50 protein-coding genes and 1 pseudogene (2 of these 51 only partly in view) are annotated in these 56403 nt (G+C 64.5%); 9 read left to right on the forward strand and 42 right to left on the reverse strand.

Features of this window, described 5'->3' with window-relative positions:
- Together AB7Z56_RS30365 and AB7Z56_RS30370 are read left to right on the forward strand one after the other, a co-directional pair.
- A protein-coding gene (locus tag AB7Z56_RS30365) for an ABC transporter substrate-binding protein (protein ID WP_063984444.1) crosses the window boundary here: on the forward strand, window positions 1-115 show its end. Its footprint begins 917 nt before the window's first position; 115 of the gene's 1032 nt are visible here — the last part of the coding sequence; the start codon falls outside the window, past its left edge; its stop codon occupies window positions 113-115.
- On the forward strand, window positions 112-2850 hold the full coding sequence (locus tag AB7Z56_RS30370) for an ATP-binding protein (RefSeq protein WP_441256708.1): 2739 nt from the start codon (window positions 112-114) through the stop codon (window positions 2848-2850). The genes AB7Z56_RS30365 and AB7Z56_RS30370 overlap by 4 nt, the downstream gene beginning before the upstream one ends.
- Here AB7Z56_RS30370 and AB7Z56_RS30375 read toward each other — a convergent pair.
- A complete protein-coding gene (locus AB7Z56_RS30375; RefSeq protein WP_063984446.1) occupies window positions 2795-3700 on the reverse strand; it encodes a LysR family transcriptional regulator in 906 nt (301 codons plus the stop codon). The genes AB7Z56_RS30370 and AB7Z56_RS30375 overlap by 56 nt on opposite strands.
- A gap of 129 nt (window positions 3701-3829) precedes the next feature.
- Between AB7Z56_RS30375 and AB7Z56_RS30380 the strand changes: the two genes are divergently transcribed.
- A complete protein-coding gene (locus tag AB7Z56_RS30380) occupies window positions 3830-4768 on the forward strand; it encodes a ring-cleaving dioxygenase (RefSeq protein WP_063984447.1) in 939 nt (312 codons plus the stop codon).
- Complete coding sequence (locus AB7Z56_RS30385) at window positions 4765-5391, forward strand: alpha/beta hydrolase (RefSeq protein WP_063984448.1); 627 nt, start codon at window positions 4765-4767, stop codon at window positions 5389-5391. Before AB7Z56_RS30380 ends, AB7Z56_RS30385 begins: the two co-directional genes overlap by 4 nt.
- Before the next feature lie 58 nt (window positions 5392-5449).
- On the opposite strand, the gene AB7Z56_RS30390 is transcribed toward AB7Z56_RS30385, so the two are convergent.
- A complete protein-coding gene (locus AB7Z56_RS30390) occupies window positions 5450-6748 on the reverse strand; it encodes a glycosyltransferase (RefSeq protein WP_063984449.1) in 1299 nt (432 codons plus the stop codon).
- A 357-nt stretch (window positions 6749-7105) separates the two neighbouring features.
- Here AB7Z56_RS30390 and AB7Z56_RS30395 point away from each other — a divergent pair, with 357 nt between their 5' ends.
- On the forward strand, window positions 7106-8074 hold the full coding sequence (locus AB7Z56_RS30395; protein WP_081369463.1) for a glycosyltransferase family 2 protein: 969 nt from the start codon (window positions 7106-7108) through the stop codon (window positions 8072-8074).
- A gap of 245 nt (window positions 8075-8319) precedes the next feature.
- On the opposite strand, the gene AB7Z56_RS30400 is transcribed toward AB7Z56_RS30395, so the two are convergent.
- A complete protein-coding gene (locus AB7Z56_RS30400; RefSeq protein ID WP_063984451.1) occupies window positions 8320-9894 on the reverse strand; it encodes a winged helix-turn-helix domain-containing tetratricopeptide repeat protein in 1575 nt (524 codons plus the stop codon).
- A 165-nt stretch (window positions 9895-10059) separates the two neighbouring features.
- On the opposite strand from AB7Z56_RS30400, the gene AB7Z56_RS30405 reads away from it, so the two are divergent.
- On the forward strand, window positions 10060-10296 hold the full coding sequence (locus AB7Z56_RS30405) for a DUF1127 domain-containing protein (protein ID WP_224581022.1): 237 nt from the start codon (window positions 10060-10062) through the stop codon (window positions 10294-10296).
- A 222-nt stretch (window positions 10297-10518) separates the two neighbouring features.
- On the opposite strand, the gene AB7Z56_RS30410 is transcribed toward AB7Z56_RS30405, so the two are convergent.
- Window positions 10519-11946, reverse strand: coding sequence for a DUF1254 domain-containing protein (locus tag AB7Z56_RS30410; RefSeq protein ID WP_441256709.1), 1428 nt, complete (start codon window positions 11944-11946; stop codon window positions 10519-10521).
- Between the two features lie 387 nt (window positions 11947-12333).
- Window positions 12334-13035 carry an alpha/beta fold hydrolase gene (locus tag AB7Z56_RS30415; RefSeq protein ID WP_231144483.1) on the reverse strand — a complete coding sequence of 234 codons (702 nt, stop codon included), beginning with the start codon at window positions 13033-13035 and terminating at the stop codon, window positions 12334-12336.
- Window positions 13036-13188: 153 nt separating this feature from the next.
- On the opposite strand from AB7Z56_RS30415, the gene AB7Z56_RS30420 reads away from it, so the two are divergent.
- The gene (locus AB7Z56_RS30420) at window positions 13189-14091 is read left to right on the forward strand and encodes a LysR family transcriptional regulator (RefSeq protein WP_063984453.1); all 903 of its coding nucleotides are present in this window, start codon (window positions 13189-13191) and stop codon (window positions 14089-14091) included.
- A gap of 75 nt (window positions 14092-14166) precedes the next feature.
- Here AB7Z56_RS30420 and AB7Z56_RS30425 read toward each other — a convergent pair.
- The 7 genes and pseudogenes from AB7Z56_RS30425 to AB7Z56_RS30455 all read right to left on the reverse strand — a co-directional run bounded on the left by AB7Z56_RS30425 (window position 14167) and on the right by AB7Z56_RS30455 (window position 22983).
- A pseudogene (locus AB7Z56_RS30425) lies at window positions 14167-15894 on the reverse strand (amidase family protein).
- A 174-nt stretch (window positions 15895-16068) separates the two neighbouring features.
- Window positions 16069-17565, reverse strand: a complete 1497-nt coding sequence (locus AB7Z56_RS30430) for an ABC transporter substrate-binding protein (RefSeq protein WP_063984455.1) — start codon at window positions 17563-17565, stop codon at window positions 16069-16071.
- A 54-nt stretch (window positions 17566-17619) separates the two neighbouring features.
- The gene (locus AB7Z56_RS30435) at window positions 17620-18624 is read right to left on the reverse strand and encodes an ABC transporter ATP-binding protein (protein WP_063984456.1); all 1005 of its coding nucleotides are present in this window, start codon (window positions 18622-18624) and stop codon (window positions 17620-17622) included.
- Window positions 18621-19634: an ABC transporter ATP-binding protein gene (locus AB7Z56_RS30440; protein ID WP_231144481.1), complete on the reverse strand. Its 1014-nt coding sequence runs from the start codon at window positions 19632-19634 to the stop codon at window positions 18621-18623. Before AB7Z56_RS30440 ends, AB7Z56_RS30435 begins: the two co-directional genes overlap by 4 nt.
- A 2-nt stretch (window positions 19635-19636) precedes the next feature.
- A complete protein-coding gene (locus tag AB7Z56_RS30445; protein ID WP_166098018.1) occupies window positions 19637-20530 on the reverse strand; it encodes an ABC transporter permease in 894 nt (297 codons plus the stop codon).
- Window positions 20527-21477, reverse strand: coding sequence for an ABC transporter permease (locus tag AB7Z56_RS30450; RefSeq protein WP_063984458.1), 951 nt, complete (start codon window positions 21475-21477; stop codon window positions 20527-20529). The genes AB7Z56_RS30445 and AB7Z56_RS30450 overlap by 4 nt, the downstream gene beginning before the upstream one ends.
- A gap of 84 nt (window positions 21478-21561) precedes the next feature.
- A complete protein-coding gene (locus AB7Z56_RS30455) occupies window positions 21562-22983 on the reverse strand; it encodes an amidase (RefSeq protein WP_063984459.1) in 1422 nt (473 codons plus the stop codon).
- A 134-nt stretch (window positions 22984-23117) separates the two neighbouring features.
- Here AB7Z56_RS30455 and AB7Z56_RS30460 point away from each other — a divergent pair, with 134 nt between their 5' ends.
- Window positions 23118-24005, forward strand: a complete 888-nt coding sequence (locus AB7Z56_RS30460) for a LysR family transcriptional regulator (RefSeq protein ID WP_441256710.1) — start codon at window positions 23118-23120, stop codon at window positions 24003-24005.
- A gap of 12 nt (window positions 24006-24017) precedes the next feature.
- Here the strand turns inward: AB7Z56_RS30460 and AB7Z56_RS30465 are convergent, their stop codons facing one another.
- The 15 genes from AB7Z56_RS30465 to AB7Z56_RS30535 all read right to left on the reverse strand — a co-directional run bounded on the left by AB7Z56_RS30465 (window position 24018) and on the right by AB7Z56_RS30535 (window position 39202).
- The gene (locus AB7Z56_RS30465; protein ID WP_441256711.1) at window positions 24018-24953 is read right to left on the reverse strand and encodes a carbohydrate kinase family protein; all 936 of its coding nucleotides are present in this window, start codon (window positions 24951-24953) and stop codon (window positions 24018-24020) included.
- A 5-nt stretch (window positions 24954-24958) separates the two neighbouring features.
- Complete coding sequence (locus tag AB7Z56_RS30470; protein WP_063984462.1) at window positions 24959-26605, reverse strand: FGGY-family carbohydrate kinase; 1647 nt, start codon at window positions 26603-26605, stop codon at window positions 24959-24961.
- Window positions 26606-26643: 38 nt separating this feature from the next.
- The gene (locus tag AB7Z56_RS30475) at window positions 26644-27417 is read right to left on the reverse strand and encodes an SDR family NAD(P)-dependent oxidoreductase (protein ID WP_063984463.1); all 774 of its coding nucleotides are present in this window, start codon (window positions 27415-27417) and stop codon (window positions 26644-26646) included.
- 50 nt (window positions 27418-27467) lie between these two features.
- Window positions 27468-28475 carry an ABC transporter ATP-binding protein gene (locus AB7Z56_RS30480; RefSeq protein WP_063984464.1) on the reverse strand — a complete coding sequence of 336 codons (1008 nt, stop codon included), beginning with the start codon at window positions 28473-28475 and terminating at the stop codon, window positions 27468-27470.
- A 15-nt stretch (window positions 28476-28490) separates the two neighbouring features.
- On the reverse strand, window positions 28491-29321 hold the full coding sequence (locus tag AB7Z56_RS30485; RefSeq protein WP_063984465.1) for a carbohydrate ABC transporter permease: 831 nt from the start codon (window positions 29319-29321) through the stop codon (window positions 28491-28493).
- Between the two features lie 4 nt (window positions 29322-29325).
- Window positions 29326-30198, reverse strand: a complete 873-nt coding sequence (locus tag AB7Z56_RS30490) for a carbohydrate ABC transporter permease (RefSeq protein WP_063984466.1) — start codon at window positions 30196-30198, stop codon at window positions 29326-29328.
- A 91-nt stretch (window positions 30199-30289) separates the two neighbouring features.
- The gene (locus AB7Z56_RS30495; RefSeq protein WP_441256852.1) at window positions 30290-31543 is read right to left on the reverse strand and encodes an ABC transporter substrate-binding protein; all 1254 of its coding nucleotides are present in this window, start codon (window positions 31541-31543) and stop codon (window positions 30290-30292) included.
- Window positions 31544-31890: 347 nt separating this feature from the next.
- Window positions 31891-32841 (reverse strand): sugar-binding transcriptional regulator, encoded by a 951-nt coding sequence (locus AB7Z56_RS30500; protein ID WP_063984468.1) that lies wholly within the window; start codon window positions 32839-32841, stop codon window positions 31891-31893.
- A 6-nt stretch (window positions 32842-32847) separates the two neighbouring features.
- Window positions 32848-33510, reverse strand: coding sequence for an HAD family hydrolase (locus tag AB7Z56_RS30505; protein ID WP_063984469.1), 663 nt, complete (start codon window positions 33508-33510; stop codon window positions 32848-32850).
- 74 nt (window positions 33511-33584) lie between these two features.
- Window positions 33585-35504, reverse strand: coding sequence for a nitric oxide reductase activation protein NorD (locus AB7Z56_RS30510; RefSeq protein ID WP_063984470.1), 1920 nt, complete (start codon window positions 35502-35504; stop codon window positions 33585-33587).
- 10 nt (window positions 35505-35514) lie between these two features.
- Window positions 35515-36327, reverse strand: a complete 813-nt coding sequence (locus AB7Z56_RS30515) for a CbbQ/NirQ/NorQ/GpvN family protein (protein ID WP_063984471.1) — start codon at window positions 36325-36327, stop codon at window positions 35515-35517.
- A gap of 58 nt (window positions 36328-36385) precedes the next feature.
- Complete coding sequence (locus AB7Z56_RS30520) at window positions 36386-37732, reverse strand: cbb3-type cytochrome c oxidase subunit I (protein WP_063984472.1); 1347 nt, start codon at window positions 37730-37732, stop codon at window positions 36386-36388.
- 67 nt (window positions 37733-37799) lie between these two features.
- Complete coding sequence (locus tag AB7Z56_RS30525; RefSeq protein ID WP_063984473.1) at window positions 37800-38252, reverse strand: c-type cytochrome; 453 nt, start codon at window positions 38250-38252, stop codon at window positions 37800-37802.
- Between the two features lie 111 nt (window positions 38253-38363).
- Window positions 38364-38624, reverse strand: coding sequence for a cytochrome C oxidase subunit IV family protein (locus tag AB7Z56_RS30530; protein ID WP_063984474.1), 261 nt, complete (start codon window positions 38622-38624; stop codon window positions 38364-38366).
- A 2-nt stretch (window positions 38625-38626) separates the two neighbouring features.
- Complete coding sequence (locus AB7Z56_RS30535) at window positions 38627-39202, reverse strand: cytochrome c oxidase subunit 3 family protein (RefSeq protein ID WP_063984475.1); 576 nt, start codon at window positions 39200-39202, stop codon at window positions 38627-38629.
- Between the two features lie 172 nt (window positions 39203-39374).
- Between AB7Z56_RS30535 and AB7Z56_RS30540 the strand changes: the two genes are divergently transcribed.
- Window positions 39375-39530, forward strand: coding sequence for a hypothetical protein (locus AB7Z56_RS30540; RefSeq protein WP_085965373.1), 156 nt, complete (start codon window positions 39375-39377; stop codon window positions 39528-39530).
- 29 nt (window positions 39531-39559) lie between these two features.
- Here the strand turns inward: AB7Z56_RS30540 and AB7Z56_RS30545 are convergent, their stop codons facing one another.
- From AB7Z56_RS30545 to AB7Z56_RS30615, 15 genes are all read right to left on the reverse strand, one after another.
- Complete coding sequence (locus AB7Z56_RS30545) at window positions 39560-40765, reverse strand: sensor histidine kinase (protein ID WP_084795230.1); 1206 nt, start codon at window positions 40763-40765, stop codon at window positions 39560-39562.
- Window positions 40766-41236: 471 nt separating this feature from the next.
- On the reverse strand, window positions 41237-42427 hold the full coding sequence (gene mmsB / locus AB7Z56_RS30550; protein WP_063984477.1) for a multiple monosaccharide ABC transporter permease: 1191 nt from the start codon (window positions 42425-42427) through the stop codon (window positions 41237-41239).
- Window positions 42424-44001, reverse strand: a complete 1578-nt coding sequence (gene mmsA / locus AB7Z56_RS30555; protein ID WP_063984478.1) for a multiple monosaccharide ABC transporter ATP-binding protein — start codon at window positions 43999-44001, stop codon at window positions 42424-42426. The genes mmsB and mmsA overlap by 4 nt, the downstream gene beginning before the upstream one ends.
- Window positions 44002-44102: 101 nt before the next feature.
- Window positions 44103-45176: a multiple monosaccharide ABC transporter substrate-binding protein gene (gene chvE / locus AB7Z56_RS30560; RefSeq protein WP_063984479.1), complete on the reverse strand. Its 1074-nt coding sequence runs from the start codon at window positions 45174-45176 to the stop codon at window positions 44103-44105.
- A gap of 73 nt (window positions 45177-45249) precedes the next feature.
- On the reverse strand, window positions 45250-46128 hold the full coding sequence (locus AB7Z56_RS30565; protein ID WP_063984480.1) for an SMP-30/gluconolactonase/LRE family protein: 879 nt from the start codon (window positions 46126-46128) through the stop codon (window positions 45250-45252).
- Entirely contained in the window at window positions 46128-47204 is a 1077-nt protein-coding gene (locus tag AB7Z56_RS30570; RefSeq protein WP_063984481.1) for an aldose epimerase family protein, read from the reverse strand. Before AB7Z56_RS30570 ends, AB7Z56_RS30565 begins: the two co-directional genes overlap by 1 nt.
- A gap of 2 nt (window positions 47205-47206) precedes the next feature.
- Window positions 47207-48133 (reverse strand): Gfo/Idh/MocA family protein, encoded by a 927-nt coding sequence (locus AB7Z56_RS30575; RefSeq protein WP_063984482.1) that lies wholly within the window; start codon window positions 48131-48133, stop codon window positions 47207-47209.
- A complete protein-coding gene (locus tag AB7Z56_RS30580; protein ID WP_028150313.1) occupies window positions 48130-48882 on the reverse strand; it encodes a FadR/GntR family transcriptional regulator in 753 nt (250 codons plus the stop codon). The genes AB7Z56_RS30575 and AB7Z56_RS30580 overlap by 4 nt, the downstream gene beginning before the upstream one ends.
- Window positions 48879-49859, reverse strand: coding sequence for a galactofuranose ABC transporter, permease protein YjfF (gene yjfF / locus AB7Z56_RS30585; protein ID WP_071915510.1), 981 nt, complete (start codon window positions 49857-49859; stop codon window positions 48879-48881). The genes AB7Z56_RS30580 and yjfF overlap by 4 nt, the downstream gene beginning before the upstream one ends.
- Window positions 49856-50848, reverse strand: a complete 993-nt coding sequence (locus AB7Z56_RS30590; protein WP_063984484.1) for an ABC transporter permease — start codon at window positions 50846-50848, stop codon at window positions 49856-49858. Before AB7Z56_RS30590 ends, yjfF begins: the two co-directional genes overlap by 4 nt.
- Window positions 50845-52389 (reverse strand): sugar ABC transporter ATP-binding protein, encoded by a 1545-nt coding sequence (locus tag AB7Z56_RS30595; RefSeq protein WP_063984485.1) that lies wholly within the window; start codon window positions 52387-52389, stop codon window positions 50845-50847. Before AB7Z56_RS30595 ends, AB7Z56_RS30590 begins: the two co-directional genes overlap by 4 nt.
- 118 nt (window positions 52390-52507) lie before the next feature.
- Window positions 52508-53473: a galactofuranose ABC transporter, galactofuranose-binding protein YtfQ gene (gene ytfQ, locus AB7Z56_RS30600; protein ID WP_063984486.1), complete on the reverse strand. Its 966-nt coding sequence runs from the start codon at window positions 53471-53473 to the stop codon at window positions 52508-52510.
- Between the two features lie 458 nt (window positions 53474-53931).
- Complete coding sequence (locus tag AB7Z56_RS30605; RefSeq protein WP_063986538.1) at window positions 53932-55104, reverse strand: fumarylacetoacetate hydrolase family protein; 1173 nt, start codon at window positions 55102-55104, stop codon at window positions 53932-53934.
- A 132-nt stretch (window positions 55105-55236) separates the two neighbouring features.
- Window positions 55237-56214, reverse strand: coding sequence for a HEAT repeat domain-containing protein (locus AB7Z56_RS30610; protein ID WP_063984487.1), 978 nt, complete (start codon window positions 56212-56214; stop codon window positions 55237-55239).
- A 2-nt stretch (window positions 56215-56216) separates the two neighbouring features.
- Window positions 56217-56403, reverse strand: the 3' portion of a protein-coding gene (locus AB7Z56_RS30615; RefSeq protein WP_008141081.1) for a 4Fe-4S dicluster domain-containing protein. 47 nt of this gene lie beyond the right edge of the window; only the last 187 of its 234 coding nucleotides appear in the window; its start codon lies beyond the right edge, outside the window; its stop codon occupies window positions 56217-56219.

Raw genomic sequence — 56403 nt, forward strand, 5'->3', positions numbered from 1 at the left:
TCCGGTGCAATCGCCGCGGAAATACGAACTCCTGATCAACCGCACGGTCGCCCGCTCGCTCGGATTGAACATTCCCTTCACGCTGCTGGCGCGCGCCGACGAGATCCGCGAGTGAACGAGGCGATCGACCAGGGACATTTGCGGACGCCCCCGGGCCGGTTGTTCCGAAAATATCTCTACTCGATCGTCGCCCTCGCCTTTGCCGCGCTCGCCATCAACACCGGCTTCGACGTCTGGTTCTCCTATCGCGAGCAAAAGCAGCTTCTCGCGGCGACCCAGCGCGAGCAGGCAGCAAGCGCGGCCATCCAGATCGGCCAGTTCATCGGCCAGATCGAAAGCCAGATCAGATGGCTCTCGCGGCTGCCTCCGGAGCTGTCGAGCAACGAAGACGACCGCCTGAACGCCATCCGGCTCCTGCGCCTCTCGCCGGCGATCGCGGAAATTGCCGAGCTCGATTCGCAGGGCCGCGAGCAGGTGCGCGTGTCGCGCCGCGTCGCGGACAGGGTCGGCAGCAAGGCCGATCTCTTGGCCTCGCCGGCCTTCCGCGGTGCCAATGAAAGCCGGGCCTATTACGGGCCAGTGTACTTCCTCGGCGACACCGAGCCGTTCATGACGCTCGCCACGCGCGGGACCGGGCGGAATCCCAATGTGATCGTGGCCGACGTCAATCTGCGCTTCATCTGGGACCTCGTCGCCGGGATCAGGGTCGGCAACACCGGCAAGGCCTATGTGGTCGACCGCATGGGAGTCCTGATCGCGCATCCCGATCTGTGGCCGGCGCTGCAACGGACCGATCTCTCCGGGCATGCCGACGTGCGCGCCGCACTCGACGGCGTGGGGCCGCCTTCGGGCGGCCTGGTCAAGGGGGATCTGTCAGGCCAGCGCGTGCTCTCGACCTATGCGACGGTCCCCTCGCTCGGCTGGCTGGTGTTCGTCGAGCTTCCGCTCAGCGAGGCCTACGCTCCGATCTATGCATCGATCGGACGCGCGACGTTTCTCCTGGTCGTCCTGCTCGCCTGCGCGATCCTGGTGTCCCTCTGGCTGAGCCGGCGCATGACCGTGCCGATCCAGATCCTGACGCAGGGCGCGCGGCGGATCGGCAGCGGCGATCTCGGCCTGCGGCTCGCGATCAAGACCGGCGACGAGCTGGAAGCGCTCGGCGACCAGTTCAACCGGATGGCCGCTCACTTGCGCGACTCCTATGCGACGCTCGAGCGCAAGGTCGTCGAGCGGACCGCCGAACTCGAAAAGACCCGCGATCAGGCCCTGGCCGAGCATGACGCGGCCGAGCGCGCGCGCAGGGCCGCCGTGCTGGCCAACGAGACCAAGTCGCGCTTCCTCGCCGTCGTCAGCCACGAACTGCGCACGCCGCTGAACGGCGTCATGGGCGTGCTGCAGCTGCTCGACGACGGCAGCCTCGGCGAGGCCCAGCGCCGCCACCTCGCGACCGCGGAGGCATCGGGCGAAACGCTGATCGCGCTGGTCGATGCCATCCTGGAATATGCCCGCCTCGAGGCCAGCACCGAAACGCTGGAGACGCGCGACTTCCGCCTTCACCAGCTGATCGAGACCGCCGCGGAGCTGATGTGTCCGCAAGCCTTCGGCAAGGGCCTGACCTTCGACCTCGCCTGCGATGCGACGGTCGACACATCGGTGCACGGCGATCCGGTCAGGCTCAACCGCATCCTGCTCAATCTGATCGGCAATGCCATCAAGTTCACCCCGCACGGCGGAATTGCGCTCGCGGCGGCCGCCGAGCAACGCGACGATCATGTCCTGCTGCGCATCACCGTTCGCGATACCGGCATCGGCATTGCGCCCGACATGCACGAGCGCATCTTCGACGATTTCGTCCAGGCCGACGACAGCATCGCGCGGCGGTTCGGCGGCACCGGCCTCGGACTCGCGATCGCGCGCCGGCTCACGCGCCTGATGCGCGGCGAGCTGACGGTGGAGAGCACGCCGGGCGCGGGCAGCACGTTCACGCTTCAGGTGCCGCTCGGCCGCGCCGCAAGCGGCGTGGCGCAAGGCGCGGTCCCGCCGCCGTCGCGGCAGCTCCGCGTGCTGCTGGTCGACGACGATCCCGTCAATTGCGAGGTCGGCGAAGCCATTCTGAACCGGCTCGGCCATCGCGCGACGATCGCGAGAGACGGCGCTTCGGCCATTGCGCTCGCCCGCGATCAGGCGTTCGACATCATCCTGATGGACCTGCACATGCCCGACATGGACGGCGTCGAGGCGGCGTCGCGGATCGGCAAGCTCAATCTGCCGCGGATGCCGCGCATCATCGCCGTGACCGCCGACGTCTCCTCCAGCGCCCGCGAGCGGCTCGCAGGTGCCGGCATCGCCAAGGTCGTCAGCAAGCCGATCCTGATCAACGCGCTGCGCGAGGCGATCGAGGACGCCCCGGATGAGCCGGCCGCCGCGCAACTCGCTGCAGGCGCATTGATCGACCGGCATTTCCTCGACGACCAGCGCGAGCTGCTCGGCCCCGCGCAAATCGAAAAGCTCCATCATTTGCTGGGGGAGACCAGCGGCAAGCTGATCGCAGAAATCGCCAAAGCCGCCGCGGCCGGCGATCACGCGCAGTTGGCGCGGCTCACGCACCAGCTCGGCAGCGCCGCCGGCGCGCTCGGCCTCGTCCGCCTGTTCGAGCGCAGCCGCGAGATCGAGCTGGCGGCGCCCTCGATGTCGCCACCCGAATGCCAAAGCGCCGCGCGCGATCTCGCCGCACTTCGTGAGGCGTCGATGAGCGCGCTCGACGATCTGCTTCGGCCCGCCGAGCAGCGGTCGGTTACTGCACGCCCGCCTCCTCCTCGCGCGCAAACCGCTCCACCAGAAAATCGATGAACAGCCGCACCTTCACCGACAGATGCCGCGTCGGCGGATAGACCGCGTACAGCGCGAGCGGCGGTGCAGAATAGTCGTCCAGCACCGTACGCAGCTCGCCTCTCCTTAAAGCGTCCGCCGCGATGAACTCCGGCAGCAGCGCCAGCCCCCTGCCCTTGATCGCGACGTCGCGCAGCACTTCGGCATTGTTGACGCAGAGCGACCAGGCCGGCTGGATCCAGTGATCGCCGTCGCTGCCTGTGAGCTTCCACTGGTTGCCGGTGAGCAGGAAGCCATAGGTCAGCGAAGCGTGCTCACGCAGATCCTGCGGATGCTTTGGCGTGCCGTGACGCGCGAGATAATCCGGCGAGGCGCAGATCATGCGCGCCACCGGCATGATTTTTCGTGCGATCAAACTCGAAGATTCCAATTCCGCGATCCGCAACGTCACGTCAAAGCCGTCCTGCACGGGATCGAGCAGATCGTCGCTGAGCACGATCTGGAGCTGAAGCTCGCCATAGCGCGCCATGAAATCGGCCAGCACCGGTCCAAGCCGCATGGTGCCGAACGACATCGGCGCGTTGACCCGCAGCAATCCCCGCGGCGCCGACTGGGCCTGCGCCACCGCCTGGTCGGCGGCCTCGATCTCCGAGAGGATCACGACCGCGCGCTCGAAGTAGCGCTGGCCGTTCTCGGTCGGGCTGGCGTGGCGGGTGGTCCGGTTCAGGAGCTGGACGCCGAGGCTCTCTTCGAGGTCGGCGATGTATTTGCTGATCGCCGAGCGCGACAGCCGCAGCTGCCGGCCGGCTTCCGCAAAACTGCCGCTTTCGACCACCTTCACGAAGGCCCGGAGGCTGGCGACCTTATCCAAGGGCCGGCCCCGGCGATTGTTTCCAAATCGTAGACATAGACGTCATATTTGCATGGATTGTCTCCAATCCAAAGCGGAACGATATTTCCACCCAGAGCAAGACCGCTCCCCGACTTCTGGAGGACGACAATGTCTGGACTGCACCACGTCACCGCGATCGCCGGCGATCCCATCCGCAATTTCGGCTTCTACACCCGGGATCTCGGCCTGCGCTTCGTCAAGAAGACGGTCAATTTCGACGATCCCGGCACTTACCACTTCTATTACGGCGACGAGACCGGCCGCCCCGGCACGATCCTAACCTTCTTCCCCTGGGCCGGCGTGCCGGCCGGCCGCCGCGGCGTCGGCGAGACCCATCAGACCGCCTTCCGCGTGCCGCAGCGCTCGCTCGGCTACTGGACGCAGCGCTTCACCGAGAAGGGCATCGCCTACGAGGCGCTGGAGAAGCGTTTTGGCGAGTCCGTCCTGCCGTTCACCGACCCTGACGGCATGGCGCTCGCGCTTGTGGGTGTCCCCGGTGCCGAGGACGAGCCCGGCTGGAGCAATGGCGACGTCCCGGCCGAGCACGCGATCCGCGGCTTCCATGGCGTGACCTTGCTGCTCGACAGCGCGGCGAAGACGGCTTCCGTGCTCACCGACGTGTTCGGCTTCAAGGAGACCGGACGCGAGGGCTCGGTGATCCGCTTCAAGGCGCCGGGCGATGCCGAAGGTAGCGTCGTCGACATCTACGAGGCCAAGGGCTTCTTGCGCGGACATCAGGGCGGCGGCTCCGTCCATCACATCGCCTTCCGCGCGGCCGATGACGCCGAGCAGGGCCGGATGGCGCAAAAGCTCGTGAGCAATCACGGCCTGCATCCGACCGAGCAGAGGGACCGCAACTACTTCCGCTCGATCTACTTCCGCGAACCAGGCGGGGTGCTGTTCGAAATCGCGACCGATATCCCCGGCTTCGCCGTCGATGAGCCCGTAGCAACCCTGGGACGTGATCTGAAGCTGCCGAGTTTCCTCGAAGCGCAGCGCAAGCAGATCGAAAATGTTCTGCCGAGCCTGGAAGAAAGCGCGTCATGACCGAGAGCACATTCATCCATCGTTTCGAGCCCGCGACCAACGCGGGCTCCCCTCCGCTGCTGCTGCTGCACGGCACCGGCGGTGATGAGAACGACCTGCTCGGGCTCGGCAAGATGATCTCGCCCGGCTCCGCGCTGCTCTCGCCGCGTGGCCGCGTGCTCGAGCACGGCATGCCGCGCTTCTTCCGCCGTCTCGCCGAGGGCGTGTTCGACGAGGACGACGTGCGCCGGCGCGCGCTGGAGCTCGGCGACTTCATCGCGGATGCGCGGAAGCAATACGGCATCGCCGCGCCTGTTGCGGTCGGCTTCTCCAACGGCGCCAACATCGCAGCCGCGCTGTTGCTGCTGAAGCCGGACGTCCTGGCCGGCGCGATCCTGCTGCGTGCCATGGTGCCGCTGTCGGATCCGCCGAAGGCGGAGCTTGGCGGCAAGCCGATTCTGCTGCTGTCCGGGCAGGCTGATCCGATCGTGCCAGCGAGCAATTCGGCAAAGCTTGCGGCGCTGTTGTCGGAAGCCGGCGCGCGTGTCGACCACAAGGTCCTGCCGGCAGGCCATCAATTGTCGCAGGCCGACGTGACGCTGGCCCGCAACTGGATCGGCAGCGTCGACGCCAAAGCGGCATGAACCAACGAGCGGCGCATCGTTTCACGAACGGTGTGCCGCCAATTCGCCTTGCGAACCGTCAGGCAGATTTTCGAAGCGGTTGATTCTTCGGTTGCGGTCTCGCCGCGCGGCCAATGGCGGCGATCGCCTCCATCTCGTCGACGAGGCCGGACCGATCGATATCGACTTTCATGGCCTCGCCGAGCAGACGGGCTGCCATCCTGAATTGCGGCTCCGCAATCAATCGGTTCACCGCCGCTGCAATTTCCGCTTCGGAGGCGGTTGGAGGCAATTGAAGCCCTGCCCCCTTCGCTTCGACGCGCGCGGCATTGGCAGCCTGGTCCCGACCCATCGGCAGGATGAGCAGCGGCAGTCCGTTGATGAGTGAACGCGTGGTCGTTCCGTGACCGCCTTGCGAGATCACCACGGAAACATCCTTCATGACGAGGTCATGGGGAGCGCCCCGGACCAAATGCACATTGTTCGGAGCCCTGAGATCGGCGACGTCGACATTGGGACCGGCTGTTGCAAGGGCATCGATCTCGACCGCCTCCATCGCTGTGATAATGCGCTGAAACAGTTCGCGCTGACCTTGCGCACCCGTGCTGCATGCGATCAGCCCGCGAGGACGACCCGACTGAGCCGACCATGGCGCTCGCCACGCCTCCATCTGCGAAGACTTGGACCAATTCGGTACATCGAGCAGCGGTCCGACGTAGCGAAAATTGTCGGGCAGCGAGTCAGCGTGAAAGTCGAACGCTCGACTGGTCGCGAGCAAAAGCCGGTTGGCCCGATCGAACAGATCGTAGACATCTGCCAGAAGCGGAAGACCCAGATCAGCACGCGCGCGGTTGAGACTTGGCAGAAACAGATTGAGTGTTTCGGCCAGCCTGGCATTGGCGGCGTCGACTTCGGCGCGCTCTTCCGGCGTTTTCGGTTGGCTCAACCCGCTGACAGCCGGCGGCATTCCCGGCAGGGGCCGAATGCTGACATGAGGGGACAGCAGAGCGAAAGGCACGCCTGACGCCTCCGCCCCGAGCGCAGCACCAAACAGCACGTCAAGCACGAGAACGGCATCCGTCGGCATACGGCCGATCTCATCCCGGACATCGGCCGCATAGAGCGCGGCAGGATCAAAGACGGCCTGGCGTAGAAAGTCTTTCACATCCGAGACGTCCACCGGATCCGCAGCCTTTCCGGTCGGGGCGCGGCGCCATGCTACAAATGCAAAGCCGGAGGCCTCGACTTCAGCGCGCATCGCCGGATCCGCCATCACCCGGATATGATGTCCATTCCGGTGCAGCCTCCGCGCCGCAGTCAGCAGCGGGCTCAAATTCCCGAGGGTTCCCCACGACGCCAGCAGAAAATTATAAGACATCGTAGAACCCTTTCGTCACGGTTGCGAATGCGCTGTCGCAAGCCATCCTGCGCAACCCAATGCAGGCTTCCGGACGGACGCGTGGCCGCGCTTGTGTCCGCGCGGCCACGCCAAGAATGAAGCGGCGCGCGCTACCGAACGATGTCTCCCCGGAGGGAGATGGTTACAGCTGTAAGGAGAGGAAGGCCGCTTATGGGCCAAGCGGACATTTGAGTTGATGGCCAGGTTCGCTAAGCGGCAAAAGCGGTCCAACAGTTCAGGACGCGGATTTGTCCGCTAAGGGCCACATCCGGACATCTAGGATGTTGCCGCTCCCCGAGAACTGTTATTGTTGAGCGGTCTTGCGTCTAGGGGATGATGATTGTGTCTCCAGCAGAACTGTCGAGCAGCGAGGCGGAACTCCGGTCGTTCATTTCGGTCGCGATCCCAACCTTTCGACGTCCTTTTGGGCTGCAACGCGCGATCGAAAGCGTGCTGCAGCAGGACTTCTCCGATTGGGAAATGGTGATCAGCGACGACGAAGGGTTAGTGGGCGAGAGTTGTCGCCTCTTGTCCGAATATGTCAGCACAGAACCGCGCATCCGAGTCGTCGAGAACCGCAGAGGCCGTGGTCAGGTCGAGAACACGAACAATGCGATGCTTGCGTGTCGCGGTCCCTGGATCAAATTGTTGCATGACGACGACTGGCTCGCGCCAGGGGCGCTTACGTCTTTCGCGAGACTTGCGTTGGCCTACCCCGCCGCGGCAGTCATCACCTCCACAAGCCATCTGGTGCAAGACAAAGGCATAAAGTACCGGCAAGGGGGTGAGATTTACGTGTATTCGGGCCAACAGTGCCTGACTGATCTCTATTTGGTGGGCAAAACGCGGTCGCTCGGAATTGTCCCATCGACGCTGTTGGTCAATAGCAACGTCGTCAAAGCCGGCTGCCTGATGCGAAACTACAAGTCGATAAGTTGGGGGGTCGACCAACTGTTCTTCATTGATCTGGCCTGCCATGGTGACATGGTAGCGATAGACGATGGTCTTATCTTTTACGACATGACCAACCACCCCTGCATCACGGCAGACGGGTCGTTCACTCACATTGACCAAGAGACAGTCGATCTCAAACGCCTCACTTGGAGCCTTTTGGAAGATAAAGGAGAACTTCCCGATCCTGAAACGGTCGTGCGTGCGTTGCGGGTTGCTCGACTACGCGGACGGATCGGCCGGCAGCCACTCGGCGCAACGATCCGTGACGCAATCCAAATCCTGCGCCCCTCGGTCCTGATGGCTCTCAACAAGATCATCCGTGCTCGGGCGCGCGCGCCGGGTGCAATTTAATTCATCCTTTCTGCGGGAACGCTCTGATCTGATAGCGCAGCTAACTGACCGCCGCTCGAAATGGCAAGGTCCGCTATGGGTCAAAAGCCGACACCGCGCCAACGCCCAAACACGTCAGCTTAGGGTCACAAGCCGAAATCAGCATCGAGCAACGCCACGTCTGCGAAGGGCCACAAGCCGACATTGCATACTGCGCCGTTGATGGGAATTGGAATGAGACCAGTATTTCCCGGCAACCGCAGCACTCATGGGGGGAGACCCATGATGGGGCAAGCTCGCGCTATCCTTTCGAGGTGTTCCGGCCTGTAAAATCGAGCGAGCTTTGGAACGAGTGTGGAGACGCGCAGAGCCGGCCTCGCTTCCACCAGGCGTGCACCGATCATCCGGGCTTCCTCGACCCTTCCAGACATCGCGTGGCATGCCGCCAGAATAAATTGTGCGTTGAGATAGTTGGGCCGATGCAGCACAGCCGACTTGGCCCATGATGACCCGTCCTCGTATCGATCCGTCAAGAAATGCGCAAACGCTATGCCGGTCTGCAGCAGAAAAAGAAACGGATCCATCGGGCTTAGACGCCCCCCGGCGTGGAACTGCTTGAGCGCCGCCTCTATGTCACCGCGCCGTATGTGTTCCCAGCCGATCGTATACCGTGCAACAGCCAGGTTCGGGTTAAGCTCATGAGCTCGGGAGACGAGGGCCACGCCATCGTCGATCTCATATAATACGGCGCCAATTGCCTGCCCGGCTCTCACGAGTACGGTTGGATCATCCTTATCGAGCTCGATCGCACGCCTTGCCAACCGTCGGGTGTCGTTCAGTTCCTGATCCGCGTCGATCGTCCAGCCGAAGATCTTTCGTTGCAGATAGCAATAAGCACCAAGCGCGTATGCTGAGGCCAATCCGGGATCGATCTCGACAGCAAGCCGGATCAGTCTGAGGGCTTCAATGTTTTGTTCGCGGGTGAATTCATAGAAGCTCGAGAGTGCACGCAGATAGTAATCGTAGGCCTGAAGATTTTCGGTTGGCTTGCGCTTTGCGCGCTCTATCTCGGCGCGCTCCAATTGAGGAAAGAGTGCGCTAATCACGCTACTCGTCACTTGGTCCTGCAGATCGAAGATATCTTTGAGCTGGCTGTCGAACCGGTCCGCCCAAAGATGAGCACCCGTCGTGGCCTCGATCAACTGCCCGGCAATGCGAACCCGATCGCCGGATTTGCGCACACTGCCTTCGAGCACATACCGAACGCCCAGCTCGCGCCCGACCTGCCTGATGTCGATAGCCTTGCCTTTGTAGGTAAAAGTGGACTGTCGCGCGATGACGAACAGCGATTTGGACCGTGAAAGGCCGGTGATGATGTCCTCGACCATGCCGTCGGCGAAATACTCCTGCTCTGGATCGGAGCTCAGGTTGGTGAATGGCAGAACGGCCAGCGACGGTTTGTCGGGAAGTGTGAGGGTGGGTTTAGCCGTCTCCCTCTGGATTTCTGTGACTGCCACAGTGGGGGCGCCGTCAGCCTCCTGCACCATACCGATAAAGCGATAGCCCTTTCTTGGCAGCGTCTTGATCAACCGCTGTTTCTCCCCGGAATCGCCAATTGCGGACCGAGCGGCATTCAGGCGGGTCGTCAGCGCGGCATCCGATACGCACCGCCCCTTCCAAATGGTTGTGATGAGCTCATCCTTGCAAACTACGCGCTCGCGGTTGCGGATGAGGTAATCCAGAAAGTCAAACGTCTGTGGCGCCAGGGCAACGACGTTTGTGTCGCGGTACAGCTCGCGGCGGCCGGAATCCAGTTCGTAGTCTTCGAAGAGATAGCGCAAGACGCGAAATCCCTTGGACGGTCTCCGGTCAGGCCCGGCAACCACTTGGAAAATAAAGAATAAGCTGTCCGTAAGGAAAATGTAAGCAGCAGATCAAGCGCGCTGGGCCGGATTTTGGCAGCATGCCAGGGTGGAAACAAGGTGCCCGAGGATGCTGCGATGAGCATGATTTATCAGACAACGGGCTTGGTCCAGACGACGGACTCTCAGCGACGCAATGTCAGCGTTTTCAGGAATTGCTGGAACGCTTTTCAAGAGTGGCGGAAATGGGAGCGGCTGAGGCGCGATCTTTGCAACCTGAGTGATCAGGAGCTGAAGGATATCGGGATTACGTATGGCGAGATCGACTACGTGGCCTCGAACCGACATACTGACCCGCGAGGCATCCGATCGGTCGGATGATGACGGCCTCCGGCAGCGGTGGACGGAACGTCGGAAATTGGTCGACGCGAGCCGCTTAGCGGCAGGGATACCGGCTTGCGCTTAGGGTCAAAGGCCGACACCGCGCCAACGCCCCAACACGCCAGCTTGGGGTCACAAGCCGAAATCAGCATCGAGCAACGCCACGTCTGCGAAGGGCCACAAGCGGACCTTGGCCAGCATCACTCGATCACCTCAGATTGCTTAGTTGGCTGCGCGCACAACGGCCGGTGGCTGCCATGAGCCCCCACCGGCCGGCAGGATCGAAGGCGCCGTTGTCTTCGGCCAATGTAAACGCATCACGAGGTAGATTTCGTCATTCGGCGCCGGCAACCAATTGGATTCCTTGTCGACGCCGGGCGAATCTTTTTGGATATACAACGTGAGAGAGCCGTCGGCATTCTTCTTCATGTCCGGCAGCATCGGCGAGTTGATCAGGTAGCGGTTGATCGGATTCTCGATCAGCAATTGGCTCTTGCCATCATACATCGTCACCGACCAGAAAGCCTCTACCGGCGGGAATTGTCCGGCGGAAAAAGTGATTGTGTACTTGTACTTGGAACCATCGAGCACCTCGCCATCAGCAAGCGCCTTCGTCATTGGATAGACGGCCTCGATTGCGTCGTTGCCATAGATGCCGCCCTTGGCTGCGGCAGCGCGCTTCAGCCAGTCGCCGCTGTAGAATTGCCGGTCTCCGAACAGCGATCCGATTTTCCAGCCATTTACGTCTTTCTGTCCACTAGCAAGATACTTTTCAACTTTCTCTTCGCCGTCCTTCATCCCCAGCCCGATTTCAATCTTGTGGGTCAGCGGAAGATCCTTGAAGTCGAAGGTCTTTCCGGGGCCGACGCCGATGCGCGTGAGCTTGGCGCGGATTTCCTTTTCCTCCGGCCCGGCCGGCGCAAATTGGAGAGCGAAGTCGAGATACTCGAAGAAGTTCTTCTTCACCAACTCCGCATTAGCCTTGGGAAAGTCGACGGCCGCTGCGGCGGGGGGCGCGGGCTGCTTGAGATAGGCCGACAGGGGCTGCACCTTATAGCCGGCCTGGACCTTCTCAACGTTCGGCATATCTGCCGGATGGAAGAGCTGGGTGCGGTAGGCGGCGGCGGAAAATTGTGTCGAGGAGCGAAACATCTTCTTGATGCCAGGCGGAGTGGCACCCTGCCAGTTCGGCCCAACCACCATATAATCTCCGGCCTCGCTTCCGGTCGCGCGGCTACCGATATATCCGTAATTGAACGTGTTGCCGTCGCAAAGCATCACTGAATAGTAGCGACTCTTGTCAACAGCCGGCACGGAAAGAACGATCGGCTCGGCGCGCAGATCGAGCCATAACAGCGAATAGGGCGTGTCGCTATTGGGAGTTATTACGGCCGTGTCTTTGTATGTATAGACACGCGCCTCGTTTTTGATCTGGTTGAACGGCGCCTTGAATTGCCCAGAGTTCCTGTCGACGGCATATTCGTACATGACGGCGTAGTTCATCACGATCGGCAGCCCGTAGATGAAGCCTTCCTCGGCGATGGCCTTGGCCTCGCGGATGTCAGGCCATTCCGCCTGCGACACACTTGGCGTCAGTGCGAATATCGAGCCCGTCAGAGCGGCGGCCAATACACTTAATCGAATGTTCATGTGAACCACCCACGCGCGAAAGGGCGCCAAATAGACACCCGGGAAGCTGGGTCATCATTTCACGAAATAGTCTCAGCGGACTACGGAAAAACGAACAGCTTGCAGCTGTCAGGCCAAATCGCGCTGAACTACAATCGAAATCCGATTTCATGAGCATTTTCCAATACGTTGATGCTCATTCGTTCGGAAAATGTCCGCTTCGGGTCAAAAGCCGACACCGCGCCAATGCCCCAACACGCCAGCTTGGGGTCACAAGCCGAAATCTGCATCGAGCAACGCCACGTCTGCGAAGGGCCAAGAGCGGCCGTCGCACGCCAGCCCATGAATAAGAGAGGTCGCCTCGCGAACGACCTCTCCTTCATGTCCGGCAATGTATCTTATTTGCGATCAGCTTTTTTGAACGGCGGCCGCGGCTTTGCGTATCACGTCGATAACCACATTTGGCTGGGAGAGCATCGGCACGTGGCTGCTCGCCACTTCGGTGACCGTCGCTCCCATGCGCTTCGACACCCAGCGTTGCAGATCCGGATGCACGGTATGGTCTTGCGTGGCCAGAATGTACCAGCTCGGCTTCGACCGCCACGCGATCTTGTCGGCGCTGAGCTTCTGTTGCTGGAACAGATTGTAGACGGGCGCATATTGGGTGGCCCAAACCAGCTTCTGGTCTTCCGCGGAGAGGTCTCCTGCGAAGAACTCGGTGCCGCTCGGAAGCATCCAGGCACGCCCATCGGCGACCTCGACGCGTGAGAAGATATCCGACGGATACTTGTCGAGCTGGTCCTGTACGGTCTCGCCGGCATCCGGAGCGACCGCTGCAATGTAGACGAGACCGACCACGCGTTCATCGGTGCCCGAGCCCGTGATGGTGGCGCCGCCATACGAATGGCCGACGAGAAGGACCGGGCTGCCAACACGATTGAGTGTGCGCCTCACCGTCGCCAGGTCCTCCTCAAAGGAGTCCAGGCCATATTGAACGGCGATCACTTCGTACCCGTCGGCCTGCAATGCTGGAATGACTTTGCTGAAACAGGAGCCATCGGCCCAAATGCCGTGACAGAAAACGATCGTTGGCTTGATTTGCGCAGACATACTGCTTTTCCTTTTTTGCACGAGCTTCAGCGATGAAGGGCATTGGAAGACCAACTCGGTTGTCGGGGCCCCCATTGCGAAAGTCAGACTATTCGTTCATAAATGGCCGATTAGCCGTCTTTCGTTCGGTTCTTTCGCGATCCAAAGTCCTGAATGACAACGATTCTAGAAAGAACGGCCGGTCTGCTGGCCTTCGTGCGGACGGTTGACGCGGGTTCTTTCGCCGGCGCCGCACGATCGATCGGCGCCAGCCCCTCGGCGGTATCGAAAAGCGTTTCGCGCCTCGAACAACGCCTCGGCGTGCGCTTGCTGCAGCGCTCAACGCGCACACTCAGCCCAACGTCCGAAGGCGCCGCTTACTACGAGCACGTCGCTCCCCATCTGCGCGCGATAGAGGAAGCCGACGACGTCGTGCAGGTTCCGGGAAACGTCCGTGGCGTGCTTCGGGTCACTGTGCCGAGTACATTTGGACGCCCGTTGATTTCCGCATGGGCGGGCTCGTTCCTGGAGCGCTATCCGGACATCAAGCTTGATCTCAGCGTCACGGACCGCCGTGTCGATCTCATCCGCGAGGGTTTCGACCTCGCTGTCAGAATTGGCGAATTGGAAGACACAAACCTGATCGGCCGCTCGTTAGGTGTCCTGCAATATGTTCTGGGCGCATCGCCGGAATACCTTCAGCGACGAGGAATCCCGCAGTCGATCGACGATCTCACGCAGCATGCCTGCCTTCGCCATCTGCTTGGTGGCCGGCCGCAAGCATTTACTTTTGCGGACGGCACACGGGTCATCCCCAATGGCCCCTTCGATAGCGACGATGCTCAGTCGTTGATTGAGGCGGTCATAAAAGGCGTTGGCATCACGCAGTTCATGCGCATCGCAATCGAGGACGAGCTCGCCGCCGGGCGATTGAATGTCGTGCTGCCGGGCATACCGATGTTCACCACACCGGTCTACGTCCTGCACGCATTCGGACGACAACTCCCCCTGCGTGCCCGCCTGTTCATCGATTTTCTTGTCGACGCTTTGGGCGTGTCGCGCAATTTGTCACTCTGAACTTTCGGAACTGGCCAGAAACGTGGTCCGACGCGCGAGCAGGGATTTCCGCCTGATCCTCTCGGCCGGCGAAATCTAAAGCGCGGGCAAGCCGGGCGGCGGCTTGCGCATGTTGGTCGCCTGCTCATAGGCGTAGGCCAGACGCAGCAGCTTGTGCTCGCTCCAGGCACGGCCTGCGAAGGTAACGCCGAGCGGATAGTCAGGCGTGTCCTTGTCGTCTGCTCCCGAAATGAAACCGCCCGGCACCATGACGCTGGGATAGCCCGCCTTCGCTGATATCACGCAGCCTGCGGCGCCGGGAAACAGCACCGCGTCGAGCTTGTGCTGGTTCATGTAGGCGTCCATGCCGCGCGTCTTGGCGGAGAGCAGGTCCATGGCCCGTGCCGATTTGTACTCGCGCTCGCTCAGATCGCCCCTGGTCATGTTGGCGGCCAGGAACAGGTCCTGGCCGAACCGCAGCGCCGTCTCCGCGTTCGCCTCGTTGAAGGCCACGATATCGGCCATGGTCTTCATCTCTGTGTTCGTCGCCCAATCGCTGAGGTAGAGGTTGAGATCGCGCTTCAGCTCGTAGAGGAAGACGATCGGCGGCGTCGCCAGATTACCCTTGTTGCGACTTAGGGGATTGCGGTTGAGCACGTTCATGCTCGTGCCCGGCCCGCCGATCCAGCCAGATGTTGGCATGTTGGCACGAACGATGACGGCGCCCAGATCCTCCAGCACCTTGATCGCGTCGGCCATCACCTTGGCCGACCTGGGCGGCAGCTTGCCGTAGTAGCGATCGTTCAGCGGATCGGCCGGGTCGCTCGGCACGCCGATGCGTGCGCCCCTCATCGCGTCGGTTGCGAGGTCGGCGCTGTAGTCGACCGGCCGCCGCTACCGCTCGGTCGCGGGGTCGAGTGGGTCTTCGGCCGCGAGCACGTTCAATAGCATCGCCGCGTCGCGCACCGTGCGCGTCATCGGCCCTGCAGTGTCCTGGCTGTGCGCGATCGGCACGATCCCGGCCCGACTGACCAGCCCAACAGTCGGCTTCACGGTGACGAGGCCGTTTTGGCTCGCGGGATACAGCAGCGAGCCCGACGTCTCGGTGCCGATCGAGGCTGCGCAGAGGCCGGCCGCTACGGCGACGGCCGAGCCCGCGCTCGATCCGCCCGGCGGCACGACCGGGATGCCGCGATCATCCATCAGCGCCGGCACGTAAGGGTTCTTCACCTGACCGCCGAGCGACGAATAGCCCGCGGGCATGTCGGCCGCGAGAATGTTGGCGAACTCCGTCAGGTTCGCCTTGCCCAGGATCACCGCACCGGCCTTTCGCAGCAGCTTGACGATTGTGGCGTCTCTCCTGGCGCGCGCGCCCTCCAGCGCCAGCGAGCCCGCCGTCGTCGGCTGCTTGTCGCCGGTCGCGATGTTGTCCTTCACCAGGATCGGGATGCCCGCCAGCGGCCGCTTGGCCGACGGCCTGGCGTCGTCCAGCTTGCCCGCGATCCCAAGCGCGTCGGGATTAATCGCGCGCACGGAGTTGAGCGCGGGCCCGTTGCGGTCATAGGCTTCGATGCGCGCGAGATAGGTTTTGGTCAGCGCCGTGGCAGTGACCTGCCCGCTGGCCAGCGCATGAGCGATATCGCTCATCGGCGCATTGTCGAGCTTCAGGGTGATCGGTGCTTCAGCGTTGACGACAGCCGCGGCGATGCCGGCATCGCGGCGGGATGGCTTCTTCATGGCGTGCCTCGCCTGACGGCGCGTCCCGAACCATGACGCCGCGATGATCGTATATTGCCGGTGTTTTGCCCGACGGGTCAACCGCATCGCATGGCTCAGCAAGCCATCGAGCGGACGGTGCAAGCCATTGAAATATCTAACCCCGGCTACTGTGCATGGGGTTGTTTTTCAGGTTTTTGTTTTTGGGGTGCCCAAAAAGATTGACCTCTCCCGATGGGGAGAGGTCAACGTTGCAGCAGGTTCGACCTGATCGAACGGCCCCTACTCCCAGGACCAGGTCGAGAAATCGTTCTCGTATTGCGGGACGTCCTTCCAGACGCCCTTCAGCTTCTTGTTGGTGATGGTGATGAGCTGGGGCTGGTACAGGAAGCCTGCGACCGCGTCGGTGGCCAGCATCCGCTGGGCATCGCCGAGCAGCTTTGCGCGGCCAGCCTCGTCAGGCGTCGACACGATCTGCTTGTAGAGCGCGTTGAAGGCCTCGTTGTTGTAGCCGAGATAGTAGTCCGGCTCGGTGATCTTGACGAGGTCGAACGGCTCGACATGGCTGACGATGGTGAGGTCGAAATTGTGCGGGCCGTTGCCGGCGAACACCTGCGACAGCCACTGCGCCCATTCGACATTCTCGATCTTGGCGATGATGCCGACCTTGGCGAGCTGGGCCGCGAGGATCTCGCCGCCCTGCCGCGCATAGGACGGCGGCGGCAGCTTCAGCGACAGTTCGAGCGGCGTGGTGACCCCGGCTTCCGCCAGCAGCTTCTTCGCCTTCTCGGAATCGTAGGGGTTGATGCCGGTGGTGTCGACGAAGCCGAGCGCGCCGGGCACGTAGAAGCTGCCGATCGGCGTGCCGAAACCATCAGCCGCGCCGTCGACCATCGCCTTGCGGTCGATCGCGGCGAGGATGGCACGGCGCACGCGGACGTCGTCGAGCGGCTTCTTGCGCTCGTTGATGCCGACGATGGTCTTGGCACGGGAGCCGCCGACCATGACGTTGAAGCGCGGATCAGCCTTGAACTGTCCGATGGCGCGCGCAGCCGCAACGCGCGGGAACGCATCGACGTCGCCCGAGAGCAGCGCCGCGGTCTGCGCCGCCGGATCGGAGATGAAGCGGATCGTCACCTTCGACAGCTTGATCGCGGCGGCGTTGCGATAGTCGGCCCATTTGGTCAGGGTGATCGAGGAGCCCTTGGCCCAGGCCCCGAGCTGATAGGGCCCGGTCCCGACCGGCTGCGTGCCGTTGGTGGCTGCACTCTTCGGCTCGACGATCGAACCGCTCGCCTGCCCGAGCAGGAACGGCAGGTTCGGCTCGGAATATTTCACCGTGATCACGACCGTGTCACCGTCGGGCGCGTCGACCTTCTCGAAGGCCTGGAACAGGCTCTTGTCCTTGTTGGTGCTGGTCGCGATCGCGTTGCGCTCGAACGAGAACTTCACCGCCGCGGAATCGAACGGCTCGCCGTTCTGGAATTTGACGCCCTTGCGCAGCTTGAACGTGTATGTCTTCAGGTCGGGCGAGGCGGTCCAGCTCTCCGCCAGCAAGGGCGAGACGGAGCCGTCCTCGTTGATCTTGGTCAGCGTCTCATAGATGTTGTAGAGCGTCACTTCGGCGATCGCGGCCGCGGCGGCGATGGTGGGATCGAGCCCCGGCGGCTCCAGCGCCATCGCCATGACGACGCTGTCCTTCTTGCCCTGCGCCAGCACCGGCAGCGGTGCTGCGACAAGCGCGGCGGCAAATGCGACGATCGATAATTTCCTGAACATGCGTAACTCCCCGGCCTTCTCTTGTCTCAGCCTACGCCAATTCCATGGGGGACACTAACCTTCCATGACCGCGTGCGGCAATGCCATCACCGCCTCCGCCTTGTGGCAGGCGGCGAGATGGGCTTCGCCGACCTTGCGTAGCAAGGGCGGAACCTCGCGGCAATGCTGGTCGGCGAGCGGACAGCGCGCGACATAGGGGCATCCGGCAGCAGTCACCGATTGCGAGGCGATCGCCTGGGCCCCGCGCCGGCGCCGGCCGCCGCCAGCGCGCGCCCGCGGCACGGCATCCAATAGCGCCCGCGTATAGGGATGGGCACAGCGCTCGAACAGGTCCTCCGGCCTGCCCTGCTCGACGATCCGGCCGAGATACATCACCGCGACCTCGTCGCAGAGATAGTCGACCACGGCGAGGTCGTGGCTGATCAGGATGTAGCTCAGGCCGAACTGCTCCTGGAGGTCCTGCATCAAATTGAGCACCTGCGCCTGCACGGAGACGTCGAGCGCGGAAACCGGCTCGTCGGCGACGATCAGCTTCGGCTGGGTGATCAGCGCGCGCGCGATCGCGATGCGCTGGCGCTGGCCGCCGGAAAATTCGTGCGGATATTTGTCCATGTCGGCATCGCGCAGGCCGACCTGCCGCAGCACCGCGGAGACGCGGGCGCGGAACGTGGTGCGGTCGGCATCTTCCAGCACGGTGAGCGGCTCGGCGACGATGCGCGCGATGGTCTGGCGCGGATCGAGCGATCCGTAAGGATCCTGGAACACCATCTGGAAATCGCGGCGCGCACGGCGCAGCTCGTCGGGTGAGATGCGGTTGAGATCTCGCCCGAGCAGCGCGACCTGCCCCGACGTCGGCCGCTCCAGCGCCATCACCACCCGCGCGAAGGTCGACTTGCCCGAACCGGACTCGCCGACGACGCCGAGGCTCTTGCCGGCATCGACCCGCACGCTGACGCCGTTGAGCGCGCGCACCTGGCCCGGCGGGCGGAACAGGCTTTCGCGCGGCAGCGTGTAACGCTGCTCAAGATTCTTGACGTCGAGAAGCGGCGCTGCGGTCATGCGGGCAGCGCTCCGACATTCGCGGCCATGGAGACATCGGTGCGCACACAGCGCACGCCGTGACCGGGACCGACTTCGATCATCGGCGGCAGCGCCACGCGGCACTTGTCCTCGACCAGCGGACAGCGGTCGCCGAACGTGCAGCCGGCAGGCAAGTCCGCAAGTTCGGGCACCGTCCCCGAGATCGTCGTCAGCCGCGTCCCCTTGCGCGCGCCGAGCTTCGGCCGGGCGCGGAACAGGCCCTGCGTGTAGGGATGGCCCATCCGGCGGAACACCTCGTCGGTCGGCCCGCTCTCGACGACCGTGCCGCCATACATCACCATCATGCGTTGCACGTTCTCGGCGATAACGCCGAGATCGTGCGAGATCAGGATCATCGACATGCCGCGCTCCTCGACGAGATCGGCGATGAGGTCGAGGATCTGGCCCTGGATGGTGACGTCGAGCGCCGTGGTCGGTTCGTCCGCGATCAGGAGGTCGGGCTCGCAGGCGAGCGCCATCGCGATGGTGACGCGCTGGCGCTGACCGCCGGAGAACTGATGCGGATAGGCGTCGATCCGCCCTGCGGGATCGGGCAATCCGACGCGGTCGAGCAAGGCGATCGCTTCCTTGCGCGCCTGCGCCGCCGAATATTTCTTGTGACGCCGCAGCGGCTCGGCAACCTGATGCCCGATCGTGTGCATCGGGTTGAGCGCCGTCATCGGCTCCTGGAAGATCATGCTGATGCGGTTGCCGCGCAGCTTGCAATAATCCGCATCCGACAGACCGGCGAGCTCGCTGCCATCAAGCTTGATGCTGCCGGTCACGACAGCACTGTCCGGCAAGAGGCCCATCAGCGACAGCGCCGTCACCGACTTGCCGCAGCCGGATTCGCCGACGAGACCCAGCGTCTCGCCGCGCTTGAGGGCGAAGCTGACGCCGCGCACGGCCTGCGCCGGTCCGCGGCTGGTGTTGAGGCGAACGCCGAGATTGGCGACCTCGATCAGCGGCAGGGTTGAGCGCTCCCCCATCGTCATCGCTCCCGCGCCAGTCGCGGATCGAGCAGATCGCGCAGTCCGTCGCCGAGCAGATTGAGCCCGAGCACCGCGATGGCAATCGCCGCGCCCGGATAGACCGCGAGCATCGGCGACTGGAACAGCAGCGTCTGCGCATCGTTCAGCATCCGCCCCCAGGACGGCTGCGGCGGCTGCGTGCCGAGACCGAGATAGGATAGCGCGGCTTCGGCAAGGATCGCGAGCGCGAACTGGATGGTGACCTGCACGATCAGGATCGACAGGATGTTGGGCAGCACATGCTCGATGGTGATGCGGAATTTGCCCTTGCCCGACGCGCGCGCGGCCAGCACGAATTCGCGCGCCCAGATCGCGTTGGCCGAGCCGCGCGTCAGCCGGGTCAGCGTCGGGATCTGGAAAATTCCGATCGCGATGATCGAGGTCACCATGCCCGGCCCGACGACCGCGGCGAGCATGATCGCGGAGAGCACCGCCGGAAAGGCAAAGGTGAAATCGGAGAAGCGCATGATGATTTCTTCGGTCCAGCCGCGCTTGGCAGAAGCGATCAGGCCGAGGCAAACGCCGAAGGTGAGACCGATACTCACGGCGATGATGCCGACCAGAATGGTCGAGCGCGCGCCCGCGAGTAGCAGCGAGACGATGTCGCGGCCGAAGGAATCGGTGCCGAGCCAGTGCGCCGCCGACGGCGGTCGGAGCTTCGAGGCGATGTCGATCTCATAGGGCGACCACGGCGTCCACACCAGCGACAGTAGCGCCGAGGCGAGTACCAGCAGGCTCAGCGCTCCGCCCAGCACAAAGCTGCGGTGACGCAGCGCGCGGGCCCAGAAGGTGCGGGCCGGCAGCGGACGCGTTGCGATCGGGGCGTCGACCGAAGTGGTCAGGGGCGCGCTCACAAATCGTGGACCTTGATGCGGGGATCGATGAAGGCGTAGAGCACGTCGACCACGAAATTCACGATGACGACCATGGCCGCAAGCAGCATCACGCAATTGCGCACCACGATCAGGTCGCGGTTGGCGATCGACTGGAAGATCAGGCGGCCGAGGCCCGGCAGGTAGAACACGTTCTCGATCACGATGGTGCCGGCGAGCAGATTGGCGAATTGCAGCCCCATCACCGTCATCACGGGGATCATGGCGTTGCGCAGCACGTGGCTCCACAGCACTTCGCGCTTGCCGAGCCCCTTCGCGCGCGCCGTGCGGACGAAATCTTCGCGCAGCACTTCGAGCACCGCCGAGCGCGTGACGCGCGCGAGGATCGCGGCCTGCACCACGGCGAGCGAGACCGCCGGCAGCAGCAGCGACTTGATGCCGAGCCAGATGCCGTCCTCCCAGCCGGGAAAGCCGCCCGCCGAGAGCCATTGCAGCCGCACCGAGAACAGGAGGACCAGCAGGATCGCGAACCAGAAATTCGGCAGCGCGATGCCCACTTGCGTCAACGACATCACGCCGACGTCGCCGAGCTTGTTGTGGTTGGCCGCGGTGTAGATGCCGGCCGAGAGCGCCAGCGTCACCGTGATCAGCATCGACATGATCGCGAGCGGAACGGTCAGCACGAGCCGCTCCGCGATCAGGCTCGCGACCGGCGTGCCATAGACATAGCTGTTGCCGAGATCGCCGACGAGGAGGCCCTTGATCCATTGCAGATAGCGAACCGCCAGCGGCTGGTCGAGCCCGAGCTTGACCGTAAGCGCGCGCACCGCGTCGGCCGAGGCATCCGCGCCCATCAGCATCTGCGCGGCATTGCCAGGCAGCGCATCCAGCACCAGGAAAATGATCACGGATGCGCCGACCAGCGTCGCCAGCAAGGTCAACAGACGTCGAAGAAAGAATACGCTCATGCGCGCTCGGCTTCAGGGCTCATCCGCCGCACGATCAACATGTCCGGGCGCCGGAGGCAAGTCCTTTGCGGCATGTGCCTCACCTCAGCCGGGCCGGCGGGACAGAAGATCGTGCGAGGCCTCGAACAGCGCGCTCACGCGCAGCAATTCGGCATCGGCACGGAAGCGCCCGACGAGTTGAAGCCCGATCGGCAGGCCGTCGCGGCCGAAGCCGCAGGGAAGACTGATCGCGGGGTGCCCGGTCATGTTGAACGGCATGGTCCAGGGGAACCAGTGCGGCCGGACGCTGTCGAAGTGCTTGCCGTCGATCTCGATGGTGCCGAACAGGTCCTGGTCGATCGGCAGCGCGGTGCGGGTGATGGTCGGCATCGCCAAAAGATGCCCGCGCGCAAGCAGGGATTGCACGCGGCGGAACAGCGCGGTGCGCGCGAACATCGCCTCCTGATAGGCGACGCCGCTGACATTGGTCGCGAGCGCGACCTGCTTGACGAAGGCTTCGCTGAGGACGTCGCCATGCTCGGCCACCAGCTTGGCGAAACGCGTACGCCAGACGGTGTGGTTGATGGCGCGCCAGATCGGCTCGATGTCAAACCCCTCGCCGGAGAACTCCTCGAGCTCGGCACCGAGACCGGCCAGCCGGTCGAGGCTCGCCTTGAAGCTGGCCGCGACATCTGACGACACCGGGCGGCCGGGAGGCGACTCGCAGAACAGGATCCTTTGCCCGCGCAGATCGCCGCGCGGCGCGGCGGTGCCGATGAAATCGGGCACGGGCACGCCGATCGACCAGGGATCGCAGGAGTCCTCGCCGGCCATCGCCTGCATCATCAGCGCGGTGTCGGCGACCGTGCGCGTGGTCGGCGTGACATAGGTCTGGTTGCCGAAGGCGTCGAGCGCCTGGCTGTGCGCGATCACGCCGTTGCTCTGCTTCAGCCCCACCACGCCGTTGCAAGCGGCGGGAATTCGCGTCGATCCGCCGCCATCGGTCGCAATCGCAAGCGGCGCGATGCCGCTCGCCACCGCCACGGCCGCGCCGCCACTGGAGCCACCGGAGGACCGCTCCGCACTCCACGCATTGCGGGTGCGGCCGAACAAGGGCGAGTCGGTCAGGCATTTGCTGCCGAATTCGGGCGTCGTGGTCTTGCCGATCAGGATCGCGCCTTCCGCACGGAGCTTTGCCACCGCAACAGCATCCTCGGCCGGCACGTTGTCTTTGTAGGGAACGGCGCCGAACGTGGTCTTCACGCCGCCAGTGTTGACGATGTCCTTGACGGTGACGGGAAGGCCATGCAGCAGGCCAAGCGGCTCGCCCGCCATCACCTTGCGCTCGGCCGCAAGCGCCTGCGTCATCGCCTCGTCGCCGCAGAGCGTGATGAAACAGTTCAGCTCGGGCTGAAGCGCCTCGGCGCGCGCGAGCACGGCACGGGTGATCTCGACGGGCGAAATCTTCTTCGTGGCAACGAGGCCGCGCAGCTCGGTTGCGGACAGCAGGCAGGGATCGCCGTTCATCGTCAAATCATCGCTCCGAAGCCGGCCCTCGTTGGCCCAAGCATTGACAAGGCATTGACAGCGAGAATGACACTTCTGTTAACTCAGCGTCCAATACCATTTTGATGGTCAACCCATACGTTTTCGGTATGCCAATGGATCTTCACCGGCTTCGCTATTTCGTCGCCGTGGCCGAGGCGCGCAGCGTCGGCAAGGCCGCCGAACGGCTGCGGATGGCCCAGCCGCCGCTGTCGGTCCAGATCCGCAAGTTAGAGGCCGAGGTTGGCGCGCCGCTGTTCCGCCGCGGCACGCGCGGCATGGACCTGACCGAAGCGGGCCAGGCCCTGCTGGTGCGCGCCGGCGAGGCGCTGGCGCTCGCGGCCGACGGGGTCGAAGCCGCGCGGGCGGTCGCGGCCGGCAGCCGCGGGCGGATTTCGGTCGGATACATGTTCGTGCTCGCGAACGCCATGCTGCCGCGCCTGATCCCCGAGCTGCGGCGATCCATTGCCGGCGTCGACCTCGACTTCGCCGAGCTCAGCGCCTCGACGCGCGAGGCGCGGCTGCTCGACCGCAGCGTCACCGTCGCGCTGTGCATGCCGGCGATCCACCATCCCGAGATCCAGGTGGCGCGGATTGGCGCGCAGCCGTTCATGCTGGCGATGCCGAAGCGCTCGCCGCTTGCGCGCCTGAGCGCAGTGCCGATGGCGCGACTCCAGGGCCGCCCGCTGATCGCGCTGCCGCCGCCGGAGCAAGACCCCGCCTCCTCCGCGGTCGCAGCCTTGCTGCGGCGGCATCAGATCGTGATGCCGATCGCGAGCCGGGTGGAGACGGTGCATTCGGCGATGAGCCTCGTTCTCGCCGGCGAGGGGCTTGCGATCCTGCCGGCCTGCGCGAAGCTCGGCGCGCCGCAGGGCATCGTGTTCAGGCCGCTGCGGGATGCCGCCGACTCCATCGATATCGCCGTGTGCTGGCGGCGGGATTCGCAGAGCCCGCTGATCCGCACCTTCCTCAAATGCGCCGAGAAGGTCGTCGCACGGCTGTGATGCGCAGCCGCGCTAGACGCCCCACGTGACTTCATGGCTCCACGGCGGATCGGCGCCCGGGCGGGTACAGGTCATGCCGGCGCAATTGGCGGCAAAGGACAGCGCGCGGCGAAGCTCGTCCGCGCCGATGTCTTTCAGCTGCTGCCGGCTGATGCGGCCCTGCTTGTGCAGGGCGAACAGGAGCGCAGCCTGAAAACTGTCGCCGGCGCCAATGGTGTCGGCGATCTCGACCTTCGGCGCCTGAACTTCGATCTGCCCTGCTCCCGCGTGCCAGGCAACAGCCCCGTTGTTGCCGCGGGTGATGACGACGAGGCTCGTGCCCTGCCCCAACAGCAGCTTCGCGCGCTGCTCGTGGGGCTCCTCGCCGAAGAGATACGCGAAATCGACATCCGACATCTTGATGAGATCGGCTTGGCCTGCGAACTCGGCCATGCGCGCGAGATAGGCCGGCTTGTTCTTGACCAGATTGGGGCGGCAGTTCGGATCGAAGGAGATCGTCGACGACGCGCGCGCGTCCGCGATCAGGGCTTTCGTCTCGGCCGCGCCTTGGTCGTTCACCAGCGTGGTCGAGCCGACATGGACGGCCTCGATATTCGCGAACGGAATTGTGCCGCGCCGGTAGGTCCAGTTCCGTGTCGCGGTTTCGGCATCGTAGAAGGCGTAGTGCGACTCGCCCGCGACGATGCGCACGAAGGCGAGCGTGGTCTGGCGGTCGCTGCGGGTGGCCAGCCCCAGCTCGACGTTCGACGCCGTCGCATGATCTGCGATCATTCGTCCGAACATGTCGGTCGAGACGCCGCCGACAAATCCTGTCGGCGCGCCCAGCCGCGCCATGCCGATCGCGACGTTGAGGCAGGAGCCGCCGACCGCAGGCATCACCGCCTCTCGCCCCTCGGTGTTTCGCGTCGGGACGAAATCGATCAGCGCATCGCCGCAGGCAATCAACATCCGTTTCAACCTCCGGCACCCTCGCGCATCGCTTCACGGCTGCCGCGATCGACCTCGCGGAGCAGCTTGTAGACCTCGCGCTTGCGGGCATGAAACGCGGCCATGCCGGGCGCGGTCGGTTCGCTCTTCCGTCCCAGCGCCGACATCTTCGCCATGGTCTCGCCGATCGAGGCATAGGCACCGCCGGCCACCGCGCCGAGCATCGCGGCGCCCAGCAGCACGGGTTCTTTGGTTTGCGGCAGCGCGACGGTGAGCCCGGTGGTATCCGCCATGATCTGCCGCACCAGCGGACTGCGGCTCGCGCCGCCGCCCATGATCATGATGCTGGAATGGACGCCATGCGCGGCAAAGGCCTCGATCACCTCGGCGAGGCCATAAGCCAGACCGCAGAGGCCGGCGACGAACAGCCGCTCCATCGCACCAACGTCGCTGTCGAGGTCGAGGCCCGCGATCACCGCGCGGGTGTCGGGGTCGGCGTAGGGAGAGCGGTTGCCGATGAATTCGGGAAGCACATGGACGTCGCGGGCGAGCAGCGCGGCACGGCTGACGTCACCGGCGCGCGCGATGATGCGCCGCTCGAGGTACTCGATGAGGTCGACACCCTCGTTGCGCGCCGCCGCGCTCGCCTCGGCATGGCCGGGATGCGACTTGAGGAGATGGTCTATCGCCGCGCCCGCAGCCGACTGGCCGCCTTCGTTGAGCCAGAAGTCCGGCACCATGCCGGAATAATAAGGGCCCCATACGCCGGGCACGAAGCACGGCTCCATCGTCGTCGCCATGATGCAGGCCGACGTCCCCATGATGTAGGCGAGACGGTCGCTGACATCGCTCGTTCCGCCCGATCCGTCGCGTCCGCCGATCGCGCCGATGCCGCCGGCATGGGCATCGATCAGCGAGGCGCCGACCGGCGTGCCCGGCGACAGGCCGAGCTCCGCAGCCGCAGTTCGGGTGAGGCCTTCGCCGAGCCGCGTGCCGGGCGCGACGATCTCGGTGCCGATGCGGGCGTATTTCTCGCTGACGAAATCGGAGAGACCGATGCGCTTGAAGAACGGCGCGCTCCAGCCGCCGCCGTCGTGTGCGAGGTAGTTCCATTTGCAGGTGACCGTGCAGGTCGAGCGCTGCAGCGACCCGGTCGCGCGCCAGGTCAGATAATCTGCCAGATCGAAGAAATGACCGGCGGCATCGAAGCTCGCGCGCATGTGCCGCTTCAGCCACAGCAGCTTCGGCATCTCCATCTCGGGCGAGATCGAACCGCCGACATAACGCAGCACCGCGTCCCCGGTCTCGTTGATCAGCCGTGCCTCGGCCGTGGCGCGATGGTCCATCCAGACGATGACATTGCGCTGGCGGTCGCCGGAGGCACTGACGGTGACCGGCTCGCCTTGCCGATCGAGGACGACCAGCGAACAGGTGGCGTCGAAACCGATGCCGCCGACGCTGTCGGGCGCGATGGCAGCTTCCGCCATCGCCGCCCGCACCGACTTTACGCAGGCGTCCCAGATGTCGGACGACGATTGCTCGACGATGTCGCCGGCCTCGTGCCAGATCCGGATCGGATGCTTGGCGGTGGCAAGGAGGGTGCCCGCCTCGTCAAACACCCCCGCCCGCGTGCTCGTGGTCCCCACGTCGACGCCGATATACGCTCGCGGCATTGTCGCTCCCGGTCGCTCTCGTCAGTTTTGACGCAAGCCTACCAGCAAGTGTAGCCGCCATCCACCAGCACGATGCTGCCGGTCATCAGGCTCGCGGCCTCCGAGGCCAGGAACAGCACGACGGAGGCGATCTCCTCGACCTGCCCCATCCGCGCCATCGGGGTTCCGCCGATCCAGGCGTCATACATTTTCGGGGTGCTTTTCACGAAAGCATTGAGCGGCGTGTCGATATAGGTCGGCGCCACCGCGTTGACGCGGACGCCGCGCGCGCCCCATTCGGCGGCCAGCGACTTGGTCAAATGGTGCACGCCGGCCTTGGAGGCGTTGTAGAAGCACTGCTCCTGCGGCTTGTTGACGATGAAGCCCGACATCGAGCCGACATTGACGATGGCGCCGCTCCTGGCCTTCAGCATGTGCTTGCCGAATTCGCGGCAGCACCAGAAGGTGCCGTTGAGATTGACGTCGATGACGTTGAGCCAGTGCTCGTCGGTGACGGTCTCGGCCGGCGTCTCGCTGCGGGCGATGCCGGCATTGTTGACGAGGATGTCGACCTTGCCGTGGCGGGCGACGAGGTCGGCCGCGACCTCCGCCACGCGCTTCGTGTCGGTGACGTCCATGATCGCCGTCTCGATGTCAAAACCCTTCGCCTTCAGGCTGGCCTTCGCGCTGTCGGCAACCTTGCTGTCGCGGTCGCCGATGATGACCTTCGCGCCGGCTTCGGCCAGCGCTTCCGCGCAGGCGAGGCCAATGCCTTGCCCGCCGCCGGTGATGAACGCGGTCTTGCCGCTCAGCTTGAATTTTTCGAGGTACATGGTGGTCTTTCCGTTTCTTGCCGTCTCTTGCCGTCTCTTGCCGTTTCTTGTCAGCCCCGAAGCGCGTTGCCGCTGTCGTCGAAGCGATGGATGCGCGCGGGATCCGGCACCAGCGACACGCGGTCGCCGGCATGCAGGCTCAATTCGCCGATGTAGCGCGCCGTCAGCATGCCGAGCGGTCCGGCATCGACATAAAGGAAGGTGTCGCTGCCCAGATGCTCGGCGACCGCGATCGTTCCCTGCCAGCCGCCGGCGCCGTCGCGCTCGATCTTGAGATGCTCCGGCCGCACGCCGATCGTCGCCGCGCCCTTCTGCAAGGCGTGCTCGCCAGTGACGAAGTTCATCTTCGGCGAGCCGATGAAGCCGGCGACGAAGAGATTGGCGGGCCGCTCGTAGAGCTCCAGCGGCGAGCCATATTGCTCGATCTTGCCGCCATTGAGCACGACGATCTTGTCGGCCATGGTCATGGCCTCGACCTGATCGTGGGTGACGTAGATCGCGGTGGTGCCGAGCTGCTTCTGGAGCCGCGTGACCTCTATCCGCATCTGCACGCGCAAGGCCGCATCCAGGTTGGACAGCGGCTCGTCGAACAGGAACGCCTTGGGCTCGCGGACGATGGCGCGGCCGATCGCGACGCGCTGGCGCTGGCCGCCAGAGAGCTCGCGCGGCTTGCGGTCGAGATAAGGCGTCAGGTTCAGCGTCGCCGCCGCCGCCTCGACCTTGCGGTTGGTCTCGTCCTTGGAAAGACCCGCCATCTTGAGGCCGAAGCCGATATTGCCGCGCACACTCATATGCGGATAGAGCGCATAGGACTGAAACACCATCGACAGCCCGCGCTTGGCCGGCGGCGTGTCGACGACGTTCTTGCCGTCGATCAGGATCTTGCCGCCTGAGACGTCCTCGAGCCCGGCGATCAGCCGCAGCAGCGTGGTCTTGCCGCAACCGGACGGGCCGACGAACACCACGAAGGAGCCGTCCGCGATCTCGAGATCGGCGCCCTTGATGATGTGCACGGGCCCGAAGGATTTCTGTACGTCCTGAAGTGTGATCTGACCCATGATCCGCCAGCCCCTTTACTTCACCGCGCCGAAGGTGAGCCCGCGCACGAGCTGCTTCTGGCTGAACCAACCGAGGACGAGAATGGGCGCGATCGCCAGCGTCGAGGCCGCCGACAGCTTTGCCCAGAACAGCCCTTCCGGGCTCGAATAGGAGGCGATGAACGTGGTGAGCGGCGCGGCGTTCGAGGTCGTCAGGTTGAGCGTCCAGAACGCCTCGTTCCAGGCGAGGATCAGATTGAGCAGCATGGTCGAGGCGAGGCCCGGGATCGCCATTGGCGTCAGCACATAGACGAGCTCGCGGCCGATGGTAGCGCCGTCCATGCGCGCGGCTTCGAGGATGTCGCGCGGGATCTCCTTGAAATAGGTAAAGAGCATCCAGATCACGATCGGTAAGTTACCGAGGCAGAGGATGAAGATCAGTCCAGCGCGGGAATCGAGCAGGCCGAAGGTCTTGAAGATCAGATAGATCGGCACCAGCACGCCTACCGGCGGCATCATCTTGGTCGAGAGCATCCAGAGCAGGATGTCCTTGGTGCGTTTGGTCGGGGAGAACGCCATCGACCAGGCCGCGGGGATTGCGATCAGCAGCGCGATCAAGGTCGAGCCGCCGGCGATGATGATCGAGTTCAGCGCGTGATGCAGATAGTCGCTGCGCTCCTGTACGGTGGCGTAGTTTTCCGTGGTCCAGTGGAAGAACAGGAAGGACGGCGGAATCGCGAAGGCCTCTAACTCGGTCTTGAAGCTCGCCAGTACCATCCAGAGGATCGGGAAGAAGATCAGGAAGCCGAAGAACCACGCCCCGATCGTCGATACCACCACCCGCTGCGTCGTCGCCATCCGCGCCATGCTCTCATGCCTCCAGGTTGCGGCCGACGATGCGGACGAGGAAGAAAGCGACGATGTTGGCGATCACGACAGCAACGAGGCCGCCGGCGGAGGCACTGCCGACATCGAACTGGATCAGCGCCTGCGAATAGATCAGGAACGCGATGTTGGTGGTCGACAGTCCGGGACCACCGCCGGTGGTGACGTAGATCTCGGCGAACACCGTGAGCAGGAAGATGGTCTCGATCAAGATCACCACTGTGATGGGACGCGCCAGATGCGGCAGCGTGATGTAGATGAAGGCCGAGAGCGCGCTGGCGCCGTCCATCTCGGCCGCCTCCTTCTGCTCCTCGTCAAGCGATTGCAGCGCGGTGAGCAGGATCAGCGTCGCGAACGGCAGCCATTGCCAGGCGACGATCAGGATCACCGCGAGCAGCGGCGCGTCAGTGAACCAGTCGATCGGCGTCAGCCCGAATACCTTGGCGAGCCAGGCGAACAGGCCGGACACCGGATGCATCAAGAGGTTCTTCCAGACCAGCGCGCTCACCGTCGGCATCACGAAGAACGGTGCGATCACCATCAGCCGCACGATGTTGAGGCCGATCACGGGTTGATCGAGCAGCACCGCCAGGGGAATGCCGAGCAGGATGGTCAGCGCCAGCACCGAGCCGACCAGCACCAGCGTGTTCCGGAGCGAAGCGAGGAAGGCGGGATCGGTGAGGAAGTAGCGGAAATTCTCCAGGCCGACGAACGCCTCGGAGCCGGGATCGAGCAGGCTGTAATGCAGGGTCGAGAAATAGATCGTCAGCGCCAGCGGGACGATCATCCAGATGAACAGGAGCCCGACGGCCGGGGTCAGAAGCGACCGCGCAAGGAACTGCGTCTGCCGGGTTGCCATTCTTGGCCTCTCCGCTGGAGAAAGAAGGCGGCCATCCGTCCGGGGCTGGCTGGTGGATGGCCGCAAGTGTGAGCTCAGGGAGAGCTCGGGTCTACTTGATATAGCCGGCGCGCTTCATCTCGCGCTCGGTCGCGGATTGCGCGGCGGTGAGCGCGGCATCGACCGTCATCGATCCCGCGAGCGCGGCGGAGAATTGCTGGCCCACCTGCGTGCCGATGCCCTGGAATTCGGGGATCGCCGCGTATTGCACGCCGACGTAAGGCACCGGCTTCACGGTGGGCTTGTTCGGGTCGGCCGCATCAATCGAGGCCAGCGTCAGCTTCGCGAACGGCGCGACTTTCAGATAGTCCTCGTTCTGGTAGAGCGAGGTCCGTGTGCCCGGCGGCACGTTGGCCCAGCCCTCCTTCGACGCCACGAGCTTGGTGTAGTCCTTGCTGGTGGCCCAGGCGATGAACTTTTCGGCGGCTTCCGTCTTCTTGGAGCCGGCGGGGATTGCGAGGCTCCAGGCCCACAGCCAGTTGGCGTTCTTGCCGAGCCCAGTGTTCGGCGCCAGCGCAAAGCCGACCTTGTCGGCGACCTTGGACTCCTTCGGATTGGTGACGAAGGACGCCGCGACCGTGGCATCGATCCACATCGCGCACTTGCCGGCGTTGAACAGCGCCAGATTCTCGTTGAAGCCGTTCGAGCTCGCGCCGGGCGGGCCGGCCTCCTTCATCAGATTGACGTAGGTCGTAAGCGTCGTCTTCCATTCCGGCGTGTTGAACTGCGGCTCCCACTTCTCGTCGAACCAGCGCGCGCCGTAGGAATTGGCCATGGCCGACAGGAACGCCATGTTCTCGCCCCACCCGGCCTTGCCGCGGAGACAGATGCCGTAGGTGCCGGCGCTCTTGTCAGTGAGCTTCTTGGCGGCGTCGATGACGAAATCCCAGGTCGGCTTTTCCGGCATCTTCAGGCCGGCCTTCTCGAACAGGTCGGTGCGATACATCACCATCGAGCTCTCGCCATAAAACGGCGCGGCGTAGAGCTTGCCGTCGACGGAGACCGCGTCCCTGATCTTCGGCAGCAGGTCGGCGACGTCGTAATCGGCGCCGAGATTGGCGAGCGGCACCAGCCAGCCCTTCTTGGCCCAGATTGGCACCTCGTAAGTGCCGATGGTGAGGACGTCGAACTGGCCGCCCTTGGTGGCGATGTCCGTGGTGACGCGCTGGCGCAGCACGTTCTCCTCCAGCGTCACCCATTTGACGGTGATGTCCGGATTTTTCTTGGTGAATTCGCTGGTCAGCCCCTGCATGCGGATCATGTCGCCATTGTTGACGGTGGCGATGGTCAGGGTCGTTTCGGCCATCACAGGGACGGCCAGCAACAGGCAAGACGCGCCGCAGACGGCGCCGAGGACGTGTTTCACGGTGACCTCCCTAGGATCGCGCTTCTGAGCATATGCCCACGCGTTGGGCGTATGTTCGGACGAGGTGCGGCGCTTGTCAAGCAGGCGCGCGGACGTTCCCGCAACTTATGAGTGCTGCGGTGCGGGAGGGCCGGAGCTTTTCCTCCGCCTTCGCTGTCATGCCCCGCGAAAGCGGGGCATCCAGTACGACGTGTCGTGAGTTGGTTTCGCACCGGATAGGCCGCGGCGTACTGGATCATCCGCTTTCGCGGATGATGACATTGGCGCAAGTGGCTGTAGCGCCCGCCCTACCGCTCCAGAATCGCCCTTGCCGTCGCCTCGTCCGTGATCAGGCCGTTGATCAGGTGCCCGTTCAGCGCGGCCGCGATCGCCGGCACCTTGGCTGCACCGACCGCGGCGCCGATCGTCGTGGTCTTGGCCGGCACTTCCGGCGGAATGCTGGTGAGGCGCCTGTTGGTGCCGGCCTTGAGCAGGCGGCCCTTGGAATCATAGGCCCAACCGGTGATTTCGCCGATCGCCCCCTGCCGCATCATCTCGAACAATTCGTCGCGGGTGACGAAGCCGTCGACGTGGATTTGCGCCTTCTGGTCCATCTGACCGATGCCGACGAGGCGCAAGTCAGCCTTGGCCGCGACCGCCTTAACCTTCGCGATCGGCTCGATCCGCACCATCTTGTTGCGCTCGTCTTCCGACGACATCAGGAACGGCAGCGGCATCGGATAGTGCCGCGCACCGGTGCGGTCGGCGAGCCGGCCGACGGTGTCGTAGAAGCTCGCCGAACCATCGGCGGAGATGTTGCCGACCAGCGAGACGATCTGGTGGTTGGGCCGGTCGATCGGCGTCACGCGCTCGACCGCGGCGCGCACCGCCCTGCCCGTGCCGAGCGCGACGATGACGGGCGTTTCCGAACGCAACGTCGAATCCAGCAGATTGGCGCAGCGTTCGGCGATGCCTGCCGTGGCCTGCGGCGCGGCAGGATCGGCCGGCACCACCTCGCAATGGCTGAGGTCGAAGCGCTCCTTCAAGCGTGCCGCCAGTTCCATGCAGGCGGCGATGGGATGTTCGAGACGGAAGGTGATGAGACGTTCGGCGAGGCACAGCGAGACCAGCCGCTGCGCGGAGGCCCGCGAGACCTGGAGCATCTTTGCGATCTCGTCCTGGGTGTGACCGGCAATGAAATAGAGCCAGCCGGCACGCGCGGCATCGTCGAGTCTGGACCTTTCGTTCTCGACGGCCATGGCGGCCTATGCCTCCCAGAATTCGCTCATGTGCGCGAAGACCCGATCGGCCCCGGCGCCGGACAATATAGCCTGGCCGTCGCGTCCGCGATAATGGCTGCCGCCGACAAATCCCCAGACGGTCATGCCGGCAGCCTTCGCGGCCAGCACGCCACTGACGCTGTCCTCGATCACCAGTGTGCGCGCAGGGAGCGCGCCCATTTTCTCCGCCGCGTGGAGAAAGAGATCCGGCGCGGGCTTGCCGTGCGTGACCATCTGCGCCGTGTAGATCCGGTCGCCGAAATGGGGCGCGAGACCGGTCACCCTCAGCGACAGCGCGACGCGGTCGAGATCACTCGACGAGGCCACGCAACACGGCACGCGCAGTCCGGACAGGACGGTATCCGCATCGGGAATCGGATGGAGCGCTTTCTCGAAGGCGGTCAGTACGCGCGACTTCAGCCGGACGGGAAAATCGGCCGGCACCGCCTGGCCGAGTTCGCGATAGTGCTGCGTGATCGCGCTCGTGCTTCGTCCGAGAAACAGCTCGAGCGCCTGCGCAAGTGTCAGCGATATCCCAAATCCGGACAGCTCGTCCACAAGGCACTGGCAGCTCACGAGCTCGCTGTCGACGAGCACGCCGTCGCAGTCGAAAATGACCAGATCGGGCCTTTGCCGGCTTCGGTCCATCCGGCCATTCGATCATATACCCACACTTTGAGCAATAGTTCACCCGGTGGAGGACATATGCGGGTTCTCCGGGGTCAATGGGCGACCTGTCGATAGATCGCCGGCAGCGCCGCAGGCAGTCGACGGATGTTGCCGACGATGGCGTAGCCGCTGCGGCCGAACAACGTCGGGACGTAGGATTGCGCCGTCGCATCGACCGTCACGCCGAAGACCGCGATGCCGAGCCGCCGCGCCTCCTGCACGGATTTGCGGGTGTCCTCGACCGCAAAGCGCCCCTCATAATGATCGACGTCGTTCGGCTTGCCGTCGGTGAGAACGAGCAGCAACTTCTTGCGCTGCGGCTGGCGCGCCAGCTCGGCCGAGGCGTGGCGTACCGCCGCACCGATCCGTGTGTAATAGCCAGGCTTCAGCGCGCCGATCCGGCGCTCGATCGCGCCACTCATCGGCTCGCCGAAGGCCTTGACCGTTTCGAGCCGCACCCAGGAACGCCGGCGCGAGGTGAAGGTGAGGATGCTGTGGTGATCGCCGCAGGCCGACAGGCCGTGCGCAAGCACCAGCAGCGCCTCCTTCTCGACGTCGAGCACCCGATAACCGTCGACCCACGCATCCGTCGAAAGCGAGACGTCCACGAGCAGCGTGACGGCAAGATCGTCCCCTCGCGGTCGCATCGCCACATGGACCCGATCGAGACCGCCCCCGCCACTTCCGGCGCGGAGATCGCACCGCGCGCGCACGAGCGCGTCGAGATCGAGGTCGTGCCCATCGGCCTGGGCGCGCATCAATTCATGACGCGGCCGCAACACCTCGAAGCGGCGGCGCACCTGGCGGATGTGCCGACGCATGGCGTCATCAGGCGTCCAGCCCTCACCCAGCTCGGAGGCCGCACCCGCGAGCACACGGCAATGATCGGGCAGATAGGAGCTGCTGCGATAGTCCCATTCGGGATAGCTCAGGTCGGCGTTCAATGGCGATACATCGAGGGCTTCCGGCGGCAGGTCGAGATCGAATTTGAGCCGGCTCGCCGGCTTGCCGCTGCGGCGGCTGAGCGTGATCTCCTCGAGGTCGTCGGCTGCCTTCCGCGCATCCTCGTCCTCACTGTCGTCAGCCGGGCGGTCGACATTGATCATCTCGGCCATCGCGAGGATCTTTTCAAAGCGATTGAGCACGAAAGGATCGCGGCGATCGGTACCGTCTTCGCGCTCGCGGACGGCAAAACGCTTGCGATCGTCCGATGGCACTGGTGCAGCGGTCGGCACGCACGCGTCGTCACCCGCATGTGCGGGCGACAGCGCCCGTGTCCAGCAATCGCCCCAGAGCGGGCATGGCAGGATCGAACGATAGCCGGGCGGCGCCTTGTCCGGCAGCGGCCCCGTCCCCATCATCGCCGGCCACAGCTTTCCCACCGGCGGCGTATCGGCGCCGAGCAGAGCAAGCACGATCTGCTCCATGTCCTGCTCGATGCGCGGCAATGGCCGGTGCGGCCGCGCCATGGCCGTGGCCGCGGCCAGCCGGGCGTAGTCTTCGGCAAGGCCGGGACATTCCGTGAGCACAAGCACCGCGACTTCGCTGGTCCGGCGCAGCGTCAGCAGATCGCGCCGCAGCGGATCGGCCTCCGCGATCACGTCGACCGGTGCAAAGGCAAACCACGCGGCCAGCCACCGGTACAGCGCAGCATTCAGCCCGCGATCGGCGAAGATCGCGATGTTGTCGGGCAGGAAGATCGTCGCGGCGTCACGCCCGGGTTGCGCGAGCCGCTCGTCGCCGAGCCCGATGCGCTGACGCCATCCAAGCCGATGCCCGGTCCGACGGGCACTCGCGCTCGCGATCTGCACGCCCGTCTCTCCGCCAAGCGCGCGGAACATGATTGCGATCCGGCTGCGCACCTCCGCGAGCGACACCGCGTGTTCGGCATGGGCCTGATAGCTCGCGGTGCCGCCGACCAGGCGATGCCAGGCTCGGCCGACGGTTTCTTCAAGCTCGAGGAAATCGAGCATCGCATCCCCCTCAGGACATCACGGCGCGTGCGACGTCGAGCAGCGCCGCCTTGACGTCTGCGTCATCGGTGAGCGGTTCGATCATGCCGGCCAGCACCGCATCCGTAATTGAGGCTCCCGCCGCAATCAGGGTGGCGCAATAGACCACGAGACGGGTCGAAACGCCCTCCTCCAGGTCGTGCCCCTTCAGCGCGCGCAGCCGGCCGGCCAGCAGGACCAGCGGCCGCACATAGTCGGGTGCGAGCCCGCTCTCGGCCGCGACCACCGCGATCTCCTGCTCCGGGGCTAAGAAGCCGAACTCGACGGCGACGAAGCGCTGACGCGTCGACGGCTTCAACGCCTTCAGCAGCGTCTGGTAACCGGGATTGTAGGAGACCACCAGCATGAAGCTCTTCGGCGCGACCAGCTCCTCACCGGTCCGCTCCAGCGGCAGGATACGGCGGTCGTCGGTGAGCGGATGCAGCACCACCGTGACGTCCTTGCGCGCCTCCACGACTTCGTCGAGATAGCAGATGCCGCCTTCCCTCACCGCCCGTGTCAGCGGACCGTCGGTCCATACGGTGTCGCCGCCCCTTAGCAGGTAGCGGCCGGTAAGATCGGCGGCGGTGAGATCGTCGTGGCACGCGACGGTGTGAAGCGGCAGTCCTAGCCGCGCCGCCATGTGGGCGACGAAGCGCGTCTTGCCGCAGCCGGTCGGCCCCTTCAGCAGGACCGGGAGCTGGTGCCGCCAGGCGTGCTCGAACAGCGCGCATTCGTTGCCGCTCGGAACGTAAGCCGGGAGCACGAGCGCGGGTGCCGCCAGGGCGTGAAGTGCTGCTGTCATGGTTCTTCTCCGGAAATCATTCTGGAAAGGCGGCCGCGACTGCGCGGCCGCCTTGCGTTTATTCGGCCGGTTGCAGGGCGCCCGAGATAGTCGCCTGCTTCTCGCGGCCGGGCACCAGCACCGCCCAGACGAACATCAATGCCGAGATCGCGACGAACACGCCGGAGCCGAGCCGCACCCAGTAGAAGAAGGCAAGCTGGTCCTGCACGTCCATGTAACTCTGGCCAAGCACGCGCTGGAGATGGACTTGAATCACGCCGGCAAAGGTCAGCGCGAAGGTCATGGTCATCATCGCCGTGCACATGATCCAGAAGCTGGTCATGCTGAGCCACTGGTTATAGGGCGCACGTCCCTTGATTTGCGGGATCGCATAAGCCATCACCGACAGGTTCAGCATCACATAGGCGCCGAAGAAGGCGAGATGGCCATGTGCGGCGGTGACCTGCGTGCCGTGGGTGTAGTAGTTCACCGACGACAGCGTGTGCAGGAAGCCCCAGACGCCGGCGCCGAGGAATGCCATCACCGAGCAGCCGACCGACCACAGCAGCGCGGCGCGGTTCGGATGCTTGCGGCCGGCCTTCCAGGTCATCTGCACCGTGAAGATCACCATGGTGAAGAAGGGCGCGACCTCCAGCGTGGAGAACAGCGAGCCGATCCACTGCCAGTAACCTGGCGCGCCGATCCAGTAGAAATGGTGGCCGGTGCCGAGAATGCCCGAGAACAGCGCAAGGCCGATGATGACGTAGAGCCACTTCTCGACCACCTCGCGGTCGATGCCGTTGAGCTTGATCATCAGATAGGCGAGCACGGACGCCATGATCAGCTCCCAGACGCCCTCGACCCAGAGATGAACGACATACCACCAGTACATCTTGTCGACCGCGAGATTGGCCGGATTGTAGAAGGCGAACAGGAAGAAGATCGCAACGCCCCACAGGCCGAACAACAGGATGTTAGTGACCGTCGTCTTGCGTCCCCTAAGCGCCGTCATCGTCACGTTGAACAGGAACATCAGGCAGACGACCACGATGCCGATCTTGATGATGAAGGGCTGCTCGAGGAATTCGCGGCCTTCGTGGTAGTGGAAGAGATAGCCGACCACGGCCACACCGGCTGCGCCGAAGAACATCCAGAACTGGATCTTTGCGAGCAGCGGGCTGTAAAGCTCGGTCTCGGTTTCCTCAGGCAGCAGGAAGTAGGTCGCGCCCATGAAGCCGATCAGCGACCACACGATCAGCGCGTTGGTATGAATCATCCTGACAATGTTGAACGGCAGCAGCACCGACAGCGTGTTGGGCAGTACGTAGATGGTTCCAGCAAGCAGGCCAAACAGGACCTGCGCCAGGAACAGCGTCAGCGCGCCGTAGAAATACAGCATCGCGACTTTCTGGGTCTGATATTTCATTTCGGGTTCTCTCTGTCTTGAAAGAGGCAAGGTCTTGAAAGAGGCAAGGCCCTGAAAGAGGAAGGCGTCAGCCGGCCTTGTTCGGCGGCCACTCCTGGCGCTTGATCTTGCTGGTCCATTGCAGGAAGTCGGCGAGATCGTTCAGTTCCTGGTCAGTGAGGTTGAACTGCGGCATCTGGCGCCGGCCCTCCGCGCCCGAGGGCTGCGATTGCATCCAGGCCTTCAAGGTCTCGCGCGCACCGGCCGGATCCTCATTGCCGCCCCAACGATCCCAGACATTGCCGACTTCGGGGGCGAAATAGGCGCCCTCGCCCAGCAAGGTGTGGCAGTTGATGCAGGAGTTCTTCTCCCAGACATGCTTGCCGCGCGCGACCGACGACGTCAGCGTGGCCGCGTCCGTCGAAGTCGTGGCCATGTAATAGTGGCTGTGCGCCGTCAGCCCCAAGAAGATGGCGAAGAAGAAGGCCGAGCCGCCGTAGAAGACGTTTCGAGCCGCCGACTTGGTCAGGCGTTCAGCCATTGCCAGTCCTTTCCGTTGTGAGTCCAGTCGTGAGGAAGCAGTGATGCTGTATCTTGCCGATTGGTGCCGACGGGTCTTTGTCCGGGCGCAATGAGCGCTGCGTTGACGGCGTCAGATCAATGCGATGACGGCGGAGGCGAGCCAGGCAAACAACACCACGATGAGGATCCATGCGCTCACCAGACCGCGCCAGAGCGCCGGCGCCGCGCGGAGATCCATGAAATCAAGCGCAATGCGGCGGCCCTTGATGGCGGCGAAGGTCAGCAACAAAGCGTCGCCGAGCAGCGGTCTCGGCACCAGCTGTGGCAGCAGCACCGTCGCCAGCGCGAGGCCGATCAGCACGAGCCAGGTGATGTCGAGACGGCCGGGCATGATCAGCGCACCAGATAGAGGATCGGGAACATGACGATCCAGACCAGATCGACCATGTGCCAGAAGGCGGCGCCGGTCTCGACGCCCGAGATCTCGGCGCGGCGGCAGACCACGGCAAGGATGATGATGCCGAGGCAGACGTGCAGGAGATGGAAGCCGGTCAGGAGGAAGTAGAGCGTGAAGAACGGGCTGGTCTCGAGGCCAACGCCGCGACCGATCTCCTCGGCATATTCGGCGAGCTTGATGGCGATGAAGAAGCCGCCGAGCGCCATGGCAATCAGTAGCCAGCGGCGCGATGCCCGCTTTTCACTGGCGCGCGCAGATCTGGTCGCCCTCGCCGCGGCCCAGCCGCTGGTCACCAGCACGATTGTGTTGAGGCCGGCGAGATTCGCGTTGAGCGCCGCCTGCCCAGCCGCGAACACAACGGGATGGATCGCCCGGGCAACGACGAAGGCGCCGAGGAACAGGCCGAAGGCGACGAGCTCGCTGAAGATCAGCACCCAGATCATGGGATCGCCGGGGAGATCTTCCAAGATTCCCCAGCCGGTTCCCTGTTGTTCGCAATCGGCCGCAGACATCGTCTTTCCGGATCAGGACACCGGCCAGACTTAGCTCAACCGTCCAGTTCGGAATTTGTCGCAGGACAAACTGGGGGGCCACCGGCGGAGATGTTTGCGCCGACGCAACGTCCCGCTCGCCGGAGCGCGGTACGAACAGACTCAGGGTTCGCAAAGAGCGGTGAGCAATGACATGAGCGATGCACAGATCGGGCTAATGACCGCGACACCCATCATCATCGCCTTCGCCATCGCGCTCCGGCGCATGGGCGTGCTGTCGACGGTGGCGACGGTATCGGCGGTGAGCCTCTCCGTCGCGATCGCGACGGTGCTGTTCACGACGCAGTAGCCGGGCACTACCGATGAGGAGACGATCAGCTATCGCCGGTCGGGCGCTATTCTCGGCAGGATGAGCTGAAACCGAGTCCCCGCGCCGGGCAGGCTCTCGAGCCGGAGCTGCCCACCCAGCCGGTCGACGACGATGCTGTGCACGATATGCAGACCGAGGCCGCTGGCGCCGTCGTGCCGGCGCGTGGTGAAGAATGGGTCGAAGGCCCGCCGTTCCACATCGGGAGCCATGCCGCAGCCGTCATCAGCAAACAGCAGCTCAACGTGGTCATCATTGACCGCACGGAGCGAGACGTTGATCGTCCCGGTCTCACCATCGGAGAACGCGTGCGTCATCGCATTGACTGCGAGGTTGGTGAGCACTTGGCCGAAAGGCCCGGGATAGCTGTCCATGGCGAGATTCGTTTCGCAGTGGAGGCTGAACGCGATGTCGCGCACCCGCAACTGCCGCTCGAACTGCGACAGAACCTGGCCGGTCAGCTCGCCTGCGTCGAAGCTGCGCCGAAGTGACTCGGTCTGGTCAGCCGCCACCTGCTTGAAGGATTGCACCCGCTCGGCGGCGCGACCGAGATTCGTGACCAGCTGCGCCGACGCATCGCTGACCAGTTCCAGAAACCCCGTCAGTGTCGAGCGCTTGAGATTACCCCGCGCGACCTCCGCCGCGAACTGCTCCGCCTTGCGCTGGAGCGTCGATGCCACCGTCAGACTGCTGCCGAGCGGCGTGTTGATCTCGTGCGCGACACCGGCAACCATGCGCCCGAGCGCCGCCAGCTTTTCCGCCTCGATCAGGGTGTCCTGGATATCGCGCAGATGGCGAAGCGCGGTCTCGGCGGCGTCCCTGGCGCTGTGAATCTCCCGCTCGGCGCGCTTGCGTTCGGTGATCTCCTCCGCCGCCACGTTGACCGCGACAATCTCGCCATCCGGCATTCGCAGCGGGTGCCAATAAGTAACCCAGGAACGCTCCTCGACCTGATCGGCCCGCTGCCCCGCCACCTCGATACCGATCACGGGCTCGCCCGTCGCGACGATCGAGCGCACAATCTGCTCGACGGAACCCGCCAGGGCCGGCACGCAGTCCCTGACCGTATGTCCAAGATGGCCTTCGATGGATATGCCGCAGATCTCGGTCAGACGCTGGTTGATCAGCAAATAGCGGCAGTCCGGCGACAGACAGGCCAACCCGATCGGGGCGGTGTCGTAGATCAGCTGCAACGCCGGCAAAGTCGAGACCAGCATCACTTCCGAAGCCGGCGATGACCTCACTGTACTCGTCACTCAGGTTCCCCGTGGTCCCTTGCGTCGACCACATGAGATTAGCACGGAATTGGCGATCGGTTGATCTAGATCAACAAGACGCGCCGGCGCCTCTCGCTCCGAGGCTCTGGAGTGAATCGCCTCGTTCAAAACAGAACAAAGGCGCCGATCAATAAACCTGCAGCAAAGGAGCCTAGCCCGAGGGTGCAGGCGGAAACGATGCGCAAGAGGATGCGAAGCCGGCCCTCAAATTCATCGTCTGTCATCTCGTGGATATGAGCCGCCACTGGTGCTGCCCTGCCCGTGCCCTGCTCGGCACCCCCGGATCTAGCCCCCAAATCATGGTCATCGCGAGGCATCGGTTCCGGTCGCGATGCCATGATCGAAATTGACGAAAATTGTAGTCGCCTGGCGGGGCGGCGCCAGAGCCTCCCCCGCGACGTGATTTTGCGCTTACCGCCGCTGATTATACACGTCGATGCACACCGCGCCCAACAGCACCAGGCCCTTGATGACCTGCTGATAGTCGATGCCGATGCCGAGGATGGACATGCCGTTGTTCATCACGCCCATGATCATGGCGCCGACCACCGCGCCGCCGACGCGGCCGACGCCGCCATAGGCCGAGGCGCCACCGATGAAGCAGGCAGCGATGACGTCAAGCTCGAAGCCGAGGCCCGCTTTCGGCGTCGCGGTGTTGAGGCGCGCGGCAAAGACGAGGCCGGCGAGAGCCGCGAGCACGCCCATGTTGACGAAGGTGAGGAAGGTCAACCGTTCGGTCTTGATGCCCGACAGGCTTGCCGCCTTGGCGTTGCCGCCGACCGCATAGATCTGCCGGCCGATCACGGTGCGGCGGGTGACGAAGCCGTAGAGCGCGATCAAGGCGCTCATGATCACCAGCACGTTCGGCAGGCCGCGATAGGTCGCGATCAGGTAGGTGAAGTAGAGCACGGCGCAGGCCAGCACCACGCTCTTGCCGAGGAAGAACGCGTAAGGCTCAACCTCGATGCCGTGCGACTGCTCGCGCGCGCGGCTCTTGGCGCTGGCATAGACCAGCCCCAGCGCCAGCACGGCGCCGATCAGCATCGAGGTCGGATGCAGCGTGCCCGCTTCGGGCAGGAACTCCGGAATGAAGCCCGATGACAGTTTCTGGAAAGTCGGCGGAAACGGCCCGAGCGACTGCCCCTGCAACACCGCCAGCGCAAGTCCCTTGAACACGAGCATGCCGGCCAGGGTCACGATGAAAGATGGTATCTTGAAATACGCGACCCAATAGCCCTGCGCCGCGCCGATCGCAGCGCCGACCACGAGGCAGGCGATGAAGGCGAGCGTATAGTCGACCTTGTACGTCACCATCAGCAGGGCGGCGACCGCGCCGACGAAGCCCGCGACCGACCCCACCGAGAGGTCGATATGGCCGGTGACGATCACGAGCAGCATGCCGAGCGCCATGATGACGATGTAGCTGTTCTGGAGCACCAGATTGGTCAGGTTGAGCGGCTGGAGCAGCGTGCCGCCGGTCATGACCTGGAAGAACAGCATGATCGCGATCAGCGACATCAGCATGCCGTAATTGCGCAAATTGTTCTTGATGAAGCTGCCGGTCCGGCGCTCCTCGGGCAGCGACACCGTCTTGTCGGTCATGGCTGCAATCCTCCCATCTCCGCGGCCTCAGGCACGCCGTTTCCGTTGCTTCGTTCGTTGCGCATGATGGCGCGCATGATCTTCTCCTGCGTCGCCTCTGCGCCCTTGAACTCCCCGACGAAGGCGCCGTCGTTCATGACGCAGATGCGATCGCAGATACCGAGCAGCTCGGGCATCTCCGAGGAGATCACCACGACGCCGCGCCCGGCCTCCGCAAGCTCGTTGATGATACAGTAAATCTCGTATTTGGCACCGACATCGATGCCCCGGGTCGGCTCGTCCAGGATCAGGACCTTGGGATCGGTCATCAGCCATTTCGACAGCACCACTTTCTGCTGGTTGCCGCCGGAGAGCTGGCCGGTCTCCTGGTACACGTCGGAGCAGCGGATGCGCATGCGGCTCCGGTAGTCGCTGGCAACCTTCAGCTCGGCGATGTCGTCGATCACCCGGCCGGGTGCGACCTGGTCGAGGCTGGCGAGCGTGATGTTCTTGCGGACGTCATCGGCCAGGATCAAGCCCAGCTGCTTGCGGTCCTCGGTGACATAGGCAAGGCCGGCGTCGATCGCAGCCGCGACGCTCGGCAGCACGATCTCCCTGCCCTCGAGCCGGATCCGGCCGCTGATAGTGGTGCCCCAGGAGCGGCCGAACAGGCTCATGGCAAACTCGGTGCGGCCGGCGCCCATCAGCCCGGCAATGCCGACGACCTCGCCGCGCTTCACGCCGAAATTGACGTTCTTGATCACCTGCCGCTCGGGATGAATGGGGTGATAGACCGACCAGTTCTCGACGGTCAGGACAGGCGCGCCGATCTTCGCGCTGCGCTCGGGAAAGCGATGGGCGAGATCGCGGTTGACCATGCTGCGGATGATGCGGTCTTCCTGGATCGGCTCGCTGCGGCAGTCGATGCTGTCGACGGTGCGGCCGTCGCGCAGCACGGTGATGTGGTCGGCGACCTTGGCCACCTCGTTGAGCTTGTGCGAGATCAGGATCGAGCCGATGCCCTGCTCGCGGAAGGCCATCAGGCGTTCGAGCAGCGCGGCGCTGTCGGCCTCGTTGAGGCTCGCGGTCGGCTCGTCCAGGATCAGCATCCGCACCCGCTTGGACAGCGCCTTCGCGATCTCTACCAGCTGCTGCTTGCCGACGCCGAGGTCGGTGATCAGCGTATCCGGCGATTCCTTCAGGCCGACCTGCGCGAGCAGCTCGCGCGTGCGCCGGTAGACCTCGTCGCGATCGATGACGCCGAATTTTGACGGCGGATGCGACAGGAAGATGTTCTCCGCGATCGACATCAGCGGGATCAGCGCCAGCTCCTGGTGGATGATGATGATGCCGAGCGCCTCGGAATCGTTGATGTCGCGGAAGCGGCGCTCCTCGCCCTCGAAGACGATGGTGCCCTCGTAGCTGCCGGCCGGGTAGACGCCGCTGAGCACTTTCATCAGTGTGGATTTGCCGGCACCGTTCTCGCCGACAAGCGCGTGGATCTGCCCGGCCTCGACCGAGAAGTTCACGTCACGCAGAGCCTGCACGCCTGAAAAGCTCTTGCTGACGTTGCGCATCTCCAGCATGACGGTCATGATTTCACATCCCTCGATCGCTGCTAGTTCACCTCTCCCCGCTTGCGGGGAGAGGGAGAAGAGGCTCTCCCCGCAAGCGGGGAGAGGGGAAAGAAAGAAGCTTACTGGAACTGCGACTTCTTGTAGTAGCCGCTGTCGACCAGAGTCTTCTCCCAATTGTCCTTGTAGACCACGACCGGCTTCAAGAGATAGGACGGCACCGTCTTGGCGCCGTTCTCGTAGGTCTTGGTGTCGTTGACGGTGACCTGCTTGCCGGCGAGTGCGGCGTCGACCATGTCGGCGGTCACCTTGGCGAGGTCGCGGGTGTCCTTGAAGATGGTCGAGTACTGATCGCCGCGCAGCATCGCCTTGATCGAGGGCACCTCGGCATCCTGACCCGAGATAACAGGCATCGGCTGGCCGGCGCTGCCATAGCCCACGCCCTTCAGCGATGAGATGATGCCGATCGAGAGGCCGTCATAGGGCGACAGCACCGCGTTGACCTTCTTGTTGCCGTAGTAGGCGCTGAGCAGATTGTCCATGCGCGCCTGTGCGGTGGCGCCGTCCCAGCGGAGCGTCGCGACCTTGTCCATGCCCATCTGGCCGGAGACGACGACGAGCTTGCCGCTGTCGATGTACGGCTTCAGCACGCTCATCGCGCCGTTGTAGAAGAAGTAGGCGTTGTTGTCGTCGGGCGAGCCGCCGAACAGCTCGATGTTGAATGGGCCCTTGCCGTCCTTGAGGCCGAGCCCCTGCACGAGCGATTCCGCCTGCAGCACGCCGACCTGGAAATTGTCAAAGGTCGCGTAATAGTCGACATTCGGCGTGCCGCGGATCAGGCGGTCATAGGCGATCACGGTGATGCCTTTTGCTTTCGCCTGCTTGAGCACGTCGGACAGCGTGGTGCCGTCGATCGCGGCGATCACCAGCGCTTTCGCACCCTTGGTTACCATGTTCTCGACCTGCGAGAGCTGGTTCGGGATGTCGTCCTCGGCATATTGCAGATCGGTGTTGTAGCCGCGCTCCTTCAGCACCTTGACCATGTTGTTGCCGTCGTCGATCCAGCGCGCCGACGATTTCGTCGGCATGGCTATGCCGACCGTCGCCTTATCCTGGGCGGAGGCGGTGACGCCTGAGGCCATCGTCGCTGCGCCGGCCAGCGCCAGCGCGAGGAATGTCGTCTTCAGTTTCAGCATGTTTTACTCCCTTGGGTGTCAGACTGTTTCTTCGTTTCGTCGAGAACGTTGGTCGTGTGCGGCTTCGAGCCTCCTATGCGAGCTTGACGTCAGGCTCCGCGCGGCCACGCGCAGATGCCTGCAACAGGAAAGTGCAGCCGGCTTGCGGATCGGCAGCGCGCGCCGCCGCGTCCATATCCTGCCAGGCCGAGGTGACGAGGAGGCGTGACAGATCAGGGCCGACGAAGGCCGGGCAGCTCGACTGCTTTGCCGGCACGCGCAGCGAGCGCAGGCGCTCGCCTTGCGGAGAGTAGACATCGACCCGGCCCGCACCCCAGCAGGCGTTCCAGATCTGCCCGTCGGCGTCGCACACCGAGCCGTCGAGGCCCCCGATGCCGGTGTGGCGCAACAGAACGTCCGGCTCGCCTCGCGGCAAGCCGGTCGCCGGATCAAGCGGAACGGCGTAGAGCACGGCGCGCGCGGTGTCGGCGAAGTAGCCGGTCGCACCATCAGGTGAAAAACAGATCGAATTGGGAATGGTGATGCGGGGGAACAGCATCGAGATCTTGCCGCGATGGAACGCGTAGATCGCGCCGGCTCCTGCTTCCGCATTGCGGCCCATGGTGCCGATCCAGAACGTGCCGGACTGATGCACACGGGCATCGTTGGAGCGCGTCCCGGGATTGTCGGCTTCAAGCGGACAGACCAGCGTCAACGCGCCGTCAGCGAGCTTGCGGACGTAGAGGCCGTCTTCGGCGACGATCAACTGGCGCTCGGCGTCGATGCGCCCGAGACCGCTCGCCATCCGGCCGAGCGCGTGGACGCGAATGCTGCCGCTGCCGAGATGGGCCTCGAACAGCCGCCCCTCACGGATATCGAACCACCAGGCCGTGTCGCTGCTCAAATCATAGGTCGGCCCCTCGCCGAGATGGCATGGATCGTCCGAGAGAACCGAGGTCGGCACCTCTTCCATCATGGCGTCCTCACTCCAAAGCGATAGACCGTGTGATGGCGGTAGACCTCGCCGGGATTGAGGCGCGGGCTCGGGAAATCCGGCCGGTTCGGCGCATCCGGCCAGATGTGCGGCTCGAGACACATGGCATCCGACTGCCGGATGAGCTTACCGCCCTTGCCCGAAATCGTGCCGTCGAGATAGTTGCCGGAATAGACCTGAAGGCCGGGCTGATTGGTCAGGAGCTCCATGATGCGCCCCGAACGCGGCGCCTCCAGCCGGGCCGCGAAAGCAAGCTTGCCGTCACGCCCGAGGCAGTAGGTATGGTCGTAGCCCTTGCCGTTCCGCAACTGCTGATCGCTCTCGCGGATGCGCGCGCCGACGGCCTCGCCGTCGCGGAAGTCGAACGGCGTTCCGGCCACCGCGCGCGGCGGCTCAGGCAACGGAATGGCGGTGGGATCGATGGCGAGGAAATGCTCGGCGGCGACCGTCAGCTTGTGGTCGAGAATGGGCGTGCCTGAGGTCGCGCCTTCCAGATTGAAGAAGCTGTGATTGGTCAGGTTGACGATGGTCGGACGGTCGGTTCGCGCCTCCATCGTCAACGACAGCTCGGCCGGGCCGGTGACGCGATAGGTCAGGCGCACGTCGAGCCGGCCGGGATAGTTTTCTTCGCCATGCGGGCTCGAATAGGTGAGCGTGACGCCCGGCTCCGCGCCGTCATCGATGGCGGCTATCTCCCAGAGCTTGCGATCGAACCCGTCGAGGCCGCCGTGCAGCGCATTCGGACCGTTGTTGACCGGAAGCTGCACCGTTTCGCCGTCCAGCGAAAATCGTCCGTTGGCAATGCGGTTGGCGTAGCGGCCGACGGTGGCACCGAAGAACTTTCGTTCGGCGAGATAACCGGCGAACGCGTCATGGCCGAGCACGACGTCGTCGTAACCGCCTTTGGCGTCCGGTGCGATGAGCGCCTGGATCACCGCGCCATGGGTGATGATGCGGGCTTCGAACCCGCCCTCCCCGCGCAGCACGATGCGCTCGACGTTGCGGCCGTCCGGCAGCGTTCCGAAGATGTCTTTTGTTATTTTTGAGCCAGCCATGTTCAGTCCACAAACGGTTCGACGATGTTACGCTTGCCGAGCAGGAAGGCATCGGCAACGAGACGCAGCGGCGCCAGGTCGACGTCGCGCGCGCCGGTCGCGGTGAGCTTGACGAAGCGCCCGTACAGCTCGCGATATTCCTGGTCCGGCGCCTCGGCAACGGTCTTGCCGTCGATCGCCATGCGCCGGCCGCCGCCGGACAACGTCATTTGGCCCTGGTCCGTTTCGACGAGGATATCCCAACTCTGCGGTCCGGTCTGGCGGAAATCGAACTCGGCGGTCACAGGCAGGCCGCCAATGTCGGTCAGCGTCAGGTTCGCGGCGATCGGGGCCTGGCAATTGGCTGGAAAGGCCAGCTCGGCCGCGGTGACGAACACCGGCCGGGGCAGAATACGGGTCAGGATCGAGAGCGCGTTGATGCCAGGATCGAACACGCCGAGCCCGCCCGGCTCCCAGATCCAGCCCTGCCCGGGATGCCAGACGCGAACGTCTTCCTTCCAGTTGATGTGCACAGACTTGATCTGCCGCGTGAGAAGCCACTCGCGCGCCGGCTCGACCGCGGGAGCATAGCGCGAATGCCAGGTCGCAAACAGCGTTCGCTTGGCTTCCTCCGCCATCGCGATCAGCGGGTCGAGCTCGGCGACGCCGGTGCCGGGCGGCTTCTCCAGCATCACGTGCTTGCCGGCAGCGAGCGCCGCGGCGGCCTGGGCGCGCCGTACCTGCGGCGGCGTGCAGAGCGAGACGGCATCGATCGGCGGTCCCTTTTCCAGCAGTTCCTCGATGGTCGCAAAATGCGGCACGCCCGGCAGCGATGCGTTGCGGCTCGCGACGGCCGCGAGCGTCGCGCCCGCCGTCGCAGCAATCGCACCGACATGCTGGTCGCGCGCGATCTTGCCGAAGCCGACGATGGCAATGCGAAGTTCGGTCACGCTTTTTCTCCAATATCCGCGGACGGCAGCGCCTCGGCCTCGTGGCGGCGCATACCGTTGTGAATGACATAAACCATCGCTTCCGAGGCGGTCTGGGCGTCGCCGGCGGCGATGCCATCGACGATCTTCTGGTGCCAGAGCAGCACGGTGTCGCGGTCCTCCGGCTCGACCGGTGCGCTGAGCAGGAAGGAGGCGCGCAGGGCGGCCTCGATGACGTGGCCGATCGAACGCATGAACAGATTGCCCGAAGCACGCGCCACCGCAACATGGAGCGCGAGGTCGGCGTCGGCAAAGCCGACGGAATCGGAAGCCTCAAACCGCATGCGGTCCATGCAACGACGGAGCTCGGCGAGGTCGTCCTCGGACCGCTGCGCCGCCGCCAGCATGGCCGCACGCGGCTCGACCGCGAGGCGAATCTCGGCGAGGTCGTTGAGGAAACGCTTGTCGATGCCGGCATCCAGATGCCAGGCCAGCACGTCGGCGTCGAACATGTTCCAGGCGGCGCGCTCGCGTACGACTGTGCCGACGCGGGCCTTGGTGGTGAGCAGCCCCTTGGCGACCAGAGTCTTCACGCTCTCGCGCAGCACCGGCCGCGACACGCCGAACATCGCAATCATCTCGGCATCACCAGGCAGGCGCGTTCCCTCGGCGTAGCGGCCGGCGATGATGTCGACGCCGATCGAGCGGGCCACTTCCGCATGGTTGGAGTGAGCCCGGCGCGTCGGGATGACGACGATGCGCGACGTCATGTGGCTGCTCCTGCGCGCTTCGCCGCCGGCCGCCGCGCGAGCGCGACCAGCCCCTGCTGCAAGGCGATGAAGGCGAACAGTAGCACGCCGGTTGCGATCTTGGTCCACCAGCTCGACAGCGTTCCGTCGAAATTGATGTAGGTCTGGATCAGGCCCTGGATCAGCACGCCGAGGAAGGTGCCGATCACCGAGCCCTGCCCGCCCGTGAGCAGCGTGCCGCCGATCACGACGGCCGCGATGGTGTCGAGTTCGACGCCGACGGCGGAGAGCGAATAGCCGGCGCTAGTGTAGAAGGAGAACACGATGCCGGCGATGCCCGCGAGCAGGCTCGACAGCATGTAGATCCTCACCGTCATCTTGCCGACGGCAACGCCCATCAGGCTCGCGGTCGCCCGGCTGCCGCCGAGCGCATAGACATTGGCGCCGAACCGGGTGAGATGCAGCAGCAAGGCGCCGCCGATCACGATCACGAGCATGATGATGGCAATCGCCGTCAATCGCCCTCCGCCGGGCATCCGCAGCGCGAAATCCGACACGGTGGAATAGACCGGCGCGGTGATCGGCACCGATTCCGTCGAGAGCAGGAAGCTCGCGCCGCGGGCCAGGAACATCCCCGCCAGCGTCACGATGAACGGCGGCAGGTCGAAGACATGGATCACCGCGCCCATCGCCGCTCCGAAGGCCGCCGAGAGCGCGAGGATCGCGACGAAGGCAAGCAGCGGCGGCACGCCCCAGCGCTCGATCGCAAGCGCGACGAACACCGTGGTGAAACCGATCACCGAGCCGACCGAGAGGTCGATGCCGCCGGAGATGATGACGAAGGTCATGCCGGTCGCGACGATGCCGAGAAAGGCGTTGTCGGTGAGGAGATTGCCGACCACGCGGGTCGAGGCGATGTTGGGGAATTGCACGGCGCAGAGCGCAAAGCCGGCAACGAGCACGATGGCGGTGATGAGGACGGGCGGCAGGCCTTTCATGCTTTGGACCTCCGCAGCCGCGCGGCGATGCCGGCAACCCCTGAAAATTTCGGCGATTGCAGCAGCAGCACCGTCATCACCACCACCGCTTTGACCAGCAGATTGAATTCGGGCGGGTAGCCGGACAGCAGAATGCCGGTGTTCATGGTCTGGATGATCAACGCACCGAGCACGGCCAGCACGAGGCTGAAACGGCCGCCGAACAGGGAGGTGCCGCCGATCACCACCGCGAGGATGGCGTCGAGCTCGAGCCAGAGGCCGGCATTGTTGGCATCGGCGCCCATGATGTCGGCCGCCGCGATCACGCCGGCGAGCGCGGCGCAGATGCCGCACCAGACGTAGACAGCCAGGATCATCGCACGCGTGCCGACGCCAGCAAGCTCGCTCGCCCGCGCGTTGCCGCCGGTTGCCTCGATCAGCAATCCGAGCGCCGAGCCGCGTACCACCGCGCCAGTGAGAATCAGCATGCCCAAGGCGATCACGACCGGCATCGGCACGCCGAGCACCGCGCCATTGCCAAGCCAGACCAGATCCGGCGAGGAGAAGGTCACGATACGCCCCTCGGTAATGAGCTGCGCGATGCCGCGTCCTGCCACCATCAGGATCAGCGTCGCCACGATCGGCTGCATGCCGAGCACCGCGACGAGAAATCCGTTCCACAACCCGCAGATCAGGCCAGCGCCGAGCGCGGCCGCGAGGACCACGGCCAGACTGTGAGTGTCGGCAAGGCTCGCCGCGATCGCGCCGGAGATGGCCATGATCGCACCGACCGACAGATCGATGCCGCGCGTCGCGATCACCAGCACCATGCCGAGCGAAAGCAGCGCCACCGGCGTGCCGCGGTTGAGCACGTCGATCAGGCTGCCGAACAGCCGGCCGTCCTGAAGGCGCAGATCGAAGAATTGCGGCGACACGATGCGATCAACCGCCAGGATGACGATCAACGCGAGGATCTGGGCAAGGCCGCGGCGCGGCAACAGCGCTGTCATGCCCGGCCCTCATGCGCGACAGCGGCTCCATCGGCGGCAATGGCCGCGAGAATGTTGCCGACGTCGATCGCCTCGCCCGCGAGGTCCTCGACATGGGCGCGGTCGCGCAGCACGACGACGCGGTCGGAATAGGTCACGATCTCATCCAGCTCGGAGGAGATCACGAGCAGCGCCAGCCCGTCGTCGCAGAGCTCGCGGATCAGGCGGATGATCTCGGCATGCGCGCCGACGTCTATGCCGCGGGTCGGCTCGTCCAGCACCAGGAGGCGCGGCGAGGTCGCGAGCCAGCGCGCCAGCAGCACCTTCTGCTGATTGCCGCCGGACAGCAGCCCCACGGCGCGCTCCGGATCGGGCGGGCGGATGTCGAGCATCTTGACGTAGCGGCTTGCGATCTCGTCCTGCTCGCGGCGCGACAGCGGCCGGTGCAGGCCGCGCTTGGCCTGGAGCGCGAGCACGATGTTCTCGCGCACGGTGAGCTCGGCGACGATGCCGTCGGTCTTGCGTTCCTCCGGGCAATAGCCAAAGCCGTGGCGCACGCCGTCGCGCGGCGACTGCAGCCGCACGGGCGCCCCCTCCACCCTCGCCTGCCCGCCATCGGCGCGCTCGGCGCCGAACACCAGCCGCGCCGTCTCGGTCCGGCCCGAGCCGAGCAGGCCGGCGAGACCCACGACCTCGCCATGGCGCAGCTCGAGATTGAACGGCGCGACATAGCCGGCCTTGCCGTAGTTCTCGAAACTCGCGCAGACCTCGCGCGCCTGATGCTCTCCCGCCGACGCGCGGGCGCTGGTGGTCTCGGCCAGCTCGCGGCCGAGCATCATCCGGATCAGCTCGAGCCGCGGCAGCGAGGCGGTCTCGCGCTCACCGACCAGGCGGCCGTTGCGCAACACCGTGATGCGGTCGGAGATCTCGTAGACCTGATCGAGGAAGTGGCTGACGAACACGATGCCGATGCCGCGCTTGGCGAGCTGGCGCATGATGCCGAAGAGAATCTCGACCTCGTGACGGTCGAGGCTCGCGGTCGGCTCGTCCAGGATCAGCACGCGCGCGGAGAGATCGACGGCCCGCGCAATCGCGGTGACGTGCTGGATGGCGACGGAATAGCTGCCGAGCGGCGCGGCGACGTCGATATCGAGGCCGAAGTCCGTGAGAAGCGCCTTGGCGCGACGCCGCATCTCGCCTTCACGTACGATGCCGAAGCGCATCGGCTGTCGGTCGAGGAACAGGTTCTGCGCGACCGAGAGATTCGGCAGCAGATTGACCTCTTGGTAGACGGTGGCGATACCGGCCTGGAGCGCGGCCTTGGCCGAGCGCGGCGCGACCTCCTCGCCGCCGAGCCGGACAATGCCGGCATCGCGAGGGAATACGCCGGTGATCACCTTGATCATCGTGGATTTTCCGGCGCCGTTCTCACCGAGCAACGCATGAATCTCGCCGGCACGAAGCGTGAAGTCGACCTCCTGCAACGCACGCACAGCACCGAAGCTTTTGCTGATCCCACGCACCTCCAGCAGGGAAGGAGCAGGATCGGGGCTGTTCTCCATAACGACGTCACTCCCACCGGCGTCCGCTTATGCCGCGGACACCCAGCCTATTCGTTCGCGCAGCGGTTTCGAAGGGGGAGCGCCGGACCACGGGGGAGCGGTCCAGCGCGGCGCCGCCTCAGTAACCGAGGCCCTTCTTGCTGTCGTAGATCTTCTGCGGATCGTCGGCCGCTGTATAGAGCTTGGAGTCGGTCTGGATCCACTTGGGCGGCACCGTGCCCTTGTCCTTGAAGGCCGCGACGGCATCGAGCGCGGGGCCGGCCATGTTCGGCGTCAGCTCGACGGTGGCGTTGGCTTCGCCGGCGGCCATAGCCTTGAAGATGTCGGGGACCGCATCGATCGAGACGGTGAGGATCTCCTTGCCCGGCTTGAGGCCGGCTTCCTTCATCGCCTGGATCGCGCCGACCATCATGTCGTCATTGTGCGCATAGACGGCGCAGATCGACTTGCCGCCGCCTTCGGCCTTGATGAAGCTCTCCATCACCTCCTTGCCCTTGGCGCGGGTGAAGTCGCCGGTCTGGCTGCGCACCACCTTGAGGTTCGCATGCTTGGCGATGGCGGTGTCAAAGCCCTTCTTGCGGTTGGCGGCGACGCTGGCGCCGACCGTGCCCTGCAATTCGACGACGTTGCAGGCCTTGCCGCCAACGGTCTTGGCCAGCCAGTCGCCGGCAACCTCGCCTTCATGCACGCTGTCCGAGGTCACGGCGGTGAGATAGAGCTCCTTGCCGGAGGGATCGATGTCGCGGTCGAGCAGCACGACCGGGATCTTGGCCTCCTTGGCTTCCTTCAGCACCGAGTCCCAACCGGTCGAGACCACAGGTGCAAGGAAGATCGCATCGACATTCTGCGCGATGAAGGAGCGGATCGCCTTGATCTGGTTCTCCTGCTTCTGCTGCGCGTCGGCGATCTTGAGATTGACCTTTCGCTTGGCAGCCTCCTGCTTGGAGACCGACGTCTCGGCCGCGCGCCAGCCGGATTCCGATCCGATCTGCGAGAAGCCGATGGTGAGCTCGGCGGCGCTGGCCGGCAGCGCGAGCAGCAACGCGGCCGTGGCGCTGGCCGCAAAGAGGGCTTTGAGGGTCATCAGGCGTATCTCCCAAGAAGTCATCTTGTGTTATCTCGAGCGCCGATCGGTAGCATGGCACCCGCAGGCCGGCCTTTGAGGCGGCGGGAGGGACTATTTCACGGAAGATGAGTTCCGACTAGTCATATTATTTGACTATTCGCGCGAAACTTCGATTTGGCGGGATGGACGGTTCAATGACACGCCCAGCGCGATTTTGTTCCGTGGATGCAACGGGGAGATGAAGGAATATGTGCGGCCCGCGATCTCTCCTCCGCGTCATTGCGAGCGCAGCGAAGCAATCCAGAAACTGTCCACGCAGGGACTCTGGATTGCTTCGCTGCGCTCGCAATGACGGTGTGGATAGAGTTCGGCGTAGGTCGACCAAATCGACTCGCGGAGAGTCCGCGTCACCCGGATTGCATCTTCGATGCAATCCGGCTCTCCCCGGGTGCGGGGAGAGGCGAAGGGTAGCGGAGCTAAATCAGCTTCCGTTGCGCGAGGTTCTTCATCAGCGCGCCGATTCCAAACGTCCAGGGCTCGCACTCGTCGCTGGTGCGCATGCGGTTGATGAGCTTGCCGAGCTGGGGTGCTGCGATCGTGACGATGTCGTCGCGCTTGTGGGTGAACCCCTGCCCCGGCGCATCGCGATCCTTGACGGGTGCGAACATCGTGCCGAGGAACAGCACGAAGCCATCGGGATATTGATGCACCTTGCCGATCGTCTGCTCGACGAGGTCCGTGGGATCGCGACTGATCATGCTGATCGAGGAATGGCCGTCGAGAACGAAACCGTCCGCGCCCTTCACGTTCAGGCTGATGTCGAGCTTGCGGGCGTCGTCGAGTGTGAAGGTGTCGTCGAACAGGCGCAGCAGCGGCCCGATCGCGCAGGAGGCGTTGTTGTCCTTGGCCTTCGACAACAGCAGCGCTGAACGCCCCTCGAAGTCGCGCAGATTGACGTCGTTGCCGAGCGCGCCGCCGACGATCTTGCCGCGGCTCGAGACGAACAGCACGAGCTCGGGCTCAGGATTGTTCCAGGTCGACTTCGGATGCAGGCCGGCATCCATGCCGGTGCCGACTGACGACAGCGTCGGCGCCTTGGTGAAGACCTCGGCATCCGGACCGATACCGACTTCGAGATATTGGCTCCAGGCGTTCTGATCGATCAGCACCTGCTTCAAATGCATCGCCTGGTCGGAGCCCGGCTTGAGCTTCGACAAATCGTCGCCGATCAGCCGCGTCACTTCTTTCCGGATCGCTTCGGCCGAGGCCGGATTGCCCTTGGCGCGCTCTTCGATGACGCGCTCCAGCATCGAGATGGCGAAGGTGACGCCGGCGGCCTTCAGGGTCTGGAGATCGAGGGGCGCAAGCAGCCACGGCTTTTTCGAATCGCGCCCATCTGGCGCCGTGTTGGCCACGATCGCTTCGAGATCGCCGATGCGCTCGCCCTTGACCGCGGCGAGCGCCTTGGCCGGATTGTCTTCCTCGCAGAGCGCGCTGACGGTCGGAAACTTGGCGGTGACGTCGAAGACGCCGTCTCCACGGACGGCGACAACGGCCGGGCCGTTCGCCTGCGGCAGCCAGACGCGGCCGACCAGCGTCCCCTTCGTTCCATCCTCGGGGAGAAGATCTTTTACAGACAGTGTCGTCATGGCCGCGTCCTCGCTCTTTCTCGGATCGGCCACGCTGAAATAGCAGCCGATCCCATTGGCGAAGACCAATAAACGTCTGGCAGGGGAAGTCCAGACCGGCAGCGAAGAGCCGCTATGCCCCTGCCCGGGCCTTTATGCGCCTGCTCGCGCTTTGCGCGCCGCGATCTGCTGGAGCGCCCAGCGCGCGTTCTTGCGGACGTCAGGGTCGGCATCGTCGGCGATGACGGCCAGAAACGCCTCGCCGTCGGGATGGGCGATCTCGCCGAGCGCGGCGGCCGCCTCCTTCCGCAAATTGGCCTGGTCGTGTTTGATGCAATTGCCGATCGGGCGTACCGCGCGCTCGATCTTCATCTTGCCGAGGCTGCGGATCGCCTTCAGCCGCACCTGCCAGAACTCGTCGGCGAGCGCGCCGACAAGCTGATCGGCCGCGAGCGAACCGTTGACGTTGAGGCCCAGCGTTTCCGCGGCCATCTCGCGCACCATCCAGTCCGAATCCTTCAGCCCGCGTGTGATCGTCTCGGCCGCGGGCTTCAGCTGCGAGAAGGCCAGCGCGCTCACTGCGGCGCGGCGGACATGGGCGTCAGGATCGTTGATCAGCGCGGTCAGCGCGGGGATGGATTCCTCCAGCTTGAGGAAGCCGATCACGCCGATCGCCTGCACGCGAACGGCCGCATCTTGATCCAGGAGCGCTTCCAGCGCCGGCTTCAGCGTGTCCTTGCAGCGCAGCTCCTTCAGCGCGCGCAGCGCGCCCATGCGGACGAAGGCGTGGGCGTGCTTGACCAGCGGAAGAATGACTTCAGCGCAGGCGGGATCCTTGAATTCGGCCATGCTGTCGGCCGCGGCAGCCGCCACGATTCTTTCGGGATCGACCAGCAGCTTGACCAGCCCATTCGCAGCCTCCGGCCCGTCGAACTCGCCAAGCGCCATCGCCACCTGCTGGCGCACGCCGGCATCGGGATCGGCGACCATGTTGGCGAGAAGCGCGACGGCGGCGGGATCGCCGGAATGGCCGAGCGCGATGATGGCGACGCGGCGTTCGGCCGGATCGGCGGCCTGAAGCCGCTCGTCGGCGTCTTCGAGATCGTCGTAGGATTCGAACGGGCTCGACATGATCACCTCAACAGATAGGGAATATTGACGGTGACGGCGCCGGTCGGGCAGTCGGCCTCGCAGGGCATGCAGTACCAGCACTCGTCGTAGGCCATGTAGGCCTTGCCGGTCATGTCGCTGATGCGAAGCACGTCGAGCGGACAGACGTCGACGCAGACGGTGCAGCCCTTGTCGGCGATGCATTTGGCG

Source organism: Bradyrhizobium sp. 482_C4_N1_8, assembly GCF_052075965.1.
Taxonomy (GTDB): Bacteria; Pseudomonadota; Alphaproteobacteria; order Rhizobiales; family Xanthobacteraceae; genus Bradyrhizobium; species Bradyrhizobium barranii.

Excerpts from the sequence above, each read along its gene's own strand:
- AB7Z56_RS30605 (WP_063986538.1), bottom strand. The coding sequence starts at position 55,104 with ATGACGACACTGTCTGTAAAAGATCTTCTCCCCGAGGATGGAACGAAG.
- AB7Z56_RS30465 (WP_441256711.1), bottom strand. The coding sequence starts at position 24,953 with ATGTTGATTGCCTGCGGCGATGCGCTGATCGATTTCGTCCCGACGCGA.
- AB7Z56_RS30410 (WP_441256709.1), bottom strand. The coding sequence starts at position 11,946 with ATGAACATTCGATTAAGTGTATTGGCCGCCGCTCTGACGGGCTCGATA.
- AB7Z56_RS30450 (WP_063984458.1), bottom strand. The coding sequence starts at position 21,477 with ATGAGCGTATTCTTTCTTCGACGTCTGTTGACCTTGCTGGCGACGCTG.
- AB7Z56_RS30610 (WP_063984487.1), bottom strand. The coding sequence starts at position 56,214 with ATGTCGAGCCCGTTCGAATCCTACGACGATCTCGAAGACGCCGACGAG.
- AB7Z56_RS30520 (WP_063984472.1), bottom strand. The coding sequence starts at position 37,732 with ATGAAATATCAGACCCAGAAAGTCGCGATGCTGTATTTCTACGGCGCG.
- AB7Z56_RS30435 (WP_063984456.1), bottom strand. The coding sequence starts at position 18,624 with ATGACCGCAGCGCCGCTTCTCGACGTCAAGAATCTTGAGCAGCGTTAC.
- AB7Z56_RS30455 (WP_063984459.1), bottom strand. The coding sequence starts at position 22,983 with ATGAACGGCGATCCCTGCCTGCTGTCCGCAACCGAGCTGCGCGGCCTC.
- AB7Z56_RS30385 (WP_063984448.1), top strand. The coding sequence starts at position 4,765 with ATGACCGAGAGCACATTCATCCATCGTTTCGAGCCCGCGACCAACGCG.
- AB7Z56_RS30595 (WP_063984485.1), bottom strand. The coding sequence starts at position 52,389 with ATGGAGAACAGCCCCGATCCTGCTCCTTCCCTGCTGGAGGTGCGTGGG.
- AB7Z56_RS30395 (WP_081369463.1), top strand. The coding sequence starts at position 7,106 with ATGATTGTGTCTCCAGCAGAACTGTCGAGCAGCGAGGCGGAACTCCGG.
- AB7Z56_RS30505 (WP_063984469.1), bottom strand. The coding sequence starts at position 33,510 with ATGGACCGAAGCCGGCAAAGGCCCGATCTGGTCATTTTCGACTGCGAC.
- AB7Z56_RS30470 (WP_063984462.1), bottom strand. The coding sequence starts at position 26,605 with ATGCCGCGAGCGTATATCGGCGTCGACGTGGGGACCACGAGCACGCGG.
- AB7Z56_RS30510 (WP_063984470.1), bottom strand. The coding sequence starts at position 35,504 with ATGCTCGATTTCCTCGAGCTTGAAGAAACCGTCGGCCGAGCCTGGCAT.
- AB7Z56_RS30420 (WP_063984453.1), top strand. The coding sequence starts at position 13,189 with ATGACAACGATTCTAGAAAGAACGGCCGGTCTGCTGGCCTTCGTGCGG.
- AB7Z56_RS30530 (WP_063984474.1), bottom strand. The coding sequence starts at position 38,624 with ATGCCCGGCCGTCTCGACATCACCTGGCTCGTGCTGATCGGCCTCGCG.
- AB7Z56_RS30480 (WP_063984464.1), bottom strand. The coding sequence starts at position 28,475 with ATGGGTCAGATCACACTTCAGGACGTACAGAAATCCTTCGGGCCCGTG.
- AB7Z56_RS30545 (WP_084795230.1), bottom strand. The coding sequence starts at position 40,765 with ATGCTGGTCTCGACTTTGCCGGCGTTGCAGCTGATCTACGACACCGCC.
- AB7Z56_RS30415 (WP_231144483.1), bottom strand. The coding sequence starts at position 13,035 with ATGTCTGCGCAAATCAAGCCAACGATCGTTTTCTGTCACGGCATTTGG.
- AB7Z56_RS30405 (WP_224581022.1), top strand. The coding sequence starts at position 10,060 with ATGATTTATCAGACAACGGGCTTGGTCCAGACGACGGACTCTCAGCGA.
- ytfQ (WP_063984486.1), bottom strand. The coding sequence starts at position 53,473 with ATGACCCTCAAAGCCCTCTTTGCGGCCAGCGCCACGGCCGCGTTGCTG.
- AB7Z56_RS30430 (WP_063984455.1), bottom strand. The coding sequence starts at position 17,565 with ATGTTCAGGAAATTATCGATCGTCGCATTTGCCGCCGCGCTTGTCGCA.
- AB7Z56_RS30390 (WP_063984449.1), bottom strand. The coding sequence starts at position 6,748 with ATGTCTTATAATTTTCTGCTGGCGTCGTGGGGAACCCTCGGGAATTTG.
- AB7Z56_RS30440 (WP_231144481.1), bottom strand. The coding sequence starts at position 19,634 with ATGGGGGAGCGCTCAACCCTGCCGCTGATCGAGGTCGCCAATCTCGGC.
- AB7Z56_RS30590 (WP_063984484.1), bottom strand. The coding sequence starts at position 50,848 with ATGACAGCGCTGTTGCCGCGCCGCGGCCTTGCCCAGATCCTCGCGTTG.
- AB7Z56_RS30460 (WP_441256710.1), top strand. The coding sequence starts at position 23,118 with ATGGATCTTCACCGGCTTCGCTATTTCGTCGCCGTGGCCGAGGCGCGC.
- AB7Z56_RS30380 (WP_063984447.1), top strand. The coding sequence starts at position 3,830 with ATGTCTGGACTGCACCACGTCACCGCGATCGCCGGCGATCCCATCCGC.
- AB7Z56_RS30485 (WP_063984465.1), bottom strand. The coding sequence starts at position 29,321 with ATGGCGCGGATGGCGACGACGCAGCGGGTGGTGGTATCGACGATCGGG.
- AB7Z56_RS30525 (WP_063984473.1), bottom strand. The coding sequence starts at position 38,252 with ATGGCTGAACGCCTGACCAAGTCGGCGGCTCGAAACGTCTTCTACGGC.
- AB7Z56_RS30495 (WP_441256852.1), bottom strand. The coding sequence starts at position 31,543 with ATGGCCGAAACGACCCTGACCATCGCCACCGTCAACAATGGCGACATG.
- mmsA (WP_063984478.1), bottom strand. The coding sequence starts at position 44,001 with ATGACCGTCATGCTGGAGATGCGCAACGTCAGCAAGAGCTTTTCAGGC.
- AB7Z56_RS30540 (WP_085965373.1), top strand. The coding sequence starts at position 39,375 with ATGAGCGATGCACAGATCGGGCTAATGACCGCGACACCCATCATCATC.
- mmsB (WP_063984477.1), bottom strand. The coding sequence starts at position 42,427 with ATGACCGACAAGACGGTGTCGCTGCCCGAGGAGCGCCGGACCGGCAGC.
- AB7Z56_RS30515 (WP_063984471.1), bottom strand. The coding sequence starts at position 36,327 with ATGACAGCAGCACTTCACGCCCTGGCGGCACCCGCGCTCGTGCTCCCG.
- AB7Z56_RS30490 (WP_063984466.1), bottom strand. The coding sequence starts at position 30,198 with ATGGCAACCCGGCAGACGCAGTTCCTTGCGCGGTCGCTTCTGACCCCG.
- AB7Z56_RS30535 (WP_063984475.1), bottom strand. The coding sequence starts at position 39,202 with ATGTCTGCGGCCGATTGCGAACAACAGGGAACCGGCTGGGGAATCTTG.
- AB7Z56_RS30580 (WP_028150313.1), bottom strand. The coding sequence starts at position 48,882 with ATGACGTCGCGCATCGTCGTCATCCCGACGCGCCGGGCTCACTCCAAC.
- yjfF (WP_071915510.1), bottom strand. The coding sequence starts at position 49,859 with ATGAAAGGCCTGCCGCCCGTCCTCATCACCGCCATCGTGCTCGTTGCC.
- AB7Z56_RS30475 (WP_063984463.1), bottom strand. The coding sequence starts at position 27,417 with ATGTACCTCGAAAAATTCAAGCTGAGCGGCAAGACCGCGTTCATCACC.
- AB7Z56_RS30565 (WP_063984480.1), bottom strand. The coding sequence starts at position 46,128 with ATGGAAGAGGTGCCGACCTCGGTTCTCTCGGACGATCCATGCCATCTC.
- AB7Z56_RS30500 (WP_063984468.1), bottom strand. The coding sequence starts at position 32,841 with ATGGCCGTCGAGAACGAAAGGTCCAGACTCGACGATGCCGCGCGTGCC.
- AB7Z56_RS30570 (WP_063984481.1), bottom strand. The coding sequence starts at position 47,204 with ATGGCTGGCTCAAAAATAACAAAAGACATCTTCGGAACGCTGCCGGAC.
- chvE (WP_063984479.1), bottom strand. The coding sequence starts at position 45,176 with ATGCTGAAACTGAAGACGACATTCCTCGCGCTGGCGCTGGCCGGCGCA.